Origin of the sequence: Calothrix anomala FACHB-343 (genome assembly GCF_014696435.1) — a bacterium.
GTDB lineage: Bacteria > Cyanobacteriota > Cyanobacteriia > Cyanobacteriales > Nostocaceae > Aulosira > Aulosira anomala_A.
Genome location: NZ_JACJQG010000024.1, coordinates 1 through 57,511 on the forward strand (window position 1 = coordinate 1; position 57,511 = coordinate 57,511).

The following is a 57,511-nucleotide window of genomic DNA, read 5'->3' on the forward strand; positions in this document are numbered from 1 at the left end:
ATACGAAGCCTGCCTTCGCAGGCTATCAAACTTTTAGCCTGCGAAGGCAGGCTTTGTTGGTATAGCAATACCCTTCTAGGGTATTGCGTCAAAATTGGGATGCTCCCATTTTAGTTGTGTCAGTCCACTACATATACTTAGATTTTTTCAGAAAAAAATCGGATTCCTATATGTTTTTCAATTTTTTTTTAAAAAAATTAATATTAAACGAGGTAGCTTATATCTTAAATATTGCATTTCATTAAGATTTTATGTTTTTTATCAGTTTTTTATTTTTTCTCGTTAAATTAAAGGCGTTCTTAACTAAACCGATAACGAATATAGTTGATTTATTGATGCTGTCGCTAGGAATGAGTATAAATACTTAATCTAACTTCAGATAAAAACACTGATATTTAGGCATAGCGATAAAAAATAAATTCACAACCAGAGAGCATTTTTACTCATTTCAAGTTGTTTGATTTACTCTTTGAAATTGAGTAAATTGTGCTGACTTTCGGCTGAATTCAAGCATAAAAGCAAAACAGTAAATAAATTTAAATGTTTTTTATTCTCTTAAATTAATAGGGGTAAACAATAAAATCATGAATTATCAAAATCCGCAAAAACCTAAAGTCTTAACTGCCATATCTGAAGAGAGCTATCGAGCTTTGATCGCCTTTATTTTAGAACAGCAAGGATGGGATGTAAATGAAGCTAAAAATGGCACAGAAGCAATAGAAAAGCTGTTTCAAGAACAACCAAAATTATTAATTTTAGATGACCGAATGCCACAGTTAACCCAAGGCGAAATTTATTTAGACTTATTTGCCCAGGGAATTAAATTACCTTTGGTACTGCTAACTTCCTACAAAAAATTAGATAAATTAGCGTTATCTTTGGGTATTTTTTACTTTCTCGATCAGAGATTTGAACTGCCTCATTCTCTACAAAAAATTAAATCTGCTTACACAGAGCTTGTAGATTTAGAAGTCGGCTTTAGCAATTTAGCATCCAAGTGATAATTGAATTAGGGTTTAAATAAAAACTTGTAATTACAAAAATTAGGATTTTCATTAATTGGATCAATACCAAACCATGCAATATCAAGTTGATTTAACTAACTGCGATCGCAAACCAATTCATATTCCCGGTTTAATTCAAACCAATTCGCAACCATTCAGCAATTTTAGCCTGTAGCATTTTTGACGACCAAGTAGAACAAACAGGTATTTTGGGCGATTTATGGCTATTTAAAGACATCGATTCCTTATTTACAGAGATGGAAATCCATTTAGTGCAACAAGTAGCCAACCAATGTGCGATCGCATTACGCCAAGCCCGTCTTTATGAAGCCGTGCAAGCCGAGGTAAGAGAACTCCAACGACTCAATCAACTCAAAGACACCAACCCCCCGCATCTTCGATAAGTTCTACCCTATTCCCAAACAAGAGCCTGGGAAACATAGTGGTACTGACTTAGCGCTAGCCTTGGTGAAAAATTGGTTGAACACATCAATGGCGTGATTTTGGCTGAAAGTGCAAATAATCTGACTCAATTGATCGTTCGGCTACTAGTTTTACCCATATCGACAAACAGGCGTTGCATCGAATGCCTAAAGCACTAAACATAACTGGCGATCGCAATTCAATTTTTCGGCGTTGCTGATTAATGGGATGATTTTTATCTCACGCAAAGGCGCAAAGGCGCAAAGAATCGACTTTCAGCTTTGTCCAAAAATCTGAATTCATCCCGCCTCCAAAGTTTGTCCATCACGGGTTTGATGCGATACCCGTGAACCACGCCAACCAATATTTCTAACTTTCTGTTTCTGCTCTTTGCGCTCAATAATTGGATTAAGAACCCGGTAAACAGTCATGTGGCTGGGGTATCTTTCCAAACCCAATTGTTCGGCTCTCACTTGAACCCGAATCGCCACTTGAGCGGGAGTCATTTTTCTACCGCTTTTATTACCTTCTTTATAGGTTTTGATAATAAACTCTTGCCATTGTTTATCGATGCGGTAATCGCCTTTGTCAGAACGTTCTGGTTCGGTAATAGCCGATAAACCCTGTTCTTGATACTTTTTTACAAGTCGCTGCACCGTCCGAACCGTCTGACCCAGCCTTTGTGCCGCTTGCCTGAGTTTGATTCCATAGGTTTTGCGATCGCATGGCTCAATTAAACTTTGTAATACCTCCATCCTCAGCTTGGCTTCATCCGAGAGTTGAGTAATAATCGTGTTAGTTGGTTCTGCGTACTCATCCTCCAAAATTTCGTCAAGCTCATCCGAACTATCAAAAGATAAAGATGTATTACCCTCATCGGAGTTTAGCGTTTCACCCATCAGACAACTCCATTGCTTGAAATTCTCTAAATACCTAAAGCTGCTTCTCACACCCTTAACTTCAGTATTGAGATGCTGCAAAGCTTCTGCGAAAAAACTCGTCTCCAATTGCTGTTCTTGCAACTATAGAGAATGAGGTTTTAGTAGGAGCATGACATAATTAGTATTTGTGTATTACTGTTCAATAAATATCATACTACTTTGTTCAAAAAAACGACATTTAATTTTTTATAAACTGAACTTATTCTAGAAAAGGACAATTATTTTGTTATGAATTAATCAAAATTTGGAAATCGATGACTTTAACAAAACGACAACTAAAATGTTATTTTTTCAAAAAGCGACATTTAATTTGTTAAAAAAATGAACGGTTAAATGGCAATCAAAAAGGCTATAATTATTGTGTGCCAAGGATTATAGCCTTTTTAATTTCAGCGACAATAATTTGTTAAGACGACAAATAATTAGTTAACCGACACCATTCATGCACAAGGTTTTTGGCTATTTTTTCTCCTCAATGCAGAGATGACAATAATTATTTAAATTGGACAATAATAATTTAATGGACATATAACGAGTTTGAAAACACGCCCTAGCCCCTAGTCCCTAACACCAACTTTTGCAGCCGAGAATTAGGAAAATTTAAACGCCGCGATAATACAGCAGTCAACAACATCCACCAAGCCACAGGCGAACAAATCGCTGGATATACCATCGAGAAAAATACCTTTAGCTGTCTTTGCTGTAAGGCGACAATAGACCAATGTAATACGAGGTAATTTTTGGTATTCTCTAACTTGGGTATATGCGATATATGCTTTTGATTAACTAACGCATAAATCTTTTCTTTCATCAAAATATTAGTCTCTAAGCGTTTAAATAAAGACAACTTTTGATTATAAGCACCAGGCCAAATTGTCCGGTAAGCAAGACTTTGATTTAAAAAGATAGCATCGCCAAACTGGGCAATCCGAATCCAAGAATCGATATCATCACAGTTAGCATCTAGTTGAGAATCCCAACCACCAGATTGCAAAAATGCATTCCGCGAGCAAGCTACTTGCACTGGCGTCCCAAAAGGTACCAATTCCAAAAGCATACCGTAATGAATATCAGCTTGAGGAATAGATAAAGCTAACCCCGTACCAAATTTGGGGGTACGGCTGAGTTCCACACCATGACTATCTACCTGAGCCGCAATACAAGAACAGATAACTGCGGTAGGATGGAGTAAAATAGCCTTTGTCATCTCTTCTAGACAATTAGGCGCAAGATAATCATCATCATCTAAAAACTTGATCCATTCACCGCTAGCTTTTTCCACGCCAACATTTACCGTCGCTGCATGACCTTGATTTACCCCATTGCGATGGTAAATCACAGAGTTACCTAAGCTTTTAACATAATTTTCAGTTTCATCAGAGGAACAGTCATCAGCAACCACCACCTCACAAGGAATCGTTTGCTTAAGTGCTGATGTAATGGCTCGTTTGAGTAAATTTAAACGATTATAAGTAGTTATAACTACAGTAAATTTCATAATTTTTTCAATAGTCAGTGGTCAGTAGTCAGTGGTCAGTGGCAGAAAATCATGAATAATATTCTGCTTATTAGCCATTTCATCACTTTGGCAATTGATTAACCACTAGGAAATCAATGTAATATATGTAACTTTTTTCTGACTTGGTTGCCATAACACTTATGTAATAATTTTTCTCTGTGGTGGTTAGGGTGAAGTAAAATCATCCATATCTAACTACTGGACTCTCAGGCTGGAATAGATTTATGATTGGTGATCGTGAGTTTTTTAAAGCAGACAGGCAATGAACGCTCAAGAGATCATCCGTTCCATTGAAGGGGAACAGCTAAAATCTAATCTGCCCGATATTTATGTGGGCGATACAGTTAAAGTAGGCGTCAAAATTAAAGAAGGCGATAAATACCGCGTCCAACCTTATGAAGGCGTAGTCATTGCCAAACGTAATGGTGGTATCAACGAAACAATTACAGTCCGGCGGGTATTTCAAGGCGTAGGCGTTGAGCGGGTATTCCTGGTACATTCTCCTCGGATTGATAGTATTAAAGTCATGCGCCGTGGTAAAGTACGTCGTGCTAAACTTTACTATCTCCGTCAACGTGTTGGTAAAGCCACTCGGATTAAGCAACGTTTTGATCGCGCTTTGTAATTGTAAATTACAAGTATGGGAGAAGCGAGCCTCAAAAAGCGGCATCTGCCGCTCACTTGCATTCCAGACAAAAGTAAGGTATGATTAAATCCGGAATTGCGTTAAACTAGTAAATGAGTTCAACGCAATCGCTGAATCCAAGACAGCTTGTGCGCTCTTAGTTCAGTTGGTAGAACGCAGGTCTCCAAAACCTGATGTCGGGGGTTCAAGTCCTCCAGGGCGCGCTCAAAAGCAAAAAACACAGCCCGGAATATCAATACAGCTGCTAACATAGCAGCTAGTAGTGGTGATTTCGGGTATAATTATTTTGCAGCTTTTTTGCTTCCAGATTTAAGTTGGGATTGACTCAAGCTGTAAACCTGAATCACAATTAGTAGCTTCTAGCTCTAGAGAAAACGGGGGGATAAACGGCTGTGGCCAAAAAAAATGAAGCGGAAATCCCAGAAAACACAAATGGGTCAGCCTTAAATAACTTTTTTCAAGGAACCAAAGAAGAACTTGAGAAAGTTGTCTGGCCTAGTCGGAAACAACTGGTGAGCGAATCAGCAGCTGTTTTATTGATGGTGACATTATCCGCATCTTTGATCTATTTGGTCGATGGATTGTTTGGGTGGGCAGCAAAACAGGTGTTCTGATGACTTTTGCAACAGACGAACCACAAGACCAGACGTTGCAGTCAGAGGAAGCCGCAGAAGCAGCGCTCAAAGAAGCACGGTGGTATGCGGTGCAAGTAGCCTCAGGCTGTGAAAAACGTGTCAAGACAAACTTGGAACAGCGCATTCAAACTTTTGATGTGGCTGATAAAATTATCCAAGTCGAGATTCCGCACACGCCGGCGGTAAAAATCCGTAAAGATGGCAGTCGCCAAACTACAGAGGAAAAAGTATTCCCTGGTTATGTATTGGTGCGTATGGTGATGAATGATGATACTTGGCAGGTAGTGCGCAACACTTCCCATGTAATTAATTTTGTGGGAGCAGAACAAAAACGCGGCACTGGAAAAGGTCGCGGACATGTTAAGCCAGTACCCCTTGGTCATTCAGAAGTTGAGCGCATCTTCAAACAAACCAGCGAACAGGAGCCAGTTCTGAAAATTGATATGGCGACTGGTGATAAGATAGTTGTGCTTTCTGGGCCGTTTAAAGACTTTGAAGGTGAGGTAATTGAAGTTTCTCCCGAACGGAGTAAGCTCAAAGCCTTACTGTCGATTTTTGGACGAGATACACCAGTAGAGTTGGAATTTAATCAGGTAGAGAAACAGAGTTAAATAAAAATGGCAAAGAAAGTAGTAGCGGTCATTAAATTGGCCCTGAATGCTGGAAAAGCCAACCCAGCACCGCCAGTAGGCCCTGCGTTGGGTCAACATGGCGTTAACATCATGATGTTCTGCAAAGAGTACAACGCCAAAACAGCAGACCAAGCTGGGATGGTAATTCCTGTAGAAATTTCGGTTTATGAAGACCGGAGTTTTACATTTGTACTCAAGACCCCACCCGCATCAGTACTAATTCGCAAGGCAGCGAAAATTGAGCGTGGCTCTAACGAACCCAACAAAAAGAAAGTTGGTAAGATTACCAGAGCGCAATTACAAGAAATAGCTCAAACCAAACTACCTGACCTCAACGCCAACGATATCGACGCGGCGATGAAGATTGTCGAAGGTACTGCCAAGAATATGGGCGTAACTATAGCAGACTAGTCAATAGTCATTAGTCAATAGTCATTAGTAAAAATTTAGATACAAATGACAAATGACAAATGACCAATGACAAATCACAAAAACTTATCGGGGGAGAGGCGAAGCTTCGGAAGTACCCCAGGAGAGAAGAATGGCAAAAAAAATATCACGGCGCTTGCAGGCATTGCAAGCAAAAGTAGAAGATAGAGATTACGCACCCTTAGAGGCGCTAGCACTGCTGAAAGAAACAGCAACAGCAAAATTTCCCGAAGCTGCGGAAGCGCATATTCGCTTAGGGATCGATCCAAAGTATACAGACCAACAATTGCGGACAACTGTAGCACTGCCCAAAGGTACAGGGCAAGAAGTACGTGTGGCAGTAATTGCTAGAGGTGAAAAAGTTAACGAAGCAAGTACTGCTGGTGCGGATGTCGTTGGTTCAGAAGAGCTGATTGACGAGATCCAAAAAGGCAGAATGGACTTTGACAAGCTGATTGCGACACCAGATGTCATGCCACAGGTAGCGAAGTTGGGTAAATTGCTCGGGCCGAGAGGCTTGATGCCATCACCCAAAGGTGGTACGGTGACATTTGACGTAGCAAGTGCGATCGCAGAATTCAAAGCTGGTAAATTAGAATTCCGGGCTGACAGAACAGGCATCGTCCATGTTATGTTTGGTAAGGCATCGTTCTCGCCAGAAGATTTGTTAGTCAACCTGAAGGCGTTGCAAGAGACGATTGACCGTAACCGCCCTTCAGGTGCCAAAGGTCGTTATTGGCGCACAATTTACGTGTCTTCCACAATGGGGCCCTCTATTAAAGTCGATATCGGTGCCCTACGGGATTTAAAACTGACCGAAGCAGCATAATCATTGGTCATTAGTCATTAGTCATTTGTAATAGCAAAAGACAACTGACAACTGACGACTGACAATTGACAAGTAAAGCTAAATAAACACAGCCAAAGACAGCAGGGGCCTATGGCTTAATATCCTGCCGAGGTTGCAAATCTAAATTGCCTCAAGTACCGCTAGTGATAGTGTGATGACTATGGCAACAACAGACTTGCTAATAAACCCCGGCTGTCCCAGCTGGGGTTTATTGTTTGAGTTGGTCAGAACAAAACGCAAAAGTAGGGAAAATCGATGATTTTGCCCTGGGAGGTGAAATAAAAGATGGGTAGAACGCTAGAAAACAAACAAGAGATAGTTGCTGACCTCAAAGAAACTTTGAGCGAGTCAACTCTGGCACTGGTAATTGATTACCAGGGGTTAACTGTGGCTGAAATCACAGACTTACGGCGGCGGCTGCGTCCTAGCGGTACTGTATGTAAGGTGACAAAAAATACCCTGATGGGCATTGCCATTCAAGACCAAGAGCAATGGCAACCATTGTCAGAACTGCTCAAAGGGTCTTCTGCCTTTTTGCTAGTTAAAGACGATTTCTCGTCAGCAATTAAGGCTTACCAAGATTTCCAAAAAGCCACCAAGAAGACAGAACTTCGCGGCGGTGTGATGGAAGGTCGCTTGCTGAAAGAACCTGATGTCAAGGCTCTAGGAGACTTGCCATCTAAGGAACAACTCATGGGTCAAATTGCTGGAGCCATCAACGCTTTGGCTACCAAGATTGCTGTGGGTATCAACGAAGTTCCTGGTTCACTGGCGCGTGCATTGCAAGCAGTTGCTGATGCAGAGAAAGGCGATAGTGCCGATAGTGCTGGCGAATAGACAGTCAAAAGTCAAAAGTCCAGAGTCAACAGTCCAAAGTAAAGTGGTTTTTAACTATTGACCATTGACTATTGACTATTGACAAATAACTAAATCAAACATCATAGGAGTTATATCAATGTCTGCTACAACCGATAACATTTTAGAACAGTTGAAATCTTTGACTTTGTTAGAAGCTGCTGAATTAGTTAAGCAAATTGAAGAAGCTTTTGGCGTTAGCGCAGCTGCACCTGCTGGCGGTATGATGATGATGGCTGCTCCTGGTGCTGCACCTGCTGCTGAAGCAGTTGAAGAGAAGACCGAATTCGACGTAATTCTCGAATCTGTACCTGCTGACAAGAAGATTGCTGTACTCAAGATTGTTCGCGAAATCACTGGCTTAGGTTTGAAAGAAGCTAAGGATTTGGTGGAAGCAGCACCCAAGCCTGTTAAGGAAGGTATTGCTAAGGAAGCTGCTGAAGATGCTAAGAAGCGCATCGAAGAAGCTGGTGGTAAGGTAACTGTGAAGTAATCCAGTTTTTAAAACCTGTTGTTGATTGAGGAGCCACATTATTTGGCTCCTTTTTTTATTTTTATTTCTCTTAACCCCAGTTTTAATAATATTTCATTGTTTAATAATGATGGTTTTTCATATATAAAAATAAATGCGATCGCTATTTTATTCTGTAAAAAATAACTGTTTTTCCTCGCCTCATTAATCAATACGGTTCAGTTAGCACCAAAAACCATAAACTGAGTAGGTTGGGTTGAGGAACGAAACCCAACATTTCCAGGGGTTTGTTGGGTTTCACTTCGTACCCTACGGGAAGCAAGCTACAACCCAACCTACAATTATTCTTAATTGGTTTTTGTAATACAGGCTTAGGTGGAAATTGCCCACCATAAAGGTCTGAATATTCTTCAGCAATGAAATCGGCTTATAGCAATTCAAATAATCTTTGCAACACATTAAAATATTCTAGAGGGCATGGCAGTGCCAGTGCCCCTACAATCTTCCGCATTCTTTTTTCCAGTTGGTATTACTATATTGAAATTGTTAGAAAAAATATTGAGTATCTTCACTGTAGTTTGAGCGCGAATAACACACAGAGGACATAGGTGTTAGGAAATAATGTGGTTTGAACTACACTATTGAGTTGAATTATTAAGATAAACTGCCTGGATGTATGTCATTAAACTACTGACTGAAATTAAGTTACAAAGTAAGGATAAACCATGACTATGAGCAAAGAAGGAGCCAAAGTAATTTTATGGGAAGAGAACCAAAAAGATTTCCTCAAAAAATTTTATGATTTACAATTTATTCCCAGACTGGGAGAGGAAGTTTATCTAAAAAAGGAGAACTGGAAAGTAACGAGAGTTGAACATGATGTAGAAGTTAATGAAATTAATGTCTACTTGCAAATAATCAAAAAAGCCAAGCAGGATAAATAATTTAATTCATCGGCTTACAGGTGACTCGCGTGCAGATGGTAAATGTTTCTGTTACGTAATTAAGCTAGTACCGCAAGGCGGAATTCAAAATTCAAAATTCAAAATTCAAAATTAAGACAGAGTAAGCGTTTTGTTGATTTTGAATGGTCTGTTTATTTACGCCGTGCTGTACTAGTCAAAATTGAGCGAGGGAGAGAGATTAATTTCATATATCTAACAATGAGGATATATAGCCATCCTCATTGAGTCGTTAGATTAAGCCTTGAGAGAGGAACTCTTAGAGGCTGTTTGAAAAGAGATTGGCTGTAATTATAAGTATTTATTGATTCCCTCTAGTCCCTTCAAAAGGCGGATTTAGGGGGATCTAGATTTTTTACTACCAGCAAGAGAGGGAAACCTCCGTTACAAACTGCGGAGGAACAGGAATTAAGGTTTTGGGTTTGAGCTAGTGGTGGTTAAGATACCTCAAATATATTGGTAAATTTGGTCTGCGAGTGGGTTTTCAGGCTCAACAGGTAAAAGTACCCTAGCTCACAGATATTCAACTTGTTAGTATCGATTATTATAAGTGCGTTAGTCTAGGGCATAAAATACTTAGATACCTGGTTTTTTAAAAAAGTCGGGGAGCTAAATCCAGCTGATGTTTTTTAATTACAAATTACCATGAACCTGTTGAACGATCGCTATCAAGTTATCCGCACGTTGGGTGCTGGTGGTTTTGGGGAAACGTATCTTGCAGAGGATACTTATATGCCCTCAAAGCGCCGTTGTGTGGTAAAACAACTTAGACCGATTCAAAATAATCCCCAGATTTATCAACTGGTGCAAGAACGGTTTCAAAGAGAAGCGGCGATTTTAGAAACTCTAGGTGGTGCGACTGACCAAATCCCCACTTTATATGCCTATTTTGAAGCAAAAGAACAATTTTATCTGGTTCAAGAATGGGTGGAGGGAGATACTTTAACAGCGAGGGTACAACAGCAAGGTTTATTTAGTGAAGGCGCTGTCCAAGAATTATTGCTAAATTTGTTACCTGTATTAGAATACGTTCACGGTAAATATATTGTTCACCGAGATATTAAACCAGATAATATTATTCTCCGCCATCGTGATGGTAAACCCGTGCTAATTGATTTTGGGGCGGTGCGGGAATCGATGGGAACAGTAGTAAATTCTCAAGGTAATCCTACCAGTTCAATTGTGATTGGTACGCCGGGATTTATGCCTAGCGAACAAGCCGCAGGTAGACCGGTTTATTCTAGCGATTTATATAGTGTGGGGATGACGGTAATTTATTTGCTGACGGGTAGACAACCGCAGCAAATAGAAACAGATCCGCAAACGGCGGATATTGTTTGGCGACAATATGCTAGTCATATTAGCCCCATGATGGCAGAGATTATCGATCGCGCGATCGCTTATCATCCCCGCGATCGATATCCTACTGCTAGAGCGATGCTAGATGCTTTACAGAGCATATCTAACTCCATTGCACCAACGCAACCATTCTACCAGCCGCAGGTGAATTCTGTACCACTAGCGCCAACGGTTCCTGTGAGTCCTGGGGCGATAACGGAACCGCCAAGAACCGAACCACCAAAAACTGAATACCCCAGAACTGAATACCCCAGAACTGAAAGTAATAATCGCAACGCTTTTATTATCGGTGGTTTAATTGCAGGGGGATTAATTGGTGCGTCTGTAATTCTGAGTCAGGTATTAAAACCTACTCAACAAGTAGCACAAACAACAGTCACACCGACAAACACCTCATCAAACGCGACATCTCCAATTGCACAAACTCCCACTAGTACGCCATCTCCCATCGCTCAACCCACTGTAACACCGCAAGCGACGCCTACGGCAACCCTTTCGGGGAACGCTACTCCTACTCCCACATTTTCAGCTTCTACAAATACATATACACCACCAACTAATAACGCTACAACTAACGATTATTCTTGGCTTTCCCAAAGGGCTGTGACTGATGCAGATTTAGCGGGTAAAGATGGTTTTGAATTAGATATTATGCGTAATTGGGTATTTGCAATTCATGGTAGAAAGTTTGATACTCCCGGCATACAAGATTACTTTAATAATCAACCTTGGTATCAACCGACATATTCACCAAAACAATTTCCTAATCGATTATTAACACCTATAGAAATTCGTAATGCGGATTATATTGCCAAATATCAAGACCGTTATAACCTGCGATATTTTAGGAAATAATTTTAATATTTCCTAATGCCCCATGCCCAATATATTAAAAAATGTCCTTTCGCTTTTGTAACCAAAAAGTAATAGTTAAATAAATGGCGGCATGTAATAATAAAAATCCCCAATTTAAATGTAAATTTCCCCATGTTGCATCGTAAACTGCTGTGGGTTCAAATGGTTGAGGGACTGTACTTCCATCAGGTAATTTGGTTGGTTCTGGGACTAAACTGTTGACATTTACTAAAGCACCATAAGCACCTACTGACCAACGACTTAACATCAACCAAGATAAAATTTTATTGACATCACCAGTGGTTTTAAATAATACTCCAGAAAAGATAATTTGCGGTAGTAAAAGTAATGGTAAAGCGCTATTAGCTTGACTACTATTTCTCACACATGCTGATATTAATAAACCTAAGCTGAAACTAGCTAATAAGGTGAGGAAAGTAGTAATTGATAATCCTATCGGCCAAGAAATTAATTCTGAATTTGGAGATTTAAAGCCGATGATAATGACTATCAGCATTAATAAAGTTTGCGCGATCGCTAAAATTGAAAGGACGGTGACTTTCGAGCTAAGATAAGCTAATAATCCTAAATTAACTAGCCTTTCCCTTAAATAAATTGCTGCTTCTTTGACAATTTCTTGCAAAGAACTAGAAAGTCCTACCCACAACGCAGCACAAGTAAAGACAAACAATACTTGCAAAGCTAAAGGTGCGAGTTTGGGATCTGGTTCTGCGCCTAAAACAAAGGGTATTTTATCTTTAATTGCTAAAGTAATTAAACCAATACCGATAGGTGCGGTTAAAAGTGAGAGGAGAAGATTAACGCGATCGCGTAAAATTAATTGCCAATATCGTTGCGTTAATAAAAACCACTGTTGTAAAAAGGAAACTTTTTTGCGTGTTGGTGCTAAAGACTTTGATGGCTGCGGAGTTACAGTATTGATTTGATTGCCAATATAACGTTGATAAAACGGTGATTGCTGAAATAAAGTTGCGTAGTTAACAACTGCTTGTTCTTGTTCGAGTTTAATATAAATATCGGCAAAGTCACTCACGCCAAAAAACTTCAAAGCTTCTTGGGGTGTACCAAAATAGCACAGTCTACCACCTAAACCGAGAAAGACAATGCGATCGCATTCGGTAATATTAGCTGTTGCATGGGTGACTAAAATAATCGTTCTTCCCCCTTGATGGGCTAAATCCTTTAATAGCTGCATCATCTGCTTATCTAAGCCAGGATCTAATCCAGAGGTGGGTTCATCTAAAAAGAACAATTTGGGATCGGCTAATAATTCTACGCCAATACTCACCCGTTTGCGCTGTCCGCCACTGAGATCGCTAACTAAAGCATGACGCCGATGAGTCATTTTAATTGCTTCTAGCGCCTGTTCTACCAGTGGTTGCAACTGGATATCCGGTGGTAGGCGCAATTTTGCTGCATAGGTGAGTACCTCAGCAACAGTCAATTCTCGGTGAATAATATCATCTTGGGGAACATAACCAATTTGGGTGCGGTACAAATTAAAGTTTTTTTGCAAATCTTCACCATTAATCTGCACTTCACCTTTAGTAATTTTCTCAATTCCTAACAGCGTCCGCATTAATGTAGATTTACCCGCACCACTTCCCCCGACTAAAGCAACAAATTGTCCTGGTTCAATTGCAAAAGATAAATTATCTAATCGTCGCTTACCGTTAGTTTCTAAAAGTATATTCTGTGCATCTAGACGAATGCGATCGCCTTGATCGAGAATTTCTAAATTATCATCGCGCACCACCAAAGTAAACGGCCCGATGCGGATTTTCGCCCCATTTGACAGTACAGCCGTTCCCATGACTTGTTTACCGTCAATAAACACCCCATTGGTGCTGTAATCTCGCAGAATATAGCGTCCTTGTCCATCAGTATCAATAGTTGCGTGACGCCGAGAAACCGTAGGCGCATCTAACTGTAAACTAGCTTGAGGATCGCGTCCGAGTAAAATTGATCGCTGTTTTAACGAAATTGCCCGAATTGCTGGTGTAGTTACTGTATGGGCGTTAGCAGGATTGCCGTATCTAATTTGAATCAGTTGATTTGGGTTTTGGGCAATTTGAATTTCTACACCATGGGTTAAACAATAGCCTTCTTTGGGGGTAATTAGGGAATGATTGACATATAGCTTATTACTACTCGCTTTTTGCCCATCGCCGTCATAAATGCGGTAGTCTGCGCCTTCTTGACACAACACCGCTTGACAACGGGAAACTACTTCCCAATGTTGGGGTACTAGTAAATCGCTGGTACTGGGATCTCGTCCCAAAATATGCTGAGGCTTTTTGAGTTCAAAGTAGAGAATTTCACCTTGGTTGTTTAATTCTAGAAAAGGATTGGAGCTAAAAACAGTCCGACTTTGGGAAGGTGGCTGCACCATAAATTGCTTAAGGGGCTAGGGGCTAGGGGCTAGAAATTTTCATGGACAGGTTTGTGATATTTTCTCGTGAATGGCTGTTTTTCATCAATTCTGGTGTACGCAGTTCATGATGGCTACTTACTCTGAAATTTAGCTGGTTAACAGTAATAGTTGTTTACTTATCAAAAATTAATTTTTTACGCAAAAACTAAATTAATTACAGGTACTAAAAGTTTATGATATTGAACAGCTAAATATAAATTATATGTAAAAAATAGGCAATTACAACATTAGATATTGATTAAATAATGAATATATTGAGGAATTATTCTGAGTTTTATCCTGCGTAGTCCGGCGCATAGGTTAGACAGTCATCGCTAAATTCAGCAATGCCAAATAGCAAAGTCCAGTTTGATTTTTGAAAAAAGCCTACTCTGATACTTTTCCATTACCCGTTCTGTGTTTGCTCTGTTTACGAGTAAGTTCACAAATCAAAGAGGAGTGTTTATGACCTTGACATTATTAAATAATCGTTATCAAGTTTTGCGAGTGCTAGGGAGTGGAGGATTTGGGGAAACTTTTTTAGCCGAAGATACTCAAATGCCTTCTAATCGCCGTTGTGTAATTAAACAACTTAAGCCTATAGCCAATAATCCCCAGGTTTACCAATTAATTCAACAACGCTTTCAGCAAGAAGCAGCCATATTAGAAGAACTAGGCGATCGCAGCAATCAAATACCCAAACTATATGCCTATTTTATCGACAATGGGCAATTTTACTTAGTCCAAGAATATATTGAAGGTCAAACCTTAACCCAAAAAATCCAACAGCAAGGGGTATTAAGTGAAATTGCTGTTAAGGGAATATTAATTGATATTTTACCAATTCTAGAATTTATTCATAGCAAGCATATAGTTCATCGAGATATTAAACCAGATAATATAATTTTGCGTTTCGCTGATGGCAAGCCCATATTAATTGATTTTGGTGCGGTTAAAGTATCAATGGGCACAATTATGACCGCCTCTGGTAACTCCACCCCGTCAATTGTCATTGGAACACCAGGATTTATGCCGATGGAACAATCGGTAGGTAGGCCAGTATTTTCCAGCGATATCTATAGTTTAGGACTGACAGCGATTTATTTACTTACAGGCAAAATCCCCTCAGAATTTCCCACAAATCCCGCTACAGGGGATATTCTCTGGCGAAATTTTGCGTTTAATATTAGCCCAGATTTTGCGGCTGTATTGGATAAAGCTGTACAACAATCACCGCGCGATCGCTATCTTACTGCTAGAGATATGTTAATCGCATTGCAAAATCCCGTTGCACCTACTGTACCTGTTATACCCACCGTACCCCCTGCTAATCCCACAGTAATTGCCACACCAGTCAACGGAGGACATGTTTCAACGCCAACAGTTCCATCTCCACCCCCTGTATATCAGCCGCCAATTTCTTACTCTCCAGAACCAGTACCATCTCCTAAAAGTTTGGCTACTTGGCAACAAGGGGTAATTATTGGTAGTGTAATTGGCTCATTAGTTGTCGGTGGTATATGGTTAGTCAGAGGGCAATTATCTAGTCCAACTCAACCATCAATAAATGTAGCCACATCTCCTACACCAACCAGATCGCCAAGCTTAAATTCATCTAATAATTCACCTAATATCAATGAGCAACAATCAACTCCCCCAACATCCAAAGTAGTTGAGTCAAACTCTTCTAATTCTAATCGTCAAATTAATACTCCCTCAACACCTATTTACACAGAAAGACCAACCACATCTGAGAATAATTCAACCAATGTAGAAACACCTATAACATCAACAGCAACCCTCACAGAAGCAGGAGCAAAAAATGTAATTAATAATTGGTTAAAAGCCAAGCAAGTTATGTTTGCACCACCCTACAATCCTCAACCAGCTTCTGAGTTAACTACTGGTCAACAATACGAGCAAGTTGCTGGTTATGATGGTTCAATCAACTCCCTCAAAACTGATGGTCATTATTACCAATATGGTTTACAACAAATTGATGGAGTAGACGAGTTTTCTGTTAACGGTAACCAAGCGACTATTCAAGTCAAAGTTACGGAAGATCGCACACTTTTTGATAGAAATGGCAATATTATACCTAAAGAAACTGATTTTAAAACGAGAACAGTCAGATATACTTTACAATTTGTAGACCAACGTTGGAAAATAGCCTCTACGCAAATAATTAGTAACTAATTAGCAAATAATTCATAAACGATCATGAGATTTTTCTCAAAATTACCTTATATTGTGAGAATTTTAGCGATTGCTACAATTGTGGCATTTGGTATTATCCTGTGCGGTACTTTAATGATGAGATTTTCTACCTCAAATGTACCCGTGCAAGCTAAAACTTCTCCAACGGTAACAACTACAGTCACAGCGCAACCCAACTCAGAACCTATAGCTTTACCAACAGCGAATATTCCTACTAATTCCACACCCTTAGAAATTAGTAGAACCTTGCAAATTGAGAAAACCAAACATCAAAATACAACAACATCATCAAATCAAATTGCTTACGGGCATTTTCCTTACGCACAAGCCGATCGTAGCCAAATGATGCTGATTGGTAGCTATGCAACAGGTGCAGATCAGCGCTTTGAATCTTTAAACACTGAAGCTGTACAAGCATTTATGAAAATGACTTATGCAGCCAGAGAAGTAGGTATTTGGATTATTCCTGTATCTGGATTTCGGACTATAGAACAACAAGAAAAATTATTTCAAAACCAAATTAAACGCCGGGGTTCTGAACAAGCAGCCGCAAAAATTAGCGCACCCCCTGGACATAGTGAACATCATACAGGTTTTGCGTTAGATTTAACAGATGGTAAATCTCCAAAAAAAGATATTACTTTAGCATTTGAAAATACAGATGCTTATCGTTGGTTGACTAAACATGCTCAAGAATTTGGCTTTGAACTGTCTTTTCCTCCCAACAATAAACAAGGTGTCAGTTTTGAACCTTGGCACTGGCGATATGTAGGTTCAGCAAATGCAGCCGCAGTATTTGCTAATGCGAGAAATCAGCAATAAATAAGAAGTTGGAAATTTTGCCATCATGGAAATACATACACCTAAATAAAAATAAAGATATTATGACTCAAGCTGTACCAAAAATAGTTACTTTTGATGAATTTATTGCTTGGTATCCCGAAAACTCTGGGGTACGCTACGAACTGCACAATGGGGAAATTGTGGAAATGTCACAGCCTACAGGGAAACATGAGAAAGTAAAAGGGTTTTTGGTAAGAAAGCTATCTGTGGAGTTTGACAGGTTAAATCTTCCCTACTTTATCCCCAATCAAGCGATAGTAAAACCTCCAGCAAGAGAATCAGGTTATTTTCCAGATGTTTTGATCGTAAATGATGCAGCTTTAGCCTCGGAACCTCTTTGGGAAAAATCTTCCACTATTATCAATGGTGCATCAATCCCTTTAGTTATAGAGGTTGTCAGTACTAATTGGCGAGATGATTACTATTTAAAACTTGCTGATTACGAAGAAATGGGTATTCCTGAATATTGGGTTGTTGACTATGCAGCGTTAGGTGCAAGAAAATTTATTGGCAATCCCAAACAACCTACTTTTTCACTTTATCAATTGATTAATGGTGAATATCAAGTTACTCAATTTCGGGGTAGCGATCAAATTCAGTCTCCAACATTCCCGGAATTAAATTTAACAGTAGAGCAGATATTTATAGCAGGATAATAAACTAATATTTTCATAGGTGTGGTGAAGCGATCGCCAATCAATACCAAACCTAGTCATTTGTTATTCTCCGCGTCGCTGCGTCCCCCTTGCCTTCAACAAAGCTATCTTCTTTAAATCCCAAAGCTAACATGCTATAAAATATACAATTGATATCCTGATTCTGACTGGCTAACGCCAACTTATGCAAACGCTGCTAAATAATCGCTATCAAGTAATTGATACCTTAGGGGGCGGTGGATTTGGTGAAACTTTCTTAGCAGAAGATACCCAAATGCCCTCTAGGCGTCGCTGTGTGATTAAACAACTTAAACCAATTCAAAATAATCCCCAGGTTTATCAACTGGTTCAGGAACGGTTTCAAAGAGAAGCAGCGATTTTAGAAGATTTAGGTGGCGCTACAGACCAAATACCCGCCTTATATGCTTATTTTCAGTCAGAAGGGCAATTTTATGTGGTTCAGGAGTTGATTCAAGGTCAAACTCTGACTGCAAAGATGCAACAGCAAGGAAGATTTAGTGAAAGTGCTGTTAAAGAAATATTAGTAAATTTATTACCAGTTTTAGAGTATATTCACTCAAAGCGGATTATTCACCGCGATATTAAACCAGATAATATTATTTTGCGCGATCGCGATCGCAAACCCGTACTGATAGATTTTGGTGCAGTGCGGGAAACAATGGGGACAGTATTTAATTCTCAAGGCAATCCTACCAGTTCAATTGTCATTGGTACACCCGGTTATATGCCCAGCGAACAAGCAATGGGGAGACCGGTATTTTCTAGCGATTTATATAGTTTAGGGATGACAGCAATTTATTTGCTGACGGGGAAACAACCACAAGAATTAGAAACAGATCCGCGAACAGGAGAAATTATTTGGTCTCATTATGCATTAAACGTGAGTCCAACATTAGCCGGAGTAATCGATAAAGCGATCGCCTATCATCCACGCGATCGCTTCGCCACAGCTAGAGAAATGCTACAAGCCTTGCAAATTGGCGCAAATACCTTTCCACCCACACAACCTTATAACCCTCCACCAGTAGCATCAACACCACCAACAATCCCAGTTAGTCCAGGTGTATCTTATCAACAACAGACAATTCCCGTTAGTCCAGGTGGATCTTATCAACCAACTAATCCTCAACCCACACATAACGGACAAAAAGGAGTCTTAATCGCCAGTTTAATCGCAGGTGGCTTGATTGTGGGTGCAGCTATAATTGGTTTTGCGATCGCTAATAATAAACAACCGCAAATAGCACAGTCCCCACAGCCATCTAACGAATCTGCAACAATCCGCAATCAACCCCAAGAAACCGCTACACCAAATACCACCATTCCCAGTCCTACCCCATCTGTGCAAGTTTCTCCCATAACACCCACATCAGTTGAACGTCCATCACCAGAACAAGCGATACAAAATTATTTTGCAATTATCAATCAAGGTCAATTTCCAACTTCTTGGAATCTCCTAGCACCCAGCTATCAAAATAATCGCAAACTTCACCCCAACGGCTATCTTTCCTATATAGATTGGTGGGGAAATAGAGTCCAAAGCGTATATGTTTCACAAGTTAATTTAGTACAAGCAAACGAAAATGCCGCTACACTTAATACTAATTTAGAATATACGATGAAAACCGGAAAAACCGTCCCAGCTAAGGTGACTTTTCTATTATTATGGGATGCTGAAAATAGCAGATGGGTTGTTGGTGATACTAGATAATTTGCCAACTAGATAATAGTCAATTGCATAAAAAAGCAAATTCTGATTTGATATGCCATCGCTTACCTTCGTGAATTAATAATGTTACTTTATCAGCAATAAATTCAAAATGTAACTGGCGATTTGCAAATTCTGTCCAAGCTGCTTGAAAATTTTGTCGGGTTAAATCGCGGAAAGCAACTGTCATGTGGGGTGTAAAGCGGTGGTTTTTACCTTCCTTGTCTACAATACCCAAATTTGCTTCGACAACGGCTTTTAAGTCTGCTTGCAAATTCAGCAATTCTGGGCTTTGCACCACATCTATATAGATGACACGGGGCGGAAAAGCTGCAAACCCATTCAGAGTAATTGGTAGCGACTGTTTTTGACTCGCAAACTCCGCCAGAGTAGCTTCTATTTTAGATACATCACGATTTGCCCATTTAAAAGGCTGTTGTAGCGTAATGTGCGGCGGGGACTTTTGCGCGTGTCGGCTGGCGTAATTATCAGCAAAATACTGCTTGATGTCGTTGGCGTAATCTTGAATATCTTGCGGTGGTAGCAAGGCTATGAAAAACAGGCTCATTCAATTTTAAATTTAAGGTAGAGGGCAGAAGCGAAACGACTTATCCTATGGATTTGAGGATAGCAAAATTCTGGAGGTTGTAAATAAATGCCAATTTTCGTCAAAATTGAAACGGGCAGAGTTGATAAACCTACCTTTGACAAATACGTACCCGCCCATAAGGCTTACGTTGAGGATTTAATTGCTAAAGGACATAAAGCCAGAACTGGTTACTGGGCAGAATTCGGCGGCGGGATGATGGTATTTGAGGCGCAATCAATGACAGAAGCCCAAGAAATTATCGCCCGTGACCCCTTGGTAGCAAACGGTTGTGTGAATTATCAGCTACACGAATGGCGAATTATTGTGGAATAACATCCAATTACGGAATTATTGTGCTACTCTATTAATAGACCTGGACTTATGCGACTTCAACGCCCAAATCTTGTCAGGACCGGAAGGTAGCAGCAATACGGGATGCTTGTGGTAGGCGTAAACTCCGGGTCGCCCTATTTTTAGGAGCGTTCAGCAGCAATGCCTGGTTTTGGAGATATTGTTCAAAAAGCTTTTTACCTCGGTGTTGGTTTAGCTTCTTACGCGGGTGAGAAAGCAGGGGGAAAATTAGCCGAATTGCGATCGCAAGTCCAAAAACTGGCAGATGAAATGGTGGCAAAGGGCGAAATGACCACAGATGAAGCCCGCCGCTTTGTCGAAGATATGATGAAGCAAGCTCAACAGCCCCCATCATCTACCGCACCTACAGACAAAACACCGCCTGCTGAACCTCGTCGCATCGAAATTGTCGAGGAAGATGAAGAACCAACAGTCAAGGATTCTTCCCCAACTGATGATGTAGATGGCTTGCGTAACCAAGTGCTAGAACTGCAAGAAGAGTTAAAACGGTTGCAACGCAACGACTAGTCAATAGCAGTAATTTAGCAACAGCACCAAACACAGTAAATTTTTGCATATACTTGAACTAGGATCTACCTAGTAAATCATAGTGGGAATCCAAAATCCTTTGTGAACTTTCAGCTAAGATACTAGTACTTCCAGCCAGGTCACACTGAGCGCTCTATTCATCAGCCAGTAAAGGTGTCAAGTTTATGGACAATTGGCAAAAAGATTTGATCGACATCATTGAGACTGTGGCTGAGGAAGTAGAGCAGTTTTTCCTGGGAATGAGTGACATGGTAGACGCTTTTTTGGAACTCACAGAAGAAATTACTGAACAGGTACAAACTACAATTGCGACAGAAGTTGATCAGTATTTACAAGATTTAGCCGAGCCAATGTTTGAGGCTTACTGGGAACTAGAAGATGTAGTTACAGATTTAGATCCGGGTTTTCCCTATTCAGTTGAAGCCACAGCAGAAAAAAATCCGGCTTGTATCGGTTGTATCCATTACCACGGACAAGCTTATGGTGGTAATTTATTAGTTTGTGCCATGCATCCTCACGGCTGGGATGATAATAATTGTCCAGACTGGGAACAGGATTAGGGACAAATAATTCAAAATTCAAAATTCAAAATTCAAAATTAAGAATTCTATTTGCCCAATGACGCCAGTTGCTACCCTGCGGGAAGCCGCTCCGCCTCTACAACGGGGGAACCCCCGCAACCCACTGGCTCCCCAATGCCCAATGCCCAATGCCCAATTACAACTGACTATTTGACAAATGACAACTGACACCAAAGAAATGAAATATGGCGAACGTGAGATTGCGGAAGGACAATTAATTACCTTTCCGAATCCGCGTGTGGGTAGGCGATATGACGTTAGCATTACTTTACCGGAGTTTACTTGTAAATGTCCGTTTTCTGGCTATCCGGATTTTGCGACGATTTATATTACCTACGTTCCTGATGAGCGGGTAGTGGAATTAAAAGCGCTGAAGCTTTATATTAACAGTTACCGCGATCGCTATATTTCTCATGAGGAATCTGCAAATCAAATTCTTGATGATTTTGTCGCTGCTTGCGATCCTTTAGAGGTGACAGTCAAAGCAGATTTTACTCCCCGTGGGAATGTGCATACTGTGGTGGAAGTACGTCATCAAAAATAATACCTAAATTATCTCGTTGACTGTTGACTGTTGACTGTTGACAGTTAAGAGTCATTAGGGGTGGGTTTAACCAACATATCTGTTTTCAAGCATGAATATTTGACAAAACCCGCCCGTACAATAGTGAAAAAGAGCAATGGAATATTTTTTTTAATTAGAAGTGCCAAATGGCGTATACTTCCCTCCCAAACCCTCAACAATCGATTGGGTATTTGCAATCAGCATTTTTTGATAGGTATCGGCATCACTCCCTGCTTCTCCTAAACTATCAGCATAGAGTTCTCTGTCTGAAACCTTGACATTAGCATTTTTCGCTACTGCTGTAATTAACTTGGCATCATTTGTTACCTCTGCAAAAATCGTCGGTACGCCAGTTTTTTGAATATCTTTCACCAATGCACTCACCCTGGCGGCTGTGGGTGCGGCTTCAGTGCTAATTCCCCCTAATGCTTGTTCTACAGGGATACCATAGGCTTGAGCGTAATAACCTAAAGCATCGTGAGTTGTGACTAACTTGCGATTTTTTGGTGGAATTGTTGCTACTTCCGATTTAATCCAAGTGTCGATTTTGCTAATTTCGTTAGTAACTTTTTGCGTATTTTCACTATATAAATTAGCATTTTCTGGTTTTAATTTACTCAAACTGTCGCCAATTACCTTCGCTATGGCTACCCCATTTTGAGCATTATGCCAAACATGGGGGTCGGTGACAGTTTTGCCATCTTCTGCAAACTTTTGCGGGTTGGGAACAGCTAGTTCGTTCACTGCGACTTTGGTAGCTGGATTAGAAGTTGCTTTGATCAACTTAATTAACTCCGGTTCAAAGTCATAACCGCCATATAATATCAATTTAGCTTGCTCAATGGCTTTGCGATCGCCTGGTTTGGCTTGGTAAACATGAGGATCGGAACCAGGCTGAATCAAACATTGCAGATTCACTGTTGTGGCGGCTATTTGTTTGGTTAAATCGCAAAGTATCGTATTAGTTGCTACAACTAACGGAACTTCGCTGGCGGCGGTGGCTGGGTTTGCAGTTGCAATGGAAGCAGCGCTGTCTACTGGTTTTGTTTGTTGTGTTGTGGTTGGTGTCGCCTCGCATCCCAGTAAGCTGAAGGTAATAGCTAATACCATCAGTCCTTGATTTTGTCGATTTTCTAACATTGTTGATACTCGTAAATTATGATTATGATTATCATTATCATAAAATCGGAGTCTCAGAGACTTTTAAGTAAAAAAAATATTCCATTGCTATTGTTCATTGTTGACTGTTGACTGTTAACTGTGAACCGTCAACGACTTTAACGGAATAATTTATTTTTTGGAGTTACCTAATGTTAGAAGTTCGTCATTTAGCAGTTAACTACAGAGGCGTTTGTGCGGTGACTGATGTCAGTTTCCGCCTAGAACCGGGACAAATCGTTGGTGTCATCGGCCCCAATGGTGCAGGTAAAAGTACGATGGTAAAAGCGATTTTGGGTTTAATTCCCCGTGAAAGTGGGGTAGTTAAATTTCGTAACAATTCCTTGAAACAGCATTTGGCGCAAATTGCTTATGTACCGCAAAAAAGTCAAATTGATTGGGATTACCCGATTACAGTGTTTAATGTGGTGATGATGGCGAGAACTAGACATACAGGGTGGTTTCGTTCCCATTCTCGCCAATCCCAAGCCATAGTCAGAGAAGCTTTAGAACGTGTGGGGATGTGGGAATTGCGCCAGCGCCAGATTGGGGAGTTATCGGGAGGACAACAGCAAAGAGTATTTTTAGCGCGATCGCTTGCGCAACAAGCTGAGTTATTCTTTTTTGATGAGCCATTTGTTGGTGTAGACAAAAAAACCGAGGCGGTAATTTTTGAAGTATTTAACGAACTGAAATATCAAAATAAAACCTTGATGGTGATTGGTCACGATTTGGGCGAAGTTTCCCGCAGATATGACCGATTTTTACTCCTCAATAAAACCATTATTGCTGATGGAAATAGTGCGGAAGTAATTAATGCTAAAAATATTCAAAAAGCCTATGGAGATGGAGTATTTTTTCTCCGCAGTGAATTAATTTAATTAGAACTGATGCACAAAAAATCAAACTCTTATCTCTCTGCGTTCTCTGTGTTCTCTGCGGTTAAATTTCTCTTAGATTTACGTAATACCTGTTAATTAATCTGGAGTTTATTTAATGTTAAATTTACTTTTAGAACCGCTACAATTTGAGTTTATGCGCAACGCCTTATTTACATCCATAATGCTGGGGGTATTATGTGCTGTTGTCGGTAGCTATTTGATTGTACAACGCATGGGATTATTAGGAGATGTGATTGCTCATGCTGTTTTACCAGGATTAGCGATCGCCTTTTTTTTTGGTGTCGATATTTTTATCGGTGCGTTCATTTCTGGTACAATCAGTACCTTGATTATTGCCTGGATTGAAACCCAGTCACGGGTAAAAGTTGATGTAGCAATGGCAATGGTTTTTTCGGGATTTTTAGCATTAGGAATTATGCTAATTACCATATTAAAAAGTCAAATAGACCTGCATAGTTTTTTATTTGGCGATATTTTAGGCGTAACCACATCTGATGTTGTACGTACTTTAATTATTACAGTAATTGTCTTACTAGGCGTAAAATTATTTTACAAAGAATTACTATTTTACACCTTTGATGCTTTAGCAGCGCAAGCAATAGGATTACCTGTAAACTTAATGCAAATCGGTTTAATTTCCGCCATTACCCTGACCATCATTGCTAGTATGCAAGCAGTGGGAGTAGTTTTAGTAGTATCACTATTAATTGGGCCTGCTATCACAGCTTATTTATTAGTCAAAGAATTACATCAAATGATGTTTTTAGGAGCAATTATTGGTGTAATTGGCAGCGTGAGCGGCATGTATATCAGCTATTATTTAAATGTCCCCTCAGGAGCCGCAATTGTTCTAGTCATATCTGGACTATTTTTATTAGCGCTTTTATTAAGCCCCACACAAGGAATTCTCACCAGACCAGAAATGGCTCATCAAAGAGCTAGACTAATTCAACAACTGACATCTGCAAAAAAGAAATGAATCGATTCAAAATTCCTCAGCAAAATTTTAGGGACGGTATCGCCCCGTCCCTAAAAATTAATCCGCCAACCAAAATCTAAAATTTGGTTACAGATATTGGTACAGCATTAAAAAAACAACTTCTTGCACCAGTGTGACAAGCAATATCACCAACTTGCTCAACTTTTAACAAAATGGTATCTCCGTCACAATCATAAAAAAGCTCTTGGACTTTTTGAATATGCCCAGATGTCGCTCCTTTATGCCATAATTGAGAACGCGACCGACTCCAATAATGAGCTTCACCAGTAGCGAGTGTTTTTTCAATTGATTCCCGGTTCATCCAAGCCATCATCAAAACTGTACCATCGCGGTAATCTTGGGCGATAGCTGGAATCAAACCTTGGTCGTTAAACTGCAAATTGTTCAACATTTTATTAACTGCTTTTAAATAACTTGTTTAGCAATTACAACCTCTTCTAAGCGGTGAAGCAATTCATCCAGATTCATAGTTCCTAAATCTCCGCCGATTCTAGTTCTGACGCTCAGATTTTGATTTTCTACTTCTTTTTTACCGACAACAGCCACAACAGGAATTTTCTCTAATTCGGCTGTACGAATTTGCTTTCCTAATCGCTCACCACTGTTGTCTATTTCGGCTCTTATCCCAGCTTTTTTTAAAGCAATTACTACAGATTCAGCATATTCTCGCACATCATCACTCACAGGTAATAAGCGTACTTGAATTGGGGCTAACCATAAGGGAAAATCACCAGCATAGTTTTCTACTAAAATGCCAAAAAACCTTTCTAAAGAACCAAAAATAGCCCGATGAATCATAATCGGTCGTTGACGACTACCATCAGCTGCAATATATTCCATATCAAAACGTTCTGGTAAATTAAAATCTACCTGAATTGTGGAACATTGCCACAAACGACCGATAGCATCTTGGATTTTAATATCAATTTTGGGGCCATAAAAAGCACCACCACCTTCATCAACAACATAATTCCAGCCTTTAGCATCTAAAGCTTGTTTGAGCGCTGATGTTGCTAACTCCCAGACTGTATCTGTTCCTACTGACTTATCTGGACGGGTAGAAAGATTAACTTCATAATTTTTAAAGCCAAAATCTGACAAAATCTGTTCTATAAGATTTAAAACTTTGAGAATTTCTTCAGCGATTTGATGAGGTAAACAGAAAATATGTGCATCGTCTTGGGTAAATCCTCTCACCCGCATCAAACCATGTAAAGCCCCGGAGCGTTCATAGCGATAAACTGTACCTAATTCTGCCCATCTTAAGGGTAATTCGCGATAGGAATGTAGTTGATGCTTGTAAGTTAAAACATGGAAGGGACAATTCATCGGCTTAATTTGATAAGCCTGATTTTCTACATCCATCGAGTCAAACATATTCTCTTGATAAAAGTCAAAATGACCCGATGTTTTCCATAAATCAAGATTGGCTATATGGGGTGTGTAGAGTAATTGATATCCTGATTCTAGATGGGCTTTGCGCCAATAATCTTCAATAATGTAGCGAATATTTGCACCTTTGGGATGCCAAAAAACTAATCCCCCACCAGCTGCTTCTTGAATACTAAATAAGTTCAGTTCTTGACCTAATTTTCTATGATCTCGGCGTAAGGCTTCTTCTCTTTGTTTGAGGTATGCTGCTAATTGGGAGGGAGTTTCCCAAGCTGTACCATAAATACGTTGTAGTTGGGGCTTGGTTTCATCTCCTTGCCAATAAGCGCCAGCAATATTTAATAATTTAAAAGCATCAGGTTGAATTTCACCAGTAAAATTAATGTGGGTCCCTGCACATAAATCCCACCAATAATTATTGTTAGGTTGAATATCTGTAATAAATAAAGAAGATTCCGGTGTCCCAATATCAGGACTACCAATAAAGTAACGAGTAATTGTTTCTGCTGGGGGAATCCGGTCGAGAATTTCTAATTTATAAGGTTCGTTTAATTCGGTAATTTCGGCGCGAATTTCTGCTCTTTCTACCTCTTCGCGAATGATAGGAAAATTGGCGTTGATTATCCGCCCCATTTGTTGCTCAATTTTTCCCAAATCATCAGGGGTAATGCTAACTGGACAATCAAAATCGTAATAAAAGCCGTTTTCTATAACTGGGCCAGTTGCTACTTTAGTCCCAGGAAATAGCTTTTGCACCGCCATCGCCATGATATGGGCGCAGGTGTGACGAATTCGCAGCAGTTTCTCACTGTCTTCCTGGGATAGGTTTTCCTGGGGTTTATTTAAGGAACTGACCATAGTTGAACTATAATGATAATCGTTATCATTATACGCCAAAACACAGAAAATTCCCCACCATGAGGGTGGGGAGTCGGTCAAAAAAATCTACTTTTTGCCAAAACCTTGACCTCGCTTCCCCTTTTTCCAAATAATTAACTCACCATTATTCCCACCGGCGGCTAATAAATGTCCTTGGGGATGCCAAGATAGACAAGAGAAACCATTTGCAGCACCATCAAGAACTTGAGAGATACGCTTACCCTTATTAGAGAGACAAACCCAACCATCTTCAGCAGCAGAACCTAACAGATGAGTTTGGGGTTGAAATTGGAGCGATCGCACTGTATCTTGATGTACAGGTAAAACCTGCGCTTCCCAATCATCAGATTTTTTTTCCCACACCACCACACCTTCGGCGCTAGCAGCAGCCAAAAGCGGTGCGCCAGATTTTGTGGCTGTATCTGACCATGTTAAATCACGAATTTTACCCGGAAAGCCGCGCATCATCCAAGGGTTGGGATTCTCCCATTCTAAAACAGTAATTGAACGATCCATATTCGCAGAAGCGATATATTTACCATCCGGCGACCAAGTTATCATCAAACTGGCAGAATCAACAGGTAACACACAAGGTTCATCATTCCAATTTTCCGCCATCCATATTTTTACCTCTTGATAACCAGCAACAGCTAAACTTTCTCCATTGGGATGCCAATTAATATCAAGCACAGAGGAAGTATTAAAATTTAGTATCGCCTCAAGTTCACCGATTTCTGCATTCCATATCTGCACGATGCGACCTAAACTGAAAGCTAGTAGATTGGCGTTTGGACTCCATACCATGCGGTCAATCCAAGTACCATCATTCTGCCGCACAATCACTAATTCTGGCTGCTGGGACTGTAAACGCCAAATTTTCACCTCTCCATTTTGCCCAGTTGCGGCGAGAAATTGACCATCCCAAGAAAAAGCCAGACAGTCTAAAGATTCTCCATTTCCTGGTAGGAGAGAAATTCCCTCAACTCCTTCTCCCACCAGCCACATCATCACCTCGCCATGGGCAGAACAAGCGGCGAGAATTTGACCTTGAGGAGACCAAGCGATCGCTGTAACATAATCTGACAGCATTCCTCGCCACTGCTGCTCAAATTCTCCTTGTATCTTTGCTTTTAAACTAGACACGCCCAAAACCTCTTGACTGATATCTTGCACCTACACCCTATAAGGGTGATGCTATACAAACAAAGTCTGCCTACGCAGGCTGATAAACTTCGTTTTTCGTTTTATTGCGAAAATATAATGTTTATTGAAAAGGCATTGTTTAAACATAAATACTTAGTGTAAAATGTGAGTTGACAACTCTGCGTACCTCTGGGTGCAAAACAATAATTTACCCAAGTAATTACACTAAATTAATTCACATAGGTAAATTACTTAAAACTTTTATCAAAAAAGTTACTCGCACCTTATTATGTAACGCCTAAACATCCACAAGCAAAGTAACTTATTGAACCCAATACCTCATCAATAACCAATGACAAATGACAAATGACAAATGACAAATGACAAATGACCAACTAAAGCAACATCAACGCTACTTCCTTAGCAAAATAAGTCAAAATCAAATCAGCACCAGCCCGCTTCATACTGGTTAAAGTTTCTAAAATCACCTTTTTCTCATCAATCCAACCATTTTGCGCCGCAGCTTTAATCATGGCGTACTCACCACTGACGTTATATGCAGCTACGGGTAAATTAGTATAATCTCTTACCTTTCTGATAATATCCAAATAAGCCAAAGCCGGCTTCACCATGACAATATCCGCACCTTCAGCAATATCTAGGGCTACTTCCTTGATTGCTTCCCGCGCATTTGCCGCATCCATTTGGTATGTTTTTTTATCGCCAAACTTAGGCGCAGAATCTAATGCATCGCGAAAAGGCCCGTAATATGCAGAGGCGTATTTTGCTGAGTATGCCAAAATTCTCACATCAAAATATCCAGCTGCATCTAATCCCCGACGGATAGCCCCTACTCTACCATCCATCATATCGGAAGGCGCAACCATATCAGACCCAGCCTCAGCTTGGGAAACTGCCATTTTCACTAATACTTCGACTGTGGGATCGTTGAGAATCACGCCATTTTCATCGACAATGCCATCATGACCGTGGGTAGTAAATGGGTCAAGGGCGACATCGGTAATTACTAAGATATCAGGCACAGCTTGTTTAATTGCCTTGATGGTGCGCTGTACTAATCCTTCAGGGTTGTAGCTCTCAGTACCAGTATCGTCTTTTTTGATTTCTGGAATCACTGGAAATAATGCGATCGCATTTATTCCCAATCGAGATACTTCCGCAATTTCTGTGACTAACAAATCTAGACTATATCGATAACATCCCGGCATGGAAGCAATTTCCACTTTTTGCGCTTCTCCTTCCATGACAAACATCGGATAAATCAAGTCATCCACAGTCAATGTTGTTTCCTGAACCATGCGACGTAAGGTAGCAGTACGACGCAAGCGCCGAGGGCGATGTACTGGGGTAGTAGGAGTAAGATTTTCTGATGACATGAGATTTGAAAACGATTATCGCTAACATATAATGATAATCGTTTTCATTGTCCGCACCGCAAAATACTTTCACAAAAAAAATAGCAATCCGGTTATTCTGCTTTTAAGTTGCACAATCCATCGTGAGGGCTGTCAACAGTCAACAGTCAACAGTCAACAGTCAACAGTCAACAGCCCCTATTAATAGTTATGCAATATTGAACAGCCCGAACCTACAAATCGCGCCATAATTGAGTTATTGGTCACGATCATGGTGTACAAATTTGAACAATTGAGTCGTAAAGAGGTTGAATCAATGTTAGGAATTACGCTTCAAGAAACGAGAGTGTACCGGGAAATTAAGGAAGAAGGAGAAAGATCGCTGATTCTTCGTCTATTAACTCGGCGGGTGGGAGAATTACCTCAAGAGGTGCGTGAACAAGTTGAATCTCTTCCCCTAGAACAATTAGAGAATCTAGGGGAAGCACTGCTAGATTTTACTAGTTTGGCTGATTTGCAAGCTTGGTTAGAAGCATAAATTATGGCTGCACTAAAGATAGAATGATACCAACTAGGGAACCAACAAGTAGAACCATACCGCTAAGAGAACTGATACCAAAGCCAACCAAGCGTTTTTCTGCTGCTTGATAGTATCCCCAAGCGTAAACAATTCGTCCTACCAGCCAAACTGCACCAATACCAGCTGCCCATAACGGGTTAACGTAAAAAGAAAATAACCATAAACCCGGTAAGAACAGAACTATTTGCTCTAGAGTATTTTGCTGAACGCGCAACACTCGCTCAAAGTTCGGATCTCCTGTCATTTGTGGAGGTGGTACTTTATATTTACCTCTCGCTCGACCAACATTAATTGTAATGACTAAGTAGAGTACCAGTGTCAAAGCAGTTATCAGACTAGTCCAGGGTGACATATCAATGCAAATCTTTGTGTACCAAAAAAGTATACTTAATGTTGATGATTGACGGTTGACGGTTGACTGTTGACTGTTGATTAAGTGAACTACCTACACTGACCTGACGGTACAGTGTAGGCTTCCCAATTCATTGGGGATTGCCGCAGACTTCGTAGATTTTTTACGTCCAGAAGTCTTTGGTCTTACATCCCCTCCAAGGGCAGAAGCGCTAGTTCCTAACGCCCATAATCGCAAACCTTCATTTCTAATATTTATTGCAGCGTTGATGTCTCTATCATGCTGTTTGTTGCAGTGCGGACAATCTACAAACCTTACCCCTAAGGAATCATACCCTTTCTGTAGCATTGGGATTGGTAGTAGAGTATCGCTACATAGTTGAGAAGATGGAAAAAAACGACCTATTTCAATATAGGTGTGTCCGAATTTAAGAGCTTTGTATTTAAGCATGGTTTGAAACATTCCCCATCCTTGGTCAGATATCGATTTGGCAAGGTTGGGATTTTTAACCATATTCTTCACTGCTAAATCTTCTACACAAATCACTTGGTTTTCGTATGCTATTTTGCGAGATAGCTTGTGTAGAAAGTCTTCTCTTACTCTAGCTATTTTACTAGAACTTTTAGCTACTGAGCGTTTAGCTTTTTGACGGTTACTAGATGTCTTATCTTTTTTTCTGGCTAGTTTTTTCTGTTTACGCTTTCTATTCTTTTCTAGTTTGGCTAATTGCTTCTTAGGTAGGTCATATTTTGAGCCAACAGACGTTATAGCAAAGTTTTTAAGTCCAAGGTCAACACCAATAGCTTCTCTAATCGCAACTACTGGCCTATCTTCTTGGTTGAAAAGAATAGATGCATAATACCTACCATCAGCATTTCTCGATATTGTTACAGTCGTGAACTTAGCGTTTGGCAGTTCTTTGTGAAACACAGCTTTAACCATCCCCAGATTGCCAGGAAACTTGATAACAGAATCCTCTGGCATTAGTTTCACATTTTGAGGATATTGAATAGATTGTTTACCATGTTTAGATTTAAAGTTAGGGAACTTAGTGCGTCCTTCAAAGAAATTGACAAACGCGCTAGAAAGATTGAATGTTACTCGTTGCAATACTTGAGAGTATGCAAGTCCTAACCATTCATATTCTTTCTTTAATCCTGGCAACAATTTGTCCATTGCAGCTTTGGAAAGCCCTTTAAGAGTTTCTTTATATGCTGTGGTTGTAGCATTGAGCATATAATTCCACAACCAACGGGTATTACCAAAACATTGAGCTAAATATGATTCTTGCTCATCAGTGGGATAAATTCTAACTTTAATTGCTCTATACATGGTATCGAGCTTACCGTGTTTCCTTTTTCATGGTAACACAACTAGTTAAAAATATCGCAACTTAAACAAATATTTTGTTCGTCTCCTCCATGCCCTCTTCCCTGATTTCGCTGACGCTCAATATTGGTCAGAGGGCTGTCGTCAACTCACGCGCAATTCATCTCGACACCTCCCTCCGGGTAGGTGTGAGCCTTCTTGCTGTTTCAGGTAAATTTTGCAGACTGAAAAGTTTTGTTAAATCCCTTACTTACTCCATAGTGGATAGTTTTAAATTCTACGGCGTTGGTGCTGGGATTGTAGAGAGTGTAGATGGCTTTCCCTGGATTGCGTCCCACATTACCTACACCTATAACTTGGCTGGGGGTGATGTTGACGGTTTGGGAAACTGGGGGACTATCAAGGGTGGTAACCCCTGTGGTGATGGAACCTGCTTGTAACTCGTATTGAAAAGCTAAACCAGAACGACCGCAGAATAAATTATGGGCTTGCATTCGTGACAGGCGATCGCACATTACAATTGCAGAAGTATCTGGTGTCAGTTCCTCATCTACAGATACCGTTGTTCCATGAATTAGCAAACAATCCAGTTCAAAAAAACCAAAATCCAGATTTCTGATCCATTGTACTGTTTGGCGAGAAACACTATCCCAAAGTAATTTGGCTGTATCTCCTCCATATTTAGCCATCAATTCCGTCGGTTCTCCCGTCGCACCTAAACAATGCAAAATCAAGCATTGTTCTTCCCACCATCCCTTACAAATCTGAGGTATTAACTCACCACGGCGAGGTTTACGCACCCGTTCTACCAACTGTTCCGATTCTGCTGTCGGCCCTACTAAATCACCCAGAATATACAAAGCCTCTATTACCCGACTTTGACGTTTAATATCAGCCATCACAGCCTCATAAGCCGCCAAATTACCCTCAATTCCACTCAAAATAGCCCATTTCATAGAATTTTGAATTTTGAATTTTGAATTTTGAATTTTCTTCCCCTCACCGTGTACACACATGGGTCGGATCGTCAGCGCGTTCCGCAAACTCTAAACCCCGCGCTAAACGCCAAGCAAAAATTGCTGGTAACCCTTTTTCAATAATCGCCGCACAAGTTTTTTGATAATCATAGGGGACTTCACGCAAGATTACGGCTTGAGTATCTGTGTCATAAATTATATATGTTGCATTAGGTCGCCCATGTCTTGGTTCTCCCACAGAACCAACATTAATAATTCGTTTTAAGGATGTATTAAAACTTTTTTCTTGAGCTTTTTCACCTTCAATTTGCACGCTAACTTTTAGCTTACCTGCATCTAAATTGCGAACATAAGGAACATGAGTATGACCGCAAAATAGCACATCTGCATTTACAGATAGTACCCTTTCTAAAGCCACAAAAGCATCAAGTTCTGGTAATAAATATTCATGATTACTGTGAGGACTACCATGTACAAACACCAAATTTTCGTGACGTAAACTGTAAGGTAATTGAGCAAGAAATTCGCGGTTTTCTGGGTGAATTTCTTTGTTAGTCCACTCATGAGCTAAATGTCCGCGTTTCTCAGCTAATAATGAGGGATAACTACAGTCACAAGCGTTCAAGCCTTCCACAATATCTTCATCCCAACAACCAGCACAAGTGGGAATATCTAAAGAACGAATTTGTGCTACTACTGCATTTGGATGGGGGCCATATCCGACTAAATCACCAACACAATAAATTTGTTCAGCTTTGTGTTTATCTATATCTAATAAAACAGCATCTAAGGCTTCATAATTACCATGAATACATGATATTACCGCTATTTTCATGCTTCTATTTCCTCAGCAAGCAATTGTTTAGTTTGTTCTTGGTAATTTAAAATTGCCATATCCGATAAACAGCAATCTCCCAATGTTTGAGCTACAGTAGCTTCGTCTAAGTCTTGAGCAAAAACTTCTATCCCACTAAAACGTTGTGGTCTACCTTCTAAATGACGAGGTAAGTCTAATTCGAGAAAATCATTTTTGGGAACGCCTGCAACATAATCTGCGTATAAATATCGCCCATCTGCAATATTAAAAATGCCTTTTGCACGGATGACTTGACCATAAGCGCCATGTGTCAGTTCATACCAAAATTCGTCTAGGCTGTTTTCATCCAAAACTTCGCCAGTGCTGGATGCACGCCAAATTCTAGCTTGTGTTGCAGTATTGGAGATATTTGCCCCTGGTATAATTTGGTTAGCCCATTCATGCCATTCGGAATTTTGTAGGTTTGGGGGTAGAACTGCGATCGCCTGATAATGTAAATTATCTAAAATCTGGGTAACTGCGCTTAACTCCAAGTAAAACCCCAATTCCAGATAAACCGCATCAGCTAAGGCTAGTTGATTCAAAAACTCAACTCTTTCGCTATCATTAAAAACCTTCACAGTGGGAAATTCCGCTACAAGGCGAGTTTGGTCTATAGGAACAGCCCCCGTACCCGGACTAAAATACAATACTTTGTCTCTCTGTTGTAATCTCAACTGTTGCTCAATCCAAGTGGTTTTTCCACAGCCAACAGGCCCAGCAACAACGGTAATTAAAGGTATCATACCAGAATGATAATCGTTTTTATGGGTTTAAAAAAATCAAGCACTGCGCAGGTGAGACAGCGCCAGACTCGGCTTGACAATTGCGGGAACAATCTTCTCACTCGCCATTCTTGCGCCTGACAAATTTCTCGCGGTTGGGCCTACTTGTAAAGCTGCTAACCCACCCATGATAAATAATTCCGAACCGGGAATACGCAAATATTCATCTAAAACAGGTAAACCGTTAACTATAGAAGTGGGATAAGCTGCGAAAACTTCTTGTAATAATGGCTCAGATGTAGCATCAAATTGAGTACCAGTAGAAAGCCAAATTCTACTATATTCTTGCTGACTTCCATCACTACATTTAACTAGCCAATTCTCACCCAACCACTCAGCTTTGACTACTTGACAATTTTCATCAAGTTTCAGATTACCATGACGCACCTGTCGCCGCAGTTGCATTCCCATTGCTGGTGTCATAGAACCACCATTACGCGCTTGTTTAATCATGGTAAAGCGCTGTGCATAATTTGATTCGGCAAAAAATCCCTTGAGATACTTCGGCCCTAACCATCCTGGTTCCGCATCAAATAATTTTTCTTGTAACTGTCTGCGTAACATTAAATCGACTTTTGCACCACGGGAAATTGCACCCACGGCTAAATGTCCGCTAGTTAATCCACCACCAATAATTAGGACTTTCTCACCCATGAAGCGCAACTTCCGTAAATCTACGGTGTGGGAATGACAAAGTCTATCTTGAGGATACAATGACTCAATTTGGTTTACCCCGTCGGGGAAGTTTAATTTAGCACTACCTGTTGCTAATACTACCCGTCGCGCCACAATTGCTTGTCCATCTTCTAGCCATAAACGCAAGCGGGGACGAATCAGATGACGCAGAGGTTCAATGCGAATTACCTTTAAAGGTATGACTTGCTGTGGTATGGAAAAGCGCGAAATTACATCCTGACAAAAATCTCCAAATAACTTAGTTCCTGGTAAATCGTAGGGGGGGAATAATTCACTACCGCGAGATTCCGCGAATTTCCGCAACGCAAAAGGATTGGGGTCTGGATGATGAACTGCGGGGGAACGTAAATGAGGAATTTCTAAAGCTGCAAATTGATGTTCCCAATTACTCATCCATGTACCACTAGGGTCAAATACCAAAAATTTACCCCGGATATTTTGGCGTTTTTGTAGCAGGTGCGTTACCAAGGTTAAAGCGTGAGGGCCAGCACCGATAATTGCGAGGTCAATTGTTTGGGGTATGGATGGTGGAGTATCTTGCATTTGCTGGTTCAGATTATGATATTTGAAAGTAATTCATGATGACGAGTTAGGAATTTCTAAGTAAAAAAAATTCCATAATTATTGTTAACTGTTGACTGTTGACAGTTCACAGTCAACAGTCAACAGTCAACTTAAAACTTCGGATTGTGTTGTACCAAATTCATAAATTCTTGACGAGTGCGAGAATCTTCTGAAAATACTCCACGCATCGCACTGGTAACAGTCCAAGCACCTGGTTTTTGCACACCACGCATCACCATACACATGTGGGTTGCTTCGATTACTACTGCTACACCACGAGGTTGGAGTAAACCTTGTAATGCATCTGCTATTTGTAATGTTAGACGTTCTTGAACTTGTAAACGGCGTGCATACATTTCACAAATGCGGGCGATTTTTGATAATCCGATGACTTTACCGTTAGGAATGTATGCTACATGGGCACGACCAATTATTGGTAATATATGGTGTTCGCAAGAGCTAAAAATATCAATGTCTCTGACTAACACCATTTCGTTAGCGTCTTCGGTAAATACTGCCCCATTTAAGAGTTCATCTAAGGATTCATGATATCCTTTGGTGAGAAATTGTAAGGCTTTGACAACTCTTTTGGGCGTATCTTTCAAACCTTCACGATCGGGATTTTCTCCTAAACCAATCAATAAGGTACGCACGGCTTGAATCATTTCTGATTCTGTAACATTGGGTAATTGCTGATTGCGTAAGGTGAGCATTTCTTCAGATGTGGAGATTAGTTCGGGAGGAATTGATAAAGTCATTGTTGATAAATTGATTGTTGATTGTTACAAAATTTTGGGTTTTCGATTTTCTGTTGAGTAGCTAGGTACAGGGTTGCATGAAATGCTGGTGAGTTGAGGATGGGAGGTTAAACGCAAAGGTGCGCAAAGGTAGGCGCAAAGGTACGCGGAGAATTAGATATGAATTAAGGAATTTTTGTGGTTAGTTGTGATTGCTGGTTGAGGATGGTTATGGATCAATACGGTTCAGTTAGGATTAAAACGCTGCGATATCGGTCAATTTTTTTTATGAACCGCCAAGACGCCAAGGACGCAGAGAGAAAAAGAAATACAAGGAAGTAATGCTTAACTGAACTGTATTGGGTTATAGATGATTAATTGAAGACGTTCACACTAAACATGCATTTAGGAGGGAGTTAATGTGGCTTTTATCTAGGTCTCTACCAATGACAACTAACTGATTTTTTGGTGGAGATGTCCAGTCATCTGCATGTAGTTGATAACGCACTCCACTAAGTTGGAAAATATGCCTTAAGTCGCTATCGTTGAACCAAAGTAAGCCTTTGGAACGCATAATATTGTCTGGTAGCTTGTCTGTGAGAAATTCTTCAAATTTGTGAACGTCAAAGGGGCGATCGCTCTGAAATGATATGGCTACAAATCCCTCATTTTCTATATGGTGAGAGTGATGTTTATGCTCGTGATGATGGTGGTGATGGTGGTCATGGTCGTGGTGATGATGATGTTCGTCTTCCTCTAATAGATGCTCGGTATAATCATTGATTGGTGTTAAATCAACATCTAAAATTAAGGGTAATGCTACTTCACCAAATTGACTGTGTAGAATTCTGGCTTGGGGTTTGAGTTGCTTGATGTAAGTTTCTAGTTCTGCTACTTTTTCGGTTGTTGTTAGGTCAGTTTTATTTAAGAGAATTACATCGGCATAGGTGATTTGTTTTAAAGCTGCTTCGCTGTCATAATGGCTAGGGGTGAATGCCTCAGAATCTACTACGGTGATGATAGAATCTAGCTGCGTTAAATCTCTCAGTTCTGTACCTAAAAATGTGAGAATAATTGGTAGAGGATCGGCAATACCAGTAGTTTCAATTACTAAATAATCGATGCGTTCTTCTCTTTCAAGAACTCGATAAACTGCATCAACTAATCCATCATTAATGGTACAACAAATACAGCCGTTGCTCAGTTCTACCATATCTTCATCCATCGATACGAGTAACTGACTATCGATGTTGATATCACCAAATTCGTTAACCAGGACAGCTACTTTTAAATCGTGCTTATTCTTGAGAATTTGGTTAAGCAGCGTTGTTTTCCCACTACCAAGGAATCCTGTAATAATTGTAACTGGCATTCCTCGCTTAGGAATAGCAACTATTTCGGTGTCGGTTGCTATATTTGTGGCTGTGTTAGTCATAATTCCTGGTTAATGCCATAGGCTGTTTGATAACGATTATCATTCTACACAAAAATTTGCCATCTGCAAGCAACAATTGTGCTTTGCGACTTCAACAATGGTTAGAGGTGCGGCAAATATCAAGTTAATTGTGCGGAAACTGGTGAAAAAACTGGCTAAGGAAGAGTTAACTGCACAAGGGTTAGTGTAAATTTTGCGGTATGTGGAGAGAAAAGCGATCGCATTTACCTTGTGTAATTAATTTTTGCCAACTAATCATCAATAGTTCAACTAAAAAGCTGCAACTGTGAGGTTAAAACGTGCAAACTTCGCCTTCAAAGGTGCAATTTCGCGCATAAAAGGTGCAAGCTTGGAGTTCAAAGCTGCAAACTTCGCCTTCAGAAGTTCAAGTTCCGAGTTTAAAGCTTCAAGCTTCGCCTTCAGAAGTTCAAGTTCCGAGTTCAAAGCTCCAAGCTTCGCCTTCAGAGGTGCAACAATGTCGCTATAAATGAGATTGGTGGTGATGCGAACTAAAAGTACCTTGTTTAGGATGTAGCAGTAGCCAGATAGATTAGGACATCAAGTCAGTCAATAGTCAACAGTCAACCGTCAACCGTCAACAACTATAAAACAAAATGGGGTACAGCAATGCTATACCCCGGAAAATATATATGAGCTATTGTGACTTTATTAACCAGGTATCACTGCGATACAATCAATTTCTACCAAAACATCCTTAGGTAAGCGCGATACTTCTACACAAGCGCGTGCTGGTGCTGTGTCTTCTGGAAAATATTTGGCATAAATCGCATTTACAGCCGCGAAATCATTCATATCAGCCAGAAAGACGGTAGTTTTTACCACATCTTCAAAACCTGCACCAGCTTCTTTTAAGATAGCTTCTAAATTAGCGATTACCTGTTCAGTTTGCTTTTTAACATCATCAGTATAGACAACTTGACCAATGCGGGGATCGATGGCAATTTGTCCAGCTACAAACAACATTTGACCAGAAGCGGCGATCGCTTGATTATACGGCCCCACTGGTTCCGGTGCATTATCAGTGCGAATAACTTGGCGTGTCATAGATATTACTTTCCCCAAAGATGCTTGCTGCTTACCGACTTCCATCTCACAGGCCATCGGTTTGTAAACTTCTCCATCAGGCATTATCGCACCAGTTAGGTCAGCATCTTCTAAGTTAGCTCCGTAAACCTGGGCAGAAGTCAAATCAGCTTTCTTTAGAGTTGCTCCCTTAAGATTTGCATTCATCAAATCAGCTTGTTGTAAATCCGCTCTATCTAAATTTGTTCCTTGTAAACAAGCTTTTCTGAACTTTGTACCTCTTAAATTTGCTGCACCCAAATCAGCCTCAGCTAGATTCATGCCAGACAAATCCTTTTGAGTTAAGATAACACCCCGAATCCTGGCTCCCTGGAAATTAGCATCTTTGACTGTCACATGATTGAGGTTTGCTTGGCTCAAATCGGCTTTAAATAAGTTAGCCTCACTAAAATTCGTACCATTAAGGTTGGCTCTAACAAGATTTGCTTCTTTTAATGAGGCTTGAGTTAGATTGGCGTGTTCTAAATTAGAGTCACTCAAATTGGCATTATCTAGGTTGGCATTACTAAAGTTAGCACCAGTGATAGTTGCTCCACTCAATTTCGCACTATCTAAGTTAGCATTACTAAAATTAGGAGACTTTAAGTTTGCTTGACTCAAGTTTGCACCACTAAGGTCTGCCCAACTCAAATTTAATCCAGAACTTTCCGCCAACCCGCTCAAATTTGCACCTGTCAAACAAGCCCTAGTAAAGTTTGTGTTGTTAAGATATGCATTGCTCAAATTTGCATTATTCAAATCTGCACCAGTCAAATCAGAACCCTTCAGATTGATTCCACTTAGGTTTGCACCTTGGAGGTTGACTCCTCTAAGATTTTCTTGCTCAAAATTCCGATGTCGTGCTGCATATTTTTGTAAAAGCTCCTCAGCATCCATAATGCACCTTTAAATACCACTGCCTCAGTATAATCTCGATAATTAGGCAGGAGTATTCTTCTCCTCTCTTCCTTAGCGAACTTCGCGCCTTCGCGGTTCGTTTCCCCCAACCCAACCCATAAAGCCGAAATATTAATTACTCCCTCTCTCTGTGTCCTCTGCGCCTCTGCGGTTAATTTCCCCTACCCCAACCTCGGACGCAACCCATAATGCCGATACTGCCAATAATCCCGCAGAATGCGATCGTGGTCAAAACACAAATTCCCAGGAACCCGCCAAGACTCAAAAATGCCGATATTCTTCGCATCATCACCGGCTTTAGGTTCACCTTTTGCGATCGCTAAAAACACAACACTCATCGTATGCTGACGCGGATCGCGGTTAGGGTCAGAATATACCAGAAATTGTTCAATTAACTCCACCTGTAAACCCGTCTCTTCCTCCGCTTCCCGCTTCGCCGCCACTTCCACCGCTTCACCATAATCGACAAAACCACCAGGAAGCGCCCAACCTAAAGGCGGGTTATGTCGCTCAATTAACACTATAGGTAGATGAGGGCGATCCACCAATTCAATAATGATATCTACTGTCGGGGCGGGATTTCTGTAATTCATCTGCATTATTAAGGATTAAGTAGGAATTATGAGCTTTTATAGGGAATTGTTACATTCTCTACATCTATCACCATAGGCAGCTTTTAAACCAACCCCTACCGTGATAAATTCGATGCGATCCCCTAGCGTCATGTTAAGGCGATCGCTTGCTCCCATATCATCTAATTAACTATGCCTTTCCCTAGATCCAGTGGCATTTTGCTGCACCCTACTTCCTTTCCCAGTCGATTTGGGATTGGGGATTTAGGCCTAGAAGCCTATAATTTTATTGATTTTCTGCAACAGAGCTATCAACAATATTGGCAAGTTTTACCTTTAGGGCCTACTGGGTATGGTAATTCTCCTTATGCATGTTATTCAGCAATGGCGGGTAACCCCCAACTCATCAGTCCAGAACAACTAAAAGACCAGGGTTTACTCACAGAAGATGACTTTGCTAACTTACCAGCATTTGACACATCTCAGGTAGAGTACGAAAAAATTGCGCCTATCAAGCTTGATCTGCTCAAAAAAGCTTGTAATAACTTTAAAACTCAAGCCACACCTTTACAACAAAAAGAATTTTCTGGTTTTTGTCAGAGTAAAGCTTATTGGCTCGATGACTATGCTTTATTTATGGCGCTGAAAGATAGTAACGGCGGCTCAAGTTGGTATACTTGGGAACTAGAAATTGCCAAACGCGAACCCAAAGCCATCGAGCAAGCACAGCGACAGCTAACTGAAGAAATTTACTTTCACAAATATATCCAGTTTGAATTTTTCCGTCAGTGGTCGGAACTCAAAACCTATGCCAACATGAGGGGTATCCACATAATTGGCGACATCCCCATTTATGTAGCTCATGATAGCTCTGATGTCTGGGCTAACCCTAATATTTTCTGTTTAGATGAAGAGACAGGCGAAGCAGCTTTGATGGCTGGCGTTCCACCAGATTACTTTAGTGCTACAGGTCAACTGTGGGGTAACCCAGTATACAACTGGGAGGAATTAGAAAAGCAAGACTTTAAATGGTGGCTGGGACGCTTCCAAGCCATGCTGGATTATGTAGATGTGATTCGCATTGACCACTTCCGAGGTTTTGAAGCATACTGGGCTGTGGAACAAGGAGAAGAAACAGCAATTAATGGCGAATGGTTAAAAGCGCCTGGGGAAGAATTGTTTGAGACAATCAAACAAAAATTAGGCACTCTACCTGTATTAGCAGAAGATTTAGGCGTAATTACGCCAGAAGTAGAAGCACTACGCGATCAATTTGAATTTCCGGGAATGAAAGTTTTACAATTTGCTTTTGGTTCCGATCCTGGTAATCCTTTTCTACCCTTTAACTACCCGCGCAATGCTGTAGTCTACACCGGCACTCATGATAATGACACCACAATTGGCTGGTACAACCAAGCAAGTGATTGGGAAAAGCGCAACTTATTACTTTATCTTGGCTGTATCAGTCCAGAAGGGATTCATTGGGATTTAATTCGACTGGCTTTAAGTTCTATTGCCAATCAGGCAATTATTCCTTTACAAGATGTTTTAGGATTGGGAACAGAAGCGCGAATGAATTTCCCCAGTGTTGCTGAGGGGAATTGGGGATGGCGTTATCAAAAAGAAGCCTTGACTGAGGAATTAAGTCAGAAGCTCAAGGTTTTGACAACACTCTATGGACGCGCACCCAAAGAATCCTGAGAGGTTGCTGGATTATCATCAAAATTAATCAGCACTTCAGTGTTGCAAAATTCACCAACTGAAGTGCTGATTAATTGAGATAATTTAGCCTGCGAGCAAAATTAACGTGGTAGACTGCGGGGTCTAGCAGCAATTTGCACTTCCTCTGGCTTTCCTAACTCACCCATTTCCTTGGGTTGCTCCTGATTGACGCTCATCAATACACCACCAGCGTTATCTGTTTTCACAGTGAGCTGCTCGTTAGCTTTCCAAGTGCGTTGAGTTCCTTGTGGAAGAGTACCCTCAAACTCAGTTTTACCATCAGCGACTACCCGAATCCAAGATGAAGCTTTTAAAGTAACACCCACCTGTACTGGTGTACCAGGTTTAGTGGTCATCAGGGTGTTGCTATATGGTTTGATATCTGGTAATACTTGTTTTGAGTTTTTTTGTTGTGCTGCTTTGGGTTGAGATGGGGTAGTACTTGCTTGTAAGGCCGAATCTTTCAAGAGTTGAGATAAGCCGCTAACAGAGCAAATAATCACAAATATATAAAGAAAATACAAATGCAAAGGACGTAATTGATTAATGGGCTTATTCGTCCAAGCTGGTTTAGGGTTCTTCTGTTGATAGACAATGGGAAAAGTGCTAGACAATTCCACGCCATTAAAACCTAAAGCATCGGCAAATTGCCGAATTAAACCTTGAATATAAACTGGTTCTGGCAATTCTGCTAAATTCCCTTCTTCTATCGCTTGCAGGAGCCGTTTGGGAATTCTGGTTAATATAACGACTTCTTCTAAAGATAAGCCTTGTTCTTGACGCGCCGCCCAGAGTTGACCGCCAATTTCCGCTAATTTTTCGGCCTGTTGTTGCTCTACTGACAGTGTTGGTGGCTGATTATCCTTCCTGTTGAACCATTTCATGTGTAGTTACACTCCTTAACTCAGCTGAATCTGTAATAGGTATGTGCTTGATTTGCTGTTGCAAAAAGCGCATCTCATCATTTCTTAGGGAACGATACTTACCCTCTTTGAGATAGGGTTGTTTGGGAACTTGTAATTTAATCAGTCCGATGGCAGTTCTATGTAGCTTGATGACCGGGTAGCCTAATTGTTCGGCTATACGGCGAATTTGGCGGTTACGTCCCTCCTTTAAAACAATCTCTAAACAGCTTTGTGCATTTAAACTTTCGATCAGGCGCACCTCAGCCGGTCTTGTTCTTCTACCATCTAGGATCACACCCTGACGCCACATTTGTAACAGTTCTTCTGGCGGATGTCCTTTAACTACTACACGATAAGTTTTAGGAACGCTGTGACTGGGATGGGTCAGCGCAAATGTTAAATCGCCATCGTTAGTCAGTAATAATGCACCGGTGGATTCTGTATCTAAACGCCCTACTGGGTGAATACCAGAACCACTACGTAATTCTTTGGGTAATAAATCTAAAACTGTTGTTCTTCCCTGGGGATCGTAGCAAGTAGAAACTACCCCAGCAGGTTTGTTAAGCAACAAATATATAGGAGCCGGACGTTGCTTGCTAACAACTGGTTTGCCGTCAACTGTAATTTTGTCTTTTTCCGGGTCAACTTTTTGACCTATATGTGCTAACACACCATTAATCCGCACGCGCGATCGCCTGATCATTTCTTCAGCTTCACGACGTGAGGCAATACCCCATTGAGCGAGAACTTTTTGTAACCGAGCCTCCATGTGGAAATTACTTATTCTACCGTTAACATTTAAATTATAAAATTTGTCCTTTGTCGTTAATCACCATAAATGTTACATTTATGGATTGATTAACTTCTACCGATTTTTGAGTCACTACCCATAAATAACAAGTGAAATGACTGAGCAAAATTCCGATGGCAAACGTAATCAAAAGATACGGATAATTACGAATCTGCTCACAACTGCACTAAAGATATGGTTGCGAGCGCAAGTAAGTCAAGTTTCGCACATCGATGTGGACATTAAAGCCAGCGATCGCCAACTGCTGTCTGGAAAAATTCCTTGGGTATCGATTGGGGCTAGTCATGCTGTTTATCAAGGCCTCCATATTGGACAAATTCAACTCATCGCTGAAAATATTCAAGTCAACATAGGCTCGGTTATTAAAGGACAGCCGCTCAAACTGTTAGAAACAGTACCAGTAGTTGGTGAATTGATCGTCGAAGAGAAGGATCTGAATAATTCCCTCTCATCCGAGCTGTTATTAACGGCCTTAAATGATGTACTGGTTAAACTTTTACCAGAACACTGCGCAAAAACCAAGTCTATTTCTTGGCAAAAAATTATTCTGGAAAATCATCAAATTATACTGAGTGGCATTCTAACATCTGAAGGTCAATCTATGCCCCTGGATATATACCTGGGCATAAACTTAATCAATGGTCGCGAGTTGCAACTAGCACCAGTTCTCATCAAGTGCGATATTGTCACTCCAGAACAGAGTAATCATGAGTACACCTTCGATCTCGGTTCAGAGGTCGATATCCAAGAACTCACACTGATCCCAGGTCAGTTACGCTGTCGCGGGCAGATTAACGTCAATCCCTGATCATTAAAAATCAAAAACTTAAATTGCTTATTATTTATAATAATTTATCTTTTTGAAGAATGATGGGTATTGGGTATGGGGCATTGGGCATTGGGCATTGGGCATAATTACGCCATTTATTCTCCCCTGCTCCCTGCTCCCTGCTCCCTGCTCCCTCACCCCCCCTTGGCAATTAAGGGTAATAACAAAGTCACGAAATAGTAAACTAAGGGCGCTGTAAAGATATAACTGTCTGTACGATCTAAGATGCCGCCATGTCCGGGGATCAACTGTCCGGAATCTTTGACTCCAGCATCGCGCTTCAGCACAGATTCGATGAGGTCGCCTAAAAGACTAGCGATCCCAATTAGTAAACCCAAGGCTAAACCAGTGTAGAGGGCATTAGTCCAGTGAAGATAATAAGCACCGCCTAAACCCACAGCGATGCTAGCACTAATGCCAAATACAGCACCTTCCACGGTTTTTTTCGGGCTGATATCAGATAAACGAGTTTTGCCAAAGAACTTGCCAATGGTGTAAGCGCCAATATCAGCTGCCCAGATGCAAAAAAAGGTCAGCACGGTCGCTTTCAGTCCTTGGGGAAGGGAGGCCAGGTTTGCTCGCTCTAGAATATCTGCCCAACTAGCAGGCCAGTAACCGCCTAAAGGTAGATTGCTGAGGGCGACGTTACCAAGCGATCGCAATCTTACCCAATAACTAGGCAAGTAACCCACATAAAATAGCCCCATAATTGAAGCGGAAATATCAGCAATTGTTGCCATTTTGGGTTGAAATAGCAGGTAAAAACAAATAAATGTCCCCGCTATTGGCATCACAGCGTCAGCTAAGTCACCATTCAGCGTACAAATTACCAGTAAAACTTGACTGACAAACATAGTGGTTTTGACAGCAGGAGCCATACCTCTGGCTAGCACCAAATTAAAATATTCCTGTTGTCCTAAAAACACCACAATCGCAATCATTATGGTAAAGTACCAGCCCCCTAACAAGGTAGAAAATAGAGCCAGTGCGATCGCAACAATTCCACTAATAATCCGAGACCAAGGCATAGAAGTATTGAGGATGGGGCATTGGGCATGGGGCATGGGGCATGGGGCATTGGGCATTGTAAATAATTTTGGATGAGATTCCCATCTAAAATCCAAAATTTCCTCTCCCTAGTCCCTTAAACCTAGTCCCTAGCCGCTAAATTTATGTAGATTCACTCTAGTTTCTCACCACTGAGGATAAAAATGGGATCTATGGCGGCAAAGGTTTGCGAAAAACCTCGCATTTCTAAGCGATTGACGCCAGATTGCACAACTTCAATATTTCGTGCTTGTAATTGAGAAAAGCTTTGAGAGATAGCATAGAGACTTTCTAGATTAGCAGCTGTCGCTACTACTCTACCCATAGGCGGTAGATAATCCCACACTGCTTGCAAAATATCTTGAATCGGGCGTCCTCCCTCAATACATACACGATGAGGAGTAGGTTTTAGTTGCTGCAAACAATCCGGGGCATTACCTTCAATCACTTCCACATTTTTCACCTCAAAGCGATCGCAGTTTCGGCGGATCAAATTGGCTACTTCTTCATCCCGTTCTACAGCAATAATTTGCCCATAAGGACACAATAATCCTACCTCTACAGGAATTGTACCTGTACCTGCACCAATATCCCATAATACGGAATCTGGCTGCAGCCGTAATTGAGCAATTAGTAATAGTCTCACTTCTCGCTGGCTCATGGGTATTCCTGGTAAATGCTCGAACATTTCATCAGGAATCCCAGGGGTAATGTAAGGCCAAATTTTGGAAGGCATAGAATTACATATTTATACTAAAGATATCAGCTTGTTTATTGGCATAGTCACCAAAGTCATCGCGCCGTGGAAGCCCCTGGCTTTAGACATGGGGGCAAGGCGCAGGCGAATTTATTCGCCGTGAGCAAATCACAAGTGATAAAATGAGCAGCATGGAACAAGTACTGACATTGGTTTGCAAGCTTAATCCCACCTTTGGGCAAATTGCCCAAATTGAGGCAACACTGAAAGCGTTTGCAGATGCTTGCAATTATGCTAATGAGCAAGTTAAGCCTCAAATAACAAGTAAGACTACTATTCAAAACTTGGTTTATCAAGATTTGCGTTCGTCGTTTGGGCTGTGTGCTAATTTGGCAGTCAGGGCTTGTGCTAGAGTGGGAGCCAATCGCAAAACTGCCAAACAAAAGAATAAACCAGTTAAATTCTTTAAGCCAACTAGCGCCGACTACGACGCTAGGATTTTTGCATTTAGAGAGAAAGACTGGACTGTTAGCCTGACATTGACCGAAGGCAGGGAGCATATCAAATTGGATGTTGGTAACTACCAGCGAGGTAAACTCAAAGGCAGAAAACCAACATCGGCGCAGTTGTGTAAACATCGAGATGGTTCCTACTACATTCATATTCAAATCAAAGATGAAGCTCCACAGCCGCTTAAACCAACCAATGTGATTGGCGTTGATTTTGGGCGTAGAGATATTGCTGTAACTAGCGATGGGGACAAATGGGATGGAAGGCAGATAACAGAGGTTCGGGATAGATACGCTAAAACTAGGGCTTCTCTCCAGCAAAAAGCGTCGAAAGGCACAAGGTCTACTCGCCGTAGGGCAAGGCAGATTTTGCAACGGCTGTCGGGGCGTGAGAGAAGATTTCAGTCTTGGCTCAATCATCAAATCAGCTACCGGATTATTCAACAAGCCAAAAGCACAAGCGCGATTGTTGCTATTGAAAACTTGACTGGGATTAGGGAACGCACAAACACTCAACCCAGAAACAAGGTTGAGCGCAGACGTTCTAATTCTTGGTCGTTTTATCAATTGCGGTACTTCCTTGAGTACAAAGCCATCAAAGAAGGGGTTGAGGTGATTGCCGTGCCGCCAGCATACACAAGCCAAACCTGCCACCAATGTTTGCACATTGGGTTGAGGTCGGATAAACGCTTCAAGTGTGGTAATTGTGGCTGGCATGGTGATGCTGATTTGAATGGCGCAAAAATGATTTCTTTATTGGGGCAGTCTGTAAGCCTGCCTAGAGGTTCGGGTTATTTGTGCTGTAACCTCAGCACCGATAGCTCAGGGCTACTACAAAGCCCCGCCCTAAAGGGCTGGGGTTAGCTTACAGGCTCTCACCACTTCTAGGCGTAGCGCTATCAGTAATCATTATGATTCCAGAAATATTGGGCGAACGCTACGAAATTCAGCAGCAATTGGGCAAAAAAGCGGGAAGGCGAACCCTATTAGCCCGTGATTTACTAACTCAGGAACTCGTCATCATCAAGTTACTGATTTTTGGCGGTGACTTTGAATGGGACGATCTCAAGCTATTTGAGCGAGAAGCTGAAACTTTAAAATCTTTATCGCATCCTGCTATTCCTCGCTATTTAGATTATTTTGAAGTAAATTCACCGACGATTAAAGGATTTGCCTTAGTACAGAGTTATATCCCAGCCCAAACTTTAGAGCAATACTTAAAATCTGGGCGAATTTTTACAGAGGCGGAAATTCAACAAATAGCCAAGGCTGTTTTAGAGATTCTAATTTACTTACACGGGCTACATCCGCCTGTAATTCACCGCGATATTAAGCCTAGCAATATTTTATTAGGCGATCGCTCTGGCAATAGTGTTGGTCAAGTTTATCTGGTCGATTTTGGCTCAGTACAAACTGTTTTGGCAACTGAAGGCTCAACGCGGACGGTGGTAGGTACTTACGGTTATATGCCACTAGAACAATTTGGCGGGCGCACCGTTCCTGCATCGGATCTCTACAGCTTGGGTGCAACGTTAATTTACTTGCTAACGGGGACTCATCCCGCCGATTTACCTCAAAAGGATTTTCGCATTCAATTTGAGCAAGCAGCTAATATCAGTCCTGATTTGAGTCATTGGTTAGGCTGGCTGATCGAACCTAATCTCGAAAAGCGTGCCAGTTCTGCCCTCAAAGCCATCCAAGCCTTAGATAAACCCCTAGTTTACCAGGCGACAGATTTAACTGATTTAACGATTAGTCAACCGCCAGGAAGCAAAATTCAACTGACGAAAAATCAGGATGTGTTAGAAATTCTCATTCCGCCTCATGGCTGGCAAGCATCGATGTTATTTTTAGGTACCTTTGCGATCGCTTGGAATTCATTCATCCTATTTTGGACGATTGGCGCGCTTGCTGCACCTTTTCCGGTTAATATCCCCTTTGCCTTGTTCTCCCTGCCTTTTTGGGGCGCTGGCGGCTTTATGATGTATGGTTTTTTATTTAGTATCTGGGGAAGTATGAAATTACACCTGGATAGTCAACAAGTATCTTCAACCTATGAGTTATTTGGATTTAAATTTCATCGTCCTCGACCATCCCCCCGGCAGAATATTACTAAACTAGTGTATATTCCACCACATTTTACTAAAGATTCTGATGGCGACAGAACCCAGGTACCCGCACAATTAGAAATCTGGGCTGGGGTACAAAAATATCAGCTTGGTGGTAATAATATTCCTCTCAAATCTGAAGCGGAAATGGAATGGCTAGCCCAGGAATTAAGCGATTGGTTAGGGATAGAGATTCAGACTCAGTAGAAATTGCCTAAAAAGTCTCAGAATCACCCAAAAAACTATGGATGAATCCAAACTACCAAATTCTGATGATTTACCCGCTCAAAAAATAATTCAGACTCAAGTTAAACTCACCAAAATTAAATTTGCTAAAAATGAGGATTGTCTGGAAATTGTCATTCCCCCGGCTGCTTTTTGGTCAGCAATTTGGAATCGCGGATTTTTAGCGATCGTTTTCAACACAATAGCAATTTTGATAACAGTTAACAGTTTTTTCGATAATTTATTTTGGTTGCTTTTATGGTGGAGCGGGAGTTTATGTTTGTTATATCAATTTATTTTCGATTTATTTGGACATATCCGACTGCGTATAGATAATCAAAAAATTACTATAGATTATACATTATTCAGATTTCGGTTATATTCACGGCGATCGGCACTCCAAAGCAGAGATAGCATTACTAAATTAGTTTACATTGAAAAACACTATCGAGAAATTGCTCAAGGCTCAATTGAAGAGCCAGCAACATTAGAAATTTGGGTAGGTGCAGAAAAGTATAAAATTATTATTCTTAGTAATCGGGTTAAAAATCAAGTAGAGATTGAATGGTTAGTACGTGAATTAAGTGATTGGTTAGGTATTGAAATAGAATATCCCTGAAGTAAAAATGCTATTTGTCAGGAGGGCGGTGAGCAATAAGTGTTTGATTTTTGAACATATACGTAGGGTACCCTACAGATACTTAAGATAAATATTGATTCATCGCCATACAATTAAGTATAAAAGCAATATCGACGACCTTAGTTAATTTTAAATTGCTCCATAGCTTTCCAAAAGTTGGATTATTTCTGACAGCTTGGTGTCATCCCAAAAACCTTGTTTGCTTAATTCTTTTGCAATTGCTAGAGCAGTGTAGTCATTTTCTTCTTTGGCATTAAAGTCAGCACCAAGTTCAAGTAATTGCCGAACAGCTTTTGTATTTAACTTCAAGACTGCTAACATTAAAACAGTTTGACCCCTGCGAGAACTGCCATTAATATCTGCTCCAGCTTCAAGTAATTCTTGAAATATCTCATTGTCAATGTTTGCCGAATTTAAAGCGATCGTTAGCGGTGGGTATCCACATACATCTTCTTCTTTCAAATTCGGATTAGCGCCTGCTTCTAATAAAATGCGAACAATAGATAATTGATTATTTCTTATAGCTTTATGTAATGCAGCTTCGCCATTAGAGCTAATTGCATTGACATCTATACCTTGAGAAATAGCAGTAGAAACAGCATTGATATTTCCATAGAAAGCATCATCCACAAAGGCTTCAACAGCATAATTATTTTTGCGTTGACGATAAATAAGACCCTTTGGTAATTCTTTATAAGCTATTTCTCTAAATTCAGAAAGAGTTAATGGCGCTAAGTAATCAAATACTTCTTGACAGCCAAATCTAGCAGCTTCACTTAAAGCAAATGCACCATCATCACTAATGGCATTAACATCTGCACCACGTTCAACCAGCAACTTCACCAAATCTAACCGACAACTACTAGCTATTTCTATGAGTATGGTGTAATTATCGTCATGTTTTTCATTAGGGTCAAATCCAATTGACATTAAACTTAAGCAAGCTTCTATTTGAGCTTGCATATAAGCCGTTTCTGGTTCTTTTTCATATCTCTCAGATTCATAATACTCATTGAGTTTTTGCTCAAATAAATAACTAAATAAACTCATTCTCTATCAATAAATTAATTTAAAATTTATTTTTGTATTATCCTTTAATAATGGTCAAGGAAAGTATAAAAATAGCAACTGACAGTAAATGGCAAAGTTTACCCCAGGAGCGATCGCGAAAGTAAAATAAAATTATCCTCCACTTAAACCCCATTATGGTTATCCCAGAACTCGAACAACAACTGCTTCAACTTTCCCCCAACAAAAAACTTTATATTATCCAACTTCTTGCCCAAAGTCTGACTATACACAACACCCACTCAGAGCAACCTAGTAAACTCTCAGAATTCTTCCGTCATTCCCCTCTGGCTGAAGTTACTGAAGAACTCGACCTGAGCCGCGATCGCAGCCTAAACTATAACTACAACGATTTTGCAAAGAACAGGGGTTGTAATTATTAATCCTTGGTCTATTTAAGTTTTAAGTTAGTCACTATAGCAACTGCACTTTATAGTTAACTATAGATGCTTGAGAGGAAGTATATATGTTATTTGGATTAGGATGGCCAGAAATTGCCATTATTCTGATAGTGGCTATTGTAATTTTCGGCCCGAAAAGAATTCCCGAACTGGGGAATGCACTGGGTAAAACTCTCCGGGGTTTTAAGGAAGAAGTTAAAGGTTCTAATTCAGAGAATAATTCCGAGCAAGACCAATAATATTGTTAATTGGCAGCAAAGCAAAGGTTAATAGTAGAGATACGCGCGATCGCATCTCTACTATTGACTAAAGCAGCGTATTGATGATCGGAGATACCACGCCATTTTGGGAATCTACGATGGCCGTAGTTGAATTTTGTTGATGTGTTTCTTCTTTAACTACGCCGCGTGTTCTAATTAGGCGAATGGCACGGCTGACACTTTCTGGTAAAATCACGACCAAGCTGTTTTCCGGAGCCATATCCAAGCCTTTGTTAATCGCTTGGGTTTCGTCCAAAATTGCCTCAAACCGAGCATTGGGTTTAACTTGGGTAATGCCTTGAGTAATCAACGCTGCGGCTGAACCTCTGGGACGACCTCTCGTGTCATCATCTTCTTTAACTATGATGTAATCAAAAATATCGGCGGCTAATTTGCCCAATGTAACAAAATCTTCGTCACGGCGATCGCCAGGGCCGCCAACTACGCCAATTCGCTGTCCTGTAGTCCAGTTGCGGACGAAAGCACCTACAGCTTCGTAACTAGCTGGGTTATGAGCATAGTCTACTAAGGCATGGTAGTTGCCTAAATTAAACAAATTCATCCGTCCTGGAGTTTGACTTACAGAAGCGCGGAAGGTCTTTAAGCCGGCGCGAATCTGCTCAATGGTGACGTTTTGCACAAAAGCTGCCAAACTTGCGGCTAAGGCGTTAGCAATCATAAATGGTGCGCGTCCTCCCATTGTTAAGGGAATCGCTTCTGCCCTTTCGATGCGGTGCGTCCAATCGCCTTTGACAATTGACAGATAGCCATTTTCATAAACTGCTGCGACTCCGCCCTTTTGAATGTGCTTGCGCACCAGTTCTGAGTCGGGGTTCATGGTGAAGTAAGCAATATTCGCTTTTGTCTTCTCCGCCATTGCCGCAACTCGATGATCGTCGGCGTTGAGTACAGCATAGCCATCTGGGAATACAGCTTCGGCTACTACACTTTTGAGGTTAGCCAATTGGTCAATGGTATCGATATCGCCTATACCTAAATGGTCGGCGGCAACATTTAATACTACACCTACATTAGCAGCTTCAAAACCTAGCCCGGAGCGGAGAATGCCACCACGAGCGCTTTCTAAAACTGCGACCTCTACAGTCGGGTCTTGCAAGATTAAATGGGCACTTTGCGGCCCCGTATTATCTCCAGCTTCTACTAAATAATCACCGATATAAGTTCCATCTGTAGTTGTATAACCTACTACTTTACCTGTCTGTTTATAAATATGTGCTAGTAATCTGGTAGTAGTGGTTTTACCATTAGTACCGGTGACGCTCAGAATGGGAATGCGGCTAGATTGCTCGTTAGGAAAGAGCATATCCATAACTGCGCCGGCAACGTTGCGGGGAATGCCTTGACTGGGCGCAACATGCATTCTAAAGCCAGGAGCGGCGTTAACTTCAACAATTACGCCATCTACTTCCCTTAAGGGGCGGCTAATATCTGTGGTGACGATATCCAAACCGGCGATATCCAAGCCAATAATTTTGACTACCCGTTGTGCTAGCCAAATATTTTCTGGGTGAATTTCATCGGTACGGTCTAAAGCGCAACCACCTGTACTTAAGTTAGCTGTAGCGCGTAAATAACAAACTGTACCTTTGGGAAGAACGCTATTTAGGGTGTAGCCTTGCCTTTCTAGCAACTGGTAACTAGTCCGGTCGAGTTCAATTTTGGTGAGTACATTATCATGTCCTTCACCGCGATTTGGGTCTTGGTTTGTTTCCTCAATTAGTTCCGCAACCGTAGATCTGCCATTACCTACCACATGGGCTGGGACTCGTTCAGCTACTGCTACGACTTTACCATCTACCACCAATACCCGATGATCTCGCCCTACATAATACCGTTCCACAATCACTGACCGAGATACCTGTCTAGCTGCTTCATAAGCGGCTTCGGCTTCTTCCCAGGTTCTAATATCAATGGTAATTCCCCGTCCGTGATTGCCATCTAATGGCTTGATGACTATGGGATAACCACCAACATATTCAATTGCTTCTTCCAAATCATCCAAGAAACTAATAACTGTACCTTTAGGCACTGGTACGCCAGCAGATGCCAAGATACGTTTGGTGGCTTCTTTGTCGCAAGCTAGTTCTACTCCCAAAATACCGGTGTTATCGGTCATGGTTGCTTGCATCCGCTTTTGGTTCACGCCATAGCCTAGCTGAATCAAAAAGCGTGCCCCCAAAGCCATCCAGGGTATACCGCGTTTTTCTGCTTCTTTGACGATCGCTTCTGTAGACGGCCCCAAAGATGCATCGCGCCAGAAGTCTTTTAAGTCTTGAATGTCTTGCTCTAGCTCGGCTTTGGGATAACGACCGCGATCGACTATACTTTGGCACAACCGCACGGCGGCTCGTCCGGCGTAGCGTCCCGCCTCTTCATTCAGGTACTCAAGCACTACCTGGTAAATTCCAGGTGTAGCTGTTTCGCGGGTGCGACCAAAGCCGACATGCATTCCGGCTAGTTCTTGCAGTTCGAGGGCTACATGCTCAACGATATGGCCCATCATTGTGCCTTCGCGCACGCGCATTAAAAAACCACCCCGACAGCCCGGTGAGCAATAGTGGCCCTCCAGACTTGGCAAGGCCTCTACTAATCCTTCGTAAAAACCAGGGATTTCATTTGAGGGCTTATCGGCAAGGTTTTCTAAATCGAGGCGCATGACGATCAGCTTGTGGCGTCGAATGCTCCAGTAGTTTGGGCCGCGTAAGGTCTGGATCTTGAGGATTCTCATGGGAATAGGTAGATGGAGATTCGGAACCAATATTCTAGTTTCTTACTGGGATTGATCGTAAACTGTTTATCACGAACAGTTTTTCTTTTTAAATACTGTATATCTGATTTTTCTACGGTTAGAAATAAATCCACGATCAACTCAGTGTAACCTCAGATACTCTATTCCGTCAGCTGGAGATCCGGTGTACCGCAGGCAATACAGTGCGTTGGTACAGGTGGAAGCGATCGCCATAGCTGAGGATATGGAGGCGTAAATTATGCACAGTTAAGGGTTCATTTGCTCCTACATGGGGTTCATTTGTGTGGGTTAACTCCGTGGGATCGACAATCGTGACGCTACCTTTACCCATAACCTGTAGCCAGCCATCGCGCTCGAATACAGCACAGGTATCTTCGTCAATACCGATACCTAAGCGATCGGGGTGAGCTGCGATCGCGCTAATTAATCGCCCCATGCGATTACGGTTGTGAAAGTGTTGGTCTACAATCACTTCGGGAATAAAACCTAAGCCTGTTGCCATATCTACCAGAGAGCGGTTGGGCGTTTCCCCACTACCACCGCCAGCAATCATATGATGCCCCATTACCGCCGCTCCGGCACTAGTGCCAGCTAAGGTAAGTTCCCCTGCCCTAACTCGCTGTCGGACAATGTCCATCACTGGCGTATCTGCCAACACGCCACACAGACGTAATTGATCCCCTCCTGTTAAAAAGACTCCGCTACAGGCTTCTAGAGATGCTTTAATTTGAGAAGCTTCGCACTGTTCCCGTTCGCGAATATCTAAAATCTCAACCTTCTCCGCACCCATTTCTTCAAAAATCCGAATATACCTACCGCCAATAATGGCTGGCTCGCGAGAGGCAGATGGAATAATTGTAATATAAGCCTTGCTAGCACCAGCACGGCCAAAAAAAGTTCTTAGGATATCGCGTCCGTGAACTTTGTCTTCTGCGCCTCCGATAACCAGAACGGCGGTTTTAGTTGCTTGGGGTGTCCTCATTTCCAGCGATTTAGCTTTTAATTGCGGCATTGTGTTTCTCCTGTCAACAACTTCAGGAGCCATCGCCTGGGACGGGTTTCCCGGCTTGTGGCGAATGGCGTGTGAATATAACAAAGTTCAGTAGCCTGGCGATTTTTGCGCTTTGCTTGTATGAGAGGACACTTTTTTGCAGTTGCGAGTGTTTGCTCGATCCACAAGACGCCTCAGTCTTGATATGTCCATTTTCCTCAAAGCCAGCGCCTTGTTTGTTCACCTGTCCACTTTTGCCAGTTTGGCAAAATAGTGCGAGTAGGGCTAAGTGGGGGCTAGGCTACGCCCGCGATGGGGGCGAGTAGGTTTTGACAAGCTGTGTTCTGAGGCTGGCTGGATGCATCCTGAAAGTTGTTAACTGAGTTCAGAATATTAATTTAAATGTAGTTTTGACAATATTTAAACATAAAGTAAGTAAATAGAAAAACTTTTCGTCTCCCGCAAGATCTAAGTTTTCTGGTACTTTTAGTTACTATTGACAAACTTTATCTCTAGCCCTACCACTCATTAGCTTCTTGTGTTTCCTAGACATTCAAATTTAAGATTAGTGTTCTTGAATACGAATAACTGTGCGCTTTGATATAGTTACGCTTTTTCCTGACTGTTTTACCTCAGTTTTGAGTTCTGGATTGCTGGCTAAAGCCTTAGCCAAACAGATTGCGCAAGTCAATCTTGTTAATCCTAGAGACTTTACCAATGACAAGCACCGGAAAGTAGATGATGAACCCTATGGCGGCGGTGTGGGGATGCTGATGAAGCCGGAACCCATTTTCGCTGCTGTAGAGTCGTTGCCGATTCTACCGCAAAGAGAGGTGATTTTGATGAGTCCTCAAGGACAAACTATCAATCAACCACTTTTGCGCGAGCTGGCAACAAATTATAACCAATTAGTTGTCATTTGTGGCCATTATGAAGGAGTAGATGAGCGAGTACTGCATTTAGTTACCCGTGAAGTCTCTCTAGGCGACTTTATTCTCACCGGTGGCGAAATCCCCGCAATGGCTTTGCTTAATGGTGTGGTAAGACTATTACCGGGCACTGTAGCGAAGGTGGAATCATTGACAGCCGAGAGTTTTGAAGAAGGTTTGTTAGATTATCCCCAATACACCCGTCCTGCCAATTTTCGTGGCTGGAAAGTACCGGATGTCTTACTCTCTGGAAATCACGCCGCCATTGCCCAGTGGCGTTACGAACAACAAATCCAAAGAACCAGCGATCGCCGTCCCGATTTACTGGAAAAATGGCAAAGGGAAAAGGAGGACAAGGGAGACAAGGAGGACAAATAATTCAAAATTCAAAATTCAAAATTCTATTTGCCCAATGCCCAATGCCCAATGCCCAATGCCCAATGCCCATTGACTATTGACTATTGACAAATGACAAACATTCGTATAGGTAACGGCTACGATATTCACCGCCTAGTGAGCGATCGCGCTTTAATTTTAGGCGGTGTGAACATTCCCCATGAATTAGGTTTGCTGGGGCACAGTGATGCTGATGTGCTGACCCATGCGATTATGGATGCCATGCTAGGGGCATTATCTTTAGGGGATATTGGACATTATTTTCCGCCGACAGATCCTAAATGGGCGGGTGCAGATAGTTTGGTGCTATTAACTCAAGTAAACCAGCTAATTTGCGATCGCGGTTGGCGAATCGGCAATATTGATTCGGTGG

The 57,511-nt window shown here is 41.1% G+C and carries 57 protein-coding genes, 1 tRNA gene, 1 other RNA gene, 1 pseudogene and 1 other annotated feature (1 of these 61 cut by a window edge); of the genes and pseudogenes, 33 read left to right on the top strand and 27 right to left on the bottom strand.

The genetic code is table 11. The features are described from left to right. The first annotated feature begins 584 nt into the window (after nucleotides 1-584). Together H6G08_RS15250 and H6G08_RS15255 are read left to right on the top strand one after the other, a co-directional pair. Nucleotides 585-1,001 carry a response regulator gene (locus H6G08_RS15250; protein ID WP_190544044.1) on the top strand — a complete coding sequence of 139 codons (417 nt, stop codon included), beginning with the start codon at nucleotides 585-587 and terminating at the stop codon, nucleotides 999-1,001. 212 nt (nucleotides 1,002-1,213) lie between these two features. Beyond that, entirely contained in the window at nucleotides 1,214-1,408 is a 195-nt protein-coding gene (locus H6G08_RS15255; RefSeq protein ID WP_190544048.1) for a GAF domain-containing protein, read from the top strand. Between the two features lie 318 nt (nucleotides 1,409-1,726). Here H6G08_RS15255 and H6G08_RS15260 read toward each other — a convergent pair whose 3' ends face one another. Continuing rightward, nucleotides 1,727-2,449 carry a helix-turn-helix domain-containing protein gene (locus H6G08_RS15260; protein ID WP_242046165.1) on the bottom strand — a complete coding sequence of 241 codons (723 nt, stop codon included), beginning with the start codon at nucleotides 2,447-2,449 and terminating at the stop codon, nucleotides 1,727-1,729. A gap of 469 nt (nucleotides 2,450-2,918) precedes the next feature. Continuing rightward, nucleotides 2,919-3,866, bottom strand: a complete 948-nt coding sequence (locus H6G08_RS15265; protein WP_190544051.1) for a glycosyltransferase family 2 protein — start codon at nucleotides 3,864-3,866, stop codon at nucleotides 2,919-2,921. 283 nt (nucleotides 3,867-4,149) lie between these two features. Here H6G08_RS15265 and rplS point away from each other — a divergent pair, with 283 nt between their 5' ends. From rplS to H6G08_RS15315, 10 genes are all read left to right on the top strand, one after another. Beyond that, complete coding sequence (gene rplS, locus H6G08_RS15270; RefSeq protein WP_190544054.1) at nucleotides 4,150-4,512, top strand: 50S ribosomal protein L19; 363 nt, start codon at nucleotides 4,150-4,152, stop codon at nucleotides 4,510-4,512. 151 nt (nucleotides 4,513-4,663) lie between these two features. Continuing rightward, nucleotides 4,664-4,736 (top strand) — tRNA-Trp (locus H6G08_RS15275). A 189-nt stretch (nucleotides 4,737-4,925) separates the two neighbouring features. After that, nucleotides 4,926-5,147, top strand: coding sequence for a preprotein translocase subunit SecE (secE, locus tag H6G08_RS15280; protein WP_096646275.1), 222 nt, complete (start codon nucleotides 4,926-4,928; stop codon nucleotides 5,145-5,147). Continuing rightward, on the top strand, nucleotides 5,147-5,779 hold the full coding sequence (gene nusG, locus H6G08_RS15285) for a transcription termination/antitermination protein NusG (RefSeq protein WP_190544057.1): 633 nt from the start codon (nucleotides 5,147-5,149) through the stop codon (nucleotides 5,777-5,779). Before secE ends, nusG begins: the two co-directional genes overlap by 1 nt. 6 nt (nucleotides 5,780-5,785) lie before the next feature. Then, the gene (gene rplK, locus H6G08_RS15290; RefSeq protein WP_045868213.1) at nucleotides 5,786-6,211 is read left to right on the top strand and encodes a 50S ribosomal protein L11; all 426 of its coding nucleotides are present in this window, start codon (nucleotides 5,786-5,788) and stop codon (nucleotides 6,209-6,211) included. A gap of 130 nt (nucleotides 6,212-6,341) precedes the next feature. After that, nucleotides 6,342-7,058: a 50S ribosomal protein L1 gene (gene rplA, locus H6G08_RS15295; protein WP_190544060.1), complete on the top strand. Its 717-nt coding sequence runs from the start codon at nucleotides 6,342-6,344 to the stop codon at nucleotides 7,056-7,058. Between the two features lie 74 nt (nucleotides 7,059-7,132). Continuing rightward, nucleotides 7,133-7,301: a sequence feature (ribosomal protein L10 leader region), on the top strand. 63 nt (nucleotides 7,302-7,364) lie between these two features. Beyond that, entirely contained in the window at nucleotides 7,365-7,916 is a 552-nt protein-coding gene (gene rplJ, locus H6G08_RS15300; protein ID WP_096646272.1) for a 50S ribosomal protein L10, read from the top strand. A 118-nt stretch (nucleotides 7,917-8,034) separates the two neighbouring features. Next, nucleotides 8,035-8,427, top strand: a complete 393-nt coding sequence (gene rplL, locus H6G08_RS15305; protein WP_190544063.1) for a 50S ribosomal protein L7/L12 — start codon at nucleotides 8,035-8,037, stop codon at nucleotides 8,425-8,427. A 704-nt stretch (nucleotides 8,428-9,131) separates the two neighbouring features. Beyond that, nucleotides 9,132-9,350, top strand: a complete 219-nt coding sequence (locus H6G08_RS15310; protein ID WP_242045710.1) for a hypothetical protein — start codon at nucleotides 9,132-9,134, stop codon at nucleotides 9,348-9,350. Between the two features lie 657 nt (nucleotides 9,351-10,007). Continuing rightward, nucleotides 10,008-11,582, top strand: coding sequence for a protein kinase domain-containing protein (locus tag H6G08_RS15315; RefSeq protein WP_190544330.1), 1,575 nt, complete (start codon nucleotides 10,008-10,010; stop codon nucleotides 11,580-11,582). 34 nt (nucleotides 11,583-11,616) lie between these two features. Here H6G08_RS15315 and H6G08_RS15320 read toward each other — a convergent pair whose 3' ends face one another. Beyond that, a complete protein-coding gene (locus H6G08_RS15320) occupies nucleotides 11,617-13,995 on the bottom strand; it encodes an ATP-binding cassette domain-containing protein (protein ID WP_190544066.1) in 2,379 nt (792 codons plus the stop codon). A 486-nt stretch (nucleotides 13,996-14,481) separates the two neighbouring features. Between H6G08_RS15320 and H6G08_RS15325 the strand changes: the two genes are divergently transcribed. The 4 genes from H6G08_RS15325 to H6G08_RS15340 all read left to right on the top strand — a co-directional run bounded on the left by H6G08_RS15325 (nucleotide 14,482) and on the right by H6G08_RS15340 (nucleotide 19,464). Then, nucleotides 14,482-16,212: a protein kinase domain-containing protein gene (locus H6G08_RS15325; RefSeq protein WP_190544069.1), complete on the top strand. Its 1,731-nt coding sequence runs from the start codon at nucleotides 14,482-14,484 to the stop codon at nucleotides 16,210-16,212. A gap of 24 nt (nucleotides 16,213-16,236) precedes the next feature. Beyond that, entirely contained in the window at nucleotides 16,237-17,055 is an 819-nt protein-coding gene (locus tag H6G08_RS37515; protein WP_242046166.1) for a M15 family metallopeptidase, read from the top strand. 62 nt (nucleotides 17,056-17,117) lie between these two features. Next, nucleotides 17,118-17,732 (top strand): Uma2 family endonuclease, encoded by a 615-nt coding sequence (locus H6G08_RS15335; protein WP_190544072.1) that lies wholly within the window; start codon nucleotides 17,118-17,120, stop codon nucleotides 17,730-17,732. Nucleotides 17,733-17,916: 184 nt separating this feature from the next. Beyond that, the gene (locus H6G08_RS15340) at nucleotides 17,917-19,464 is read left to right on the top strand and encodes a serine/threonine-protein kinase (protein WP_190544075.1); all 1,548 of its coding nucleotides are present in this window, start codon (nucleotides 17,917-17,919) and stop codon (nucleotides 19,462-19,464) included. A 19-nt stretch (nucleotides 19,465-19,483) separates the two neighbouring features. Here H6G08_RS15340 and H6G08_RS15345 read toward each other — a convergent pair whose 3' ends face one another. After that, a complete protein-coding gene (locus H6G08_RS15345) occupies nucleotides 19,484-20,029 on the bottom strand; it encodes a 2'-5' RNA ligase family protein (protein WP_190544078.1) in 546 nt (181 codons plus the stop codon). Between the two features lie 87 nt (nucleotides 20,030-20,116). Between H6G08_RS15345 and H6G08_RS15350 the strand changes: the two genes are divergently transcribed. The 5 genes from H6G08_RS15350 to queF all read left to right on the top strand — a co-directional run bounded on the left by H6G08_RS15350 (nucleotide 20,117) and on the right by queF (nucleotide 22,075). Further along, a complete protein-coding gene (locus tag H6G08_RS15350; RefSeq protein WP_190544082.1) occupies nucleotides 20,117-20,383 on the top strand; it encodes a YciI family protein in 267 nt (88 codons plus the stop codon). Nucleotides 20,384-20,420: 37 nt separating this feature from the next. Continuing rightward, nucleotides 20,421-20,517: signal recognition particle sRNA small type (ffs, locus tag H6G08_RS15355), an RNA gene on the top strand. 25 nt (nucleotides 20,518-20,542) lie between these two features. Further along, nucleotides 20,543-20,929: a phasin family protein gene (locus H6G08_RS15360; RefSeq protein WP_096646261.1), complete on the top strand. Its 387-nt coding sequence runs from the start codon at nucleotides 20,543-20,545 to the stop codon at nucleotides 20,927-20,929. A 185-nt stretch (nucleotides 20,930-21,114) separates the two neighbouring features. Then, on the top strand, nucleotides 21,115-21,510 hold the full coding sequence (locus H6G08_RS15365) for a hypothetical protein (RefSeq protein WP_190544085.1): 396 nt from the start codon (nucleotides 21,115-21,117) through the stop codon (nucleotides 21,508-21,510). A gap of 178 nt (nucleotides 21,511-21,688) precedes the next feature. Continuing rightward, nucleotides 21,689-22,075 carry a preQ(1) synthase gene (gene queF, locus H6G08_RS15370; protein WP_190544088.1) on the top strand — a complete coding sequence of 129 codons (387 nt, stop codon included), beginning with the start codon at nucleotides 21,689-21,691 and terminating at the stop codon, nucleotides 22,073-22,075. Nucleotides 22,076-22,225: 150 nt separating this feature from the next. On the opposite strand, the gene H6G08_RS15375 is transcribed toward queF, so the two are convergent. Continuing rightward, entirely contained in the window at nucleotides 22,226-23,236 is a 1,011-nt protein-coding gene (locus H6G08_RS15375) for a metal ABC transporter solute-binding protein, Zn/Mn family (protein WP_190544092.1), read from the bottom strand. Between the two features lie 170 nt (nucleotides 23,237-23,406). Between H6G08_RS15375 and H6G08_RS15380 the strand changes: the two genes are divergently transcribed. Next, a complete protein-coding gene (locus tag H6G08_RS15380; RefSeq protein ID WP_190544095.1) occupies nucleotides 23,407-24,135 on the top strand; it encodes a metal ABC transporter ATP-binding protein in 729 nt (242 codons plus the stop codon). A gap of 115 nt (nucleotides 24,136-24,250) precedes the next feature. Beyond that, nucleotides 24,251-25,135 (top strand): metal ABC transporter permease, encoded by an 885-nt coding sequence (locus H6G08_RS15385; RefSeq protein WP_190544098.1) that lies wholly within the window; start codon nucleotides 24,251-24,253, stop codon nucleotides 25,133-25,135. 76 nt (nucleotides 25,136-25,211) lie between these two features. Here H6G08_RS15385 and hisI read toward each other — a convergent pair whose 3' ends face one another. The 4 genes from hisI to hemB all read right to left on the bottom strand — a co-directional run bounded on the left by hisI (nucleotide 25,212) and on the right by hemB (nucleotide 29,967). Further along, on the bottom strand, nucleotides 25,212-25,547 hold the full coding sequence (gene hisI / locus H6G08_RS15390; protein WP_190544102.1) for a phosphoribosyl-AMP cyclohydrolase: 336 nt from the start codon (nucleotides 25,545-25,547) through the stop codon (nucleotides 25,212-25,214). A 14-nt stretch (nucleotides 25,548-25,561) separates the two neighbouring features. After that, complete coding sequence (thrS, locus tag H6G08_RS15395) at nucleotides 25,562-27,406, bottom strand: threonine--tRNA ligase (protein WP_190544106.1); 1,845 nt, start codon at nucleotides 27,404-27,406, stop codon at nucleotides 25,562-25,564. A gap of 87 nt (nucleotides 27,407-27,493) precedes the next feature. After that, nucleotides 27,494-28,570, bottom strand: a complete 1,077-nt coding sequence (locus H6G08_RS15400; RefSeq protein ID WP_313941858.1) for a WD40 repeat domain-containing protein — start codon at nucleotides 28,568-28,570, stop codon at nucleotides 27,494-27,496. A gap of 395 nt (nucleotides 28,571-28,965) precedes the next feature. Beyond that, nucleotides 28,966-29,967 (bottom strand): porphobilinogen synthase, encoded by a 1,002-nt coding sequence (gene hemB, locus H6G08_RS15405; protein WP_190544109.1) that lies wholly within the window; start codon nucleotides 29,965-29,967, stop codon nucleotides 28,966-28,968. 199 nt (nucleotides 29,968-30,166) lie between these two features. Between hemB and H6G08_RS15410 the strand changes: the two are divergent. Further along, a pseudogene (locus tag H6G08_RS15410) lies at nucleotides 30,167-30,484 on the top strand (DUF4351 domain-containing protein); the annotation flags it as partial. 1 nt (nucleotide 30,485) lies between these two features. Here the strand turns inward: H6G08_RS15410 and H6G08_RS15415 are convergent. The 11 genes from H6G08_RS15415 to H6G08_RS15465 form a co-directional block, all read right to left on the bottom strand. Next, nucleotides 30,486-30,878, bottom strand: a complete 393-nt coding sequence (locus tag H6G08_RS15415) for an MAPEG family protein (protein WP_190544113.1) — start codon at nucleotides 30,876-30,878, stop codon at nucleotides 30,486-30,488. A gap of 93 nt (nucleotides 30,879-30,971) precedes the next feature. Then, the gene (locus H6G08_RS15420; RefSeq protein WP_190544116.1) at nucleotides 30,972-32,210 is read right to left on the bottom strand and encodes an RNA-guided endonuclease InsQ/TnpB family protein; all 1,239 of its coding nucleotides are present in this window, start codon (nucleotides 32,208-32,210) and stop codon (nucleotides 30,972-30,974) included. Between the two features lie 203 nt (nucleotides 32,211-32,413). Continuing rightward, nucleotides 32,414-33,163 (bottom strand): metallophosphatase, encoded by a 750-nt coding sequence (locus tag H6G08_RS15425; RefSeq protein ID WP_190544119.1) that lies wholly within the window; start codon nucleotides 33,161-33,163, stop codon nucleotides 32,414-32,416. A gap of 43 nt (nucleotides 33,164-33,206) precedes the next feature. Then, nucleotides 33,207-34,019, bottom strand: coding sequence for a metallophosphoesterase family protein (locus tag H6G08_RS15430; protein WP_190544122.1), 813 nt, complete (start codon nucleotides 34,017-34,019; stop codon nucleotides 33,207-33,209). After that, nucleotides 34,016-34,786, bottom strand: coding sequence for a CobW C-terminal domain-containing protein (locus H6G08_RS15435; RefSeq protein ID WP_190544125.1), 771 nt, complete (start codon nucleotides 34,784-34,786; stop codon nucleotides 34,016-34,018). The genes H6G08_RS15430 and H6G08_RS15435 overlap by 4 nt, the downstream gene beginning before the upstream one ends. Before the next feature lie 36 nt (nucleotides 34,787-34,822). Beyond that, nucleotides 34,823-36,064, bottom strand: a complete 1,242-nt coding sequence (locus H6G08_RS15440) for an FAD/NAD(P)-binding protein (protein WP_190544127.1) — start codon at nucleotides 36,062-36,064, stop codon at nucleotides 34,823-34,825. A gap of 131 nt (nucleotides 36,065-36,195) precedes the next feature. Next, complete coding sequence (gene folE, locus H6G08_RS15445; RefSeq protein WP_190544130.1) at nucleotides 36,196-36,843, bottom strand: GTP cyclohydrolase I FolE; 648 nt, start codon at nucleotides 36,841-36,843, stop codon at nucleotides 36,196-36,198. A 367-nt stretch (nucleotides 36,844-37,210) separates the two neighbouring features. Continuing rightward, nucleotides 37,211-38,257: a CobW family GTP-binding protein gene (locus tag H6G08_RS15450; RefSeq protein ID WP_190544133.1), complete on the bottom strand. Its 1,047-nt coding sequence runs from the start codon at nucleotides 38,255-38,257 to the stop codon at nucleotides 37,211-37,213. Between the two features lie 270 nt (nucleotides 38,258-38,527). After that, complete coding sequence (locus tag H6G08_RS15455; protein WP_190544136.1) at nucleotides 38,528-38,701, bottom strand: hypothetical protein; 174 nt, start codon at nucleotides 38,699-38,701, stop codon at nucleotides 38,528-38,530. A gap of 225 nt (nucleotides 38,702-38,926) precedes the next feature. Next, nucleotides 38,927-40,237 carry a Rid family detoxifying hydrolase gene (locus tag H6G08_RS15460; protein WP_190544139.1) on the bottom strand — a complete coding sequence of 437 codons (1,311 nt, stop codon included), beginning with the start codon at nucleotides 40,235-40,237 and terminating at the stop codon, nucleotides 38,927-38,929. Between the two features lie 182 nt (nucleotides 40,238-40,419). Beyond that, entirely contained in the window at nucleotides 40,420-40,851 is a 432-nt protein-coding gene (locus H6G08_RS15465; RefSeq protein ID WP_190544142.1) for an NUDIX domain-containing protein, read from the bottom strand. A gap of 171 nt (nucleotides 40,852-41,022) precedes the next feature. Here H6G08_RS15465 and malQ point away from each other — a divergent pair, with 171 nt between their 5' ends. Then, nucleotides 41,023-42,531, top strand: a complete 1,509-nt coding sequence (gene malQ / locus H6G08_RS15470) for a 4-alpha-glucanotransferase (protein WP_190544145.1) — start codon at nucleotides 41,023-41,025, stop codon at nucleotides 42,529-42,531. 101 nt (nucleotides 42,532-42,632) lie between these two features. Here malQ and H6G08_RS15475 read toward each other — a convergent pair whose 3' ends face one another. Further along, entirely contained in the window at nucleotides 42,633-43,436 is an 804-nt protein-coding gene (locus H6G08_RS15475; RefSeq protein WP_190544148.1) for a helix-turn-helix domain-containing protein, read from the bottom strand. Further along, complete coding sequence (locus tag H6G08_RS15480) at nucleotides 43,411-44,226, bottom strand: pseudouridine synthase (RefSeq protein ID WP_190544150.1); 816 nt, start codon at nucleotides 44,224-44,226, stop codon at nucleotides 43,411-43,413. Before H6G08_RS15480 ends, H6G08_RS15475 begins: the two co-directional genes overlap by 26 nt. A gap of 136 nt (nucleotides 44,227-44,362) precedes the next feature. Here H6G08_RS15480 and H6G08_RS15485 point away from each other — a divergent pair, with 136 nt between their 5' ends. Further along, nucleotides 44,363-45,076 carry an LmeA family phospholipid-binding protein gene (locus H6G08_RS15485; protein WP_190544153.1) on the top strand — a complete coding sequence of 238 codons (714 nt, stop codon included), beginning with the start codon at nucleotides 44,363-44,365 and terminating at the stop codon, nucleotides 45,074-45,076. 155 nt (nucleotides 45,077-45,231) lie between these two features. On the opposite strand, the gene H6G08_RS15490 is transcribed toward H6G08_RS15485, so the two are convergent. After that, the gene (locus tag H6G08_RS15490) at nucleotides 45,232-46,125 is read right to left on the bottom strand and encodes a phosphatidate cytidylyltransferase (RefSeq protein ID WP_190544339.1); all 894 of its coding nucleotides are present in this window, start codon (nucleotides 46,123-46,125) and stop codon (nucleotides 45,232-45,234) included. Nucleotides 46,126-46,277: 152 nt separating this feature from the next. Further along, on the bottom strand, nucleotides 46,278-46,880 hold the full coding sequence (cbiT, locus tag H6G08_RS15495; RefSeq protein WP_190544156.1) for a precorrin-6Y C5,15-methyltransferase subunit CbiT: 603 nt from the start codon (nucleotides 46,878-46,880) through the stop codon (nucleotides 46,278-46,280). Between the two features lie 152 nt (nucleotides 46,881-47,032). Between cbiT and H6G08_RS15500 the strand changes: the two genes are divergently transcribed. Genes H6G08_RS15500 through H6G08_RS15510 form a run of 3 tightly spaced genes read left to right on the top strand, consistent with a single transcriptional unit; the run spans nucleotide 47,033 to nucleotide 50,302 of the window. Next, nucleotides 47,033-48,214, top strand: a complete 1,182-nt coding sequence (locus tag H6G08_RS15500) for an RNA-guided endonuclease InsQ/TnpB family protein (RefSeq protein WP_190544342.1) — start codon at nucleotides 47,033-47,035, stop codon at nucleotides 48,212-48,214. Between the two features lie 47 nt (nucleotides 48,215-48,261). Continuing rightward, nucleotides 48,262-49,665 (top strand): serine/threonine protein kinase, encoded by a 1,404-nt coding sequence (locus H6G08_RS15505; protein ID WP_190544160.1) that lies wholly within the window; start codon nucleotides 48,262-48,264, stop codon nucleotides 49,663-49,665. 37 nt (nucleotides 49,666-49,702) lie between these two features. Further along, a complete protein-coding gene (locus H6G08_RS15510; protein ID WP_190544163.1) occupies nucleotides 49,703-50,302 on the top strand; it encodes a hypothetical protein in 600 nt (199 codons plus the stop codon). 150 nt (nucleotides 50,303-50,452) lie between these two features. Here the strand turns inward: H6G08_RS15510 and H6G08_RS15515 are convergent, their stop codons facing one another. Then, nucleotides 50,453-51,373, bottom strand: coding sequence for an ankyrin repeat domain-containing protein (locus H6G08_RS15515; RefSeq protein WP_190544166.1), 921 nt, complete (start codon nucleotides 51,371-51,373; stop codon nucleotides 50,453-50,455). Nucleotides 51,374-51,528: 155 nt separating this feature from the next. On the opposite strand from H6G08_RS15515, the gene H6G08_RS15520 reads away from it, so the two are divergent. Beyond that, entirely contained in the window at nucleotides 51,529-51,774 is a 246-nt protein-coding gene (locus H6G08_RS15520; protein WP_190544170.1) for a hypothetical protein, read from the top strand. Between the two features lie 83 nt (nucleotides 51,775-51,857). Then, the gene (gene tatA, locus H6G08_RS15525) at nucleotides 51,858-52,031 is read left to right on the top strand and encodes a twin-arginine translocase TatA/TatE family subunit (RefSeq protein WP_096646245.1); all 174 of its coding nucleotides are present in this window, start codon (nucleotides 51,858-51,860) and stop codon (nucleotides 52,029-52,031) included. 67 nt (nucleotides 52,032-52,098) lie between these two features. On the opposite strand, the gene cphA is transcribed toward tatA, so the two are convergent. Together cphA and H6G08_RS15535 are read right to left on the bottom strand one after the other, a co-directional pair. Beyond that, complete coding sequence (gene cphA / locus H6G08_RS15530) at nucleotides 52,099-54,801, bottom strand: cyanophycin synthetase (protein WP_190544173.1); 2,703 nt, start codon at nucleotides 54,799-54,801, stop codon at nucleotides 52,099-52,101. A 169-nt stretch (nucleotides 54,802-54,970) separates the two neighbouring features. Next, nucleotides 54,971-55,834 (bottom strand): cyanophycinase, encoded by an 864-nt coding sequence (locus tag H6G08_RS15535; RefSeq protein WP_096646243.1) that lies wholly within the window; start codon nucleotides 55,832-55,834, stop codon nucleotides 54,971-54,973. A 569-nt stretch (nucleotides 55,835-56,403) separates the two neighbouring features. On the opposite strand from H6G08_RS15535, the gene trmD reads away from it, so the two are divergent. Together trmD and ispF are read left to right on the top strand one after the other, a co-directional pair. Beyond that, nucleotides 56,404-57,120, top strand: coding sequence for a tRNA (guanosine(37)-N1)-methyltransferase TrmD (gene trmD / locus H6G08_RS15540; RefSeq protein WP_190544176.1), 717 nt, complete (start codon nucleotides 56,404-56,406; stop codon nucleotides 57,118-57,120). Nucleotides 57,121-57,210: 90 nt separating this feature from the next. Further along, a protein-coding gene (ispF, locus tag H6G08_RS15545) for a 2-C-methyl-D-erythritol 2,4-cyclodiphosphate synthase (protein ID WP_190544179.1) crosses the window boundary here: on the top strand, nucleotides 57,211-57,511 show its 5' portion. It continues 185 nt past the right edge of the window; the window shows 301 of its 486 coding nt (coding positions 1-301); it begins with the start codon at nucleotides 57,211-57,213; the stop codon falls past the right edge of the window.

Excerpts from the sequence above, each read along its gene's own strand:
- H6G08_RS15250 (WP_190544044.1), top strand. The coding sequence starts at position 585 with ATGAATTATCAAAATCCGCAAAAACCTAAAGTCTTAACTGCCATATCT.
- H6G08_RS15265 (WP_190544051.1), bottom strand. The coding sequence starts at position 3,866 with ATGAAATTTACTGTAGTTATAACTACTTATAATCGTTTAAATTTACTC.
- rplS (WP_190544054.1), top strand. The coding sequence starts at position 4,150 with ATGAACGCTCAAGAGATCATCCGTTCCATTGAAGGGGAACAGCTAAAA.
- nusG (WP_190544057.1), top strand. The coding sequence starts at position 5,147 with ATGACTTTTGCAACAGACGAACCACAAGACCAGACGTTGCAGTCAGAG.
- rplK (WP_045868213.1), top strand. The coding sequence starts at position 5,786 with ATGGCAAAGAAAGTAGTAGCGGTCATTAAATTGGCCCTGAATGCTGGA.
- rplA (WP_190544060.1), top strand. The coding sequence starts at position 6,342 with ATGGCAAAAAAAATATCACGGCGCTTGCAGGCATTGCAAGCAAAAGTA.
- rplJ (WP_096646272.1), top strand. The coding sequence starts at position 7,365 with ATGGGTAGAACGCTAGAAAACAAACAAGAGATAGTTGCTGACCTCAAA.
- rplL (WP_190544063.1), top strand. The coding sequence starts at position 8,035 with ATGTCTGCTACAACCGATAACATTTTAGAACAGTTGAAATCTTTGACT.
- H6G08_RS15310 (WP_242045710.1), top strand. The coding sequence starts at position 9,132 with ATGACTATGAGCAAAGAAGGAGCCAAAGTAATTTTATGGGAAGAGAAC.
- H6G08_RS15320 (WP_190544066.1), bottom strand. The coding sequence starts at position 13,995 with ATGGTGCAGCCACCTTCCCAAAGTCGGACTGTTTTTAGCTCCAATCCT.
- H6G08_RS15325 (WP_190544069.1), top strand. The coding sequence starts at position 14,482 with ATGACCTTGACATTATTAAATAATCGTTATCAAGTTTTGCGAGTGCTA.
- H6G08_RS37515 (WP_242046166.1), top strand. The coding sequence starts at position 16,237 with ATGAGATTTTTCTCAAAATTACCTTATATTGTGAGAATTTTAGCGATT.
- H6G08_RS15335 (WP_190544072.1), top strand. The coding sequence starts at position 17,118 with ATGACTCAAGCTGTACCAAAAATAGTTACTTTTGATGAATTTATTGCT.
- H6G08_RS15340 (WP_190544075.1), top strand. The coding sequence starts at position 17,917 with ATGCAAACGCTGCTAAATAATCGCTATCAAGTAATTGATACCTTAGGG.
- H6G08_RS15345 (WP_190544078.1), bottom strand. The coding sequence starts at position 20,029 with ATGAGCCTGTTTTTCATAGCCTTGCTACCACCGCAAGATATTCAAGAT.
- H6G08_RS15350 (WP_190544082.1), top strand. The coding sequence starts at position 20,117 with ATGCCAATTTTCGTCAAAATTGAAACGGGCAGAGTTGATAAACCTACC.
- H6G08_RS15360 (WP_096646261.1), top strand. The coding sequence starts at position 20,543 with ATGCCTGGTTTTGGAGATATTGTTCAAAAAGCTTTTTACCTCGGTGTT.
- H6G08_RS15365 (WP_190544085.1), top strand. The coding sequence starts at position 21,115 with ATGGACAATTGGCAAAAAGATTTGATCGACATCATTGAGACTGTGGCT.
- queF (WP_190544088.1), top strand. The coding sequence starts at position 21,689 with ATGACAACTGACACCAAAGAAATGAAATATGGCGAACGTGAGATTGCG.
- H6G08_RS15375 (WP_190544092.1), bottom strand. The coding sequence starts at position 23,236 with ATGTTAGAAAATCGACAAAATCAAGGACTGATGGTATTAGCTATTACC.
- H6G08_RS15380 (WP_190544095.1), top strand. The coding sequence starts at position 23,407 with ATGTTAGAAGTTCGTCATTTAGCAGTTAACTACAGAGGCGTTTGTGCG.
- H6G08_RS15385 (WP_190544098.1), top strand. The coding sequence starts at position 24,251 with ATGTTAAATTTACTTTTAGAACCGCTACAATTTGAGTTTATGCGCAAC.
- hisI (WP_190544102.1), bottom strand. The coding sequence starts at position 25,547 with ATGTTGAACAATTTGCAGTTTAACGACCAAGGTTTGATTCCAGCTATC.
- thrS (WP_190544106.1), bottom strand. The coding sequence starts at position 27,406 with ATGGTCAGTTCCTTAAATAAACCCCAGGAAAACCTATCCCAGGAAGAC.
- hemB (WP_190544109.1), bottom strand. The coding sequence starts at position 29,967 with ATGTCATCAGAAAATCTTACTCCTACTACCCCAGTACATCGCCCTCGG.
- H6G08_RS15415 (WP_190544113.1), bottom strand. The coding sequence starts at position 30,878 with ATGTCACCCTGGACTAGTCTGATAACTGCTTTGACACTGGTACTCTAC.
- H6G08_RS15420 (WP_190544116.1), bottom strand. The coding sequence starts at position 32,210 with ATGTATAGAGCAATTAAAGTTAGAATTTATCCCACTGATGAGCAAGAA.
- H6G08_RS15425 (WP_190544119.1), bottom strand. The coding sequence starts at position 33,163 with ATGAAATGGGCTATTTTGAGTGGAATTGAGGGTAATTTGGCGGCTTAT.
- H6G08_RS15430 (WP_190544122.1), bottom strand. The coding sequence starts at position 34,019 with ATGAAAATAGCGGTAATATCATGTATTCATGGTAATTATGAAGCCTTA.
- H6G08_RS15435 (WP_190544125.1), bottom strand. The coding sequence starts at position 34,786 with ATGATACCTTTAATTACCGTTGTTGCTGGGCCTGTTGGCTGTGGAAAA.
- H6G08_RS15440 (WP_190544127.1), bottom strand. The coding sequence starts at position 36,064 with ATGCAAGATACTCCACCATCCATACCCCAAACAATTGACCTCGCAATT.
- folE (WP_190544130.1), bottom strand. The coding sequence starts at position 36,843 with ATGACTTTATCAATTCCTCCCGAACTAATCTCCACATCTGAAGAAATG.
- H6G08_RS15450 (WP_190544133.1), bottom strand. The coding sequence starts at position 38,257 with ATGACTAACACAGCCACAAATATAGCAACCGACACCGAAATAGTTGCT.
- H6G08_RS15460 (WP_190544139.1), bottom strand. The coding sequence starts at position 40,237 with ATGGATGCTGAGGAGCTTTTACAAAAATATGCAGCACGACATCGGAAT.
- H6G08_RS15465 (WP_190544142.1), bottom strand. The coding sequence starts at position 40,851 with ATGAATTACAGAAATCCCGCCCCGACAGTAGATATCATTATTGAATTG.
- malQ (WP_190544145.1), top strand. The coding sequence starts at position 41,023 with ATGCCTTTCCCTAGATCCAGTGGCATTTTGCTGCACCCTACTTCCTTT.
- H6G08_RS15475 (WP_190544148.1), bottom strand. The coding sequence starts at position 43,436 with ATGAAATGGTTCAACAGGAAGGATAATCAGCCACCAACACTGTCAGTA.
- H6G08_RS15480 (WP_190544150.1), bottom strand. The coding sequence starts at position 44,226 with ATGGAGGCTCGGTTACAAAAAGTTCTCGCTCAATGGGGTATTGCCTCA.
- H6G08_RS15485 (WP_190544153.1), top strand. The coding sequence starts at position 44,363 with ATGACTGAGCAAAATTCCGATGGCAAACGTAATCAAAAGATACGGATA.
- H6G08_RS15490 (WP_190544339.1), bottom strand. The coding sequence starts at position 46,125 with ATGCCTTGGTCTCGGATTATTAGTGGAATTGTTGCGATCGCACTGGCT.
- cbiT (WP_190544156.1), bottom strand. The coding sequence starts at position 46,880 with ATGCCTTCCAAAATTTGGCCTTACATTACCCCTGGGATTCCTGATGAA.
- H6G08_RS15500 (WP_190544342.1), top strand. The coding sequence starts at position 47,033 with ATGGAACAAGTACTGACATTGGTTTGCAAGCTTAATCCCACCTTTGGG.
- H6G08_RS15505 (WP_190544160.1), top strand. The coding sequence starts at position 48,262 with ATGATTCCAGAAATATTGGGCGAACGCTACGAAATTCAGCAGCAATTG.
- H6G08_RS15510 (WP_190544163.1), top strand. The coding sequence starts at position 49,703 with ATGGATGAATCCAAACTACCAAATTCTGATGATTTACCCGCTCAAAAA.
- H6G08_RS15515 (WP_190544166.1), bottom strand. The coding sequence starts at position 51,373 with ATGAGTTTATTTAGTTATTTATTTGAGCAAAAACTCAATGAGTATTAT.
- H6G08_RS15520 (WP_190544170.1), top strand. The coding sequence starts at position 51,529 with ATGGTTATCCCAGAACTCGAACAACAACTGCTTCAACTTTCCCCCAAC.
- tatA (WP_096646245.1), top strand. The coding sequence starts at position 51,858 with ATGTTATTTGGATTAGGATGGCCAGAAATTGCCATTATTCTGATAGTG.
- cphA (WP_190544173.1), bottom strand. The coding sequence starts at position 54,801 with ATGAGAATCCTCAAGATCCAGACCTTACGCGGCCCAAACTACTGGAGC.
- H6G08_RS15535 (WP_096646243.1), bottom strand. The coding sequence starts at position 55,834 with ATGCCGCAATTAAAAGCTAAATCGCTGGAAATGAGGACACCCCAAGCA.